The following is a 56,471-nucleotide window of genomic DNA, read 5'->3' as shown; positions in this document are numbered from 1 at the left end:
CATCTATCTGCAAAAGCTCGCGGCGATCTCTCCCTACCTGCTCCGCTATTGCAGAGGCAGGCTGCTGACAACCATCCGTTATCCCCACGGCGTGGACGGGGAATCGTTCTATCAAAAAAATGCGCCCGAGCCGCTCCCGCCCTTTGTCAGTACCTACGTGCACGAGGGCATCAACTATGTCATGCTGAACGGGCTGCCCGAGCTCTTATGGCTGGGCAACCTCGCTGCTTTGGAATTCCATCCTTCGCTCCACCTGGCCGGTGACGTTCTGCCATGCGAATGGATGATCGATCTGGACCCGTCGCTTCCCGAGGAGCCGCGGATCATGGAAGCTACGGCCATCGTCGGCGATGTGCTGCGCTCGCTTGGAATCGCCTCCGTACCGAAAACGTCCGGGGCAACCGGGGTGCAGATCATCGTCCCGATTCCCGAAGGCATTACGTTCGACGAGCTTCGCTCCGTCGGCCAATTCGTCGGTCAATACGTAACGGAGAAACACCCTAAATTGTTTACCATCGAGCGGCTGAAGAAAAACCGCGGCGACAAAATCTATTTCGATTATCTGCAGCATTACAGCGGAAGAACGCTTGCCGCACCTTATACTCCCCGGGCCAGACGCCTCGCAACGGTATCCACGCCGCTCACTTGGGAAGAGGTTCAGCGGGATGTCTCTCCGACGGATTTCCACCTGCTGAACATCGAGCAGCGCCTTAAAGAGAGGGGCGACCTGCTGCAGGCTCTGCCTCCCCAGCCGATCGGAGACATCGTCCGGCATCTGAATGCCAAGGGGAAGCCGGCATCAAAACGGAAATGATAGCTGCTCAACCTCCGGCTTCAGATCCTCGGCGGAGACGGGTGCCGCAGGCTGAGGCAGCTTGCGCTGGCGGATGGAATGGTGCGGGGCTGCTTCCCGGCCCCGCTCCTCCCCTTCCTTATAACCTGCACTTCCGGATAGAGCATGCGAGCCTGCCCCTGCAACATGGCCTGAATCAATGCCTTCCGCCAATCGGGAAGTCCTTCTTCCCGTCGCGGGATCGTAGGATCCCGTGGTTGGATTCGATGGGCGACTTGCCGTCCATCCCAGTCCATACTCCGACAAGAGGCGGGCGGCCATCATTTTGAAGCTTCGTATATACTGCTCTTCGGCGTAAGCTCCCGATCTGTACAGCTCCCGATAAGACGGCACGACCTCAGGGAAATGGAGCTTGAGCGTCTCCATATACCATTTCTTAACGTCGCGTGACAGCCTCAAGAGCGAGATCATGGCAAAAGAAGCGCCATGCTCCTTCACCCTGGACAGGAGCTCCCTAAGCCCTTCTTCCCCATCGGTAAGATAGGGCAGGACGGGTGCCGCAAATACGCCTGTCCGTATGCCGGCGGAAGACAGCCTCCAGACGGCCTCCAATCGGCTCGCAGGATGCGGCGATGCCGGCTCAAGCTTGCGGATCAGATCTGCATCCAGCGTATTCAGGCTGATATTGACCGAAACGTCCTCCATCCGGGTCAGGATGTCCATATCGCGCAGCACGAGCGGCGAGCGGGTGGTAATGCTGGTTGAGATGCGATACTTCGCCAGCAGCTTCAAGCATTCCCTCGTGATCTCCGCCTTTCCCTCGATCGGCTGATACGGATCCGTAGCCGTCCCGATTGTCACCTGCCCGATCGATCTCCGCATCGCTTCAATATCATGGCCGAATTTGGCAGCCGTATCGGACAGCTGCTTCGCCAGCGACTCCGCCGCATTGGTCTTCATGAAAATATGATGCTGGAATTCATCCTCCGCCCCCATCCCGATAAAGGACTGGAAGGCGCGTGCATAGCAGAAGCTGCAGCCATGTCCGCATCCTCTGTACGGATTGATAGACCAGTCAAACGGCATCCGCTCTTCTTTCACCCGATTGAGCGTTTGCTTGGTCGAAATGCTCTCATAAGTCGTTTGCGCCATATCCCCTTCGCCTCCTTGTCGTAACCTGCTCTATTTCCGAAAATGTTATGGTTATATTATAGCAAACATACGTTCTTATTATAATAGGAATTTACTGGATTTACAAATCGATTATCATGACATCCCACTAGCAATCAGGAAAATAATCCCTTATAATCGATACATAACATATGTTATATATCAAGTGTTATATTTATTGAGCAAGGAGCATACCTATGGCACCAAAGCCTAAATTCACCAAACAAGACATCATCCTGGCCGCATTTGACATTGCCCGTGCGGAGGGGCTCGATTCCGTCTCCATCCGGAAAGTGGCCGACCGCCTGGGATGCTCGATCGCCCCGATCTACGTTAATTTTGCCGATGCGGAGGAGCTTCTGCAGCGAGTGGTGGAGCACTCGCTTCACGTAGCCAAGCAGATGATTACCGGGCAGCGGACCGGACAGCCGTTTCGGGATATCGGGATGGCCAGTTTGCGCTTCGCCAGGGAATTTCCCCTGCTGTACCGGGATTTAATCATGAAGAACATTCCGTATATGAAGCATAACGAAGAACAGCTTAATGAGGTGGTCGAGCTGATGAAGGAGGATCCCGGCTTAGCGGGATTTTCCGGCGAGGAGCTTCGGGCGCTTTTAATCAAAATGCAGACGTTCCAGACCGGCTTGTCCGTCATGGTCGCCAACGATTTGTTTACAACGAGTGTCAACGAGGAGCAGGTAATGGCCATGATGAATGAGGCGGCCGAGGATTTCATTCGCGCGGCGCGCTTGCGGCAAGCGGAACCAACTTGAACAGCCGCCTCTCCTTCGGCGTGATCTCGGAGGATTTGCTAGAAATCCAAGGTTTTGAAAATTCCATGGTTCCGGGTTTTGAATTTCCATGGTCAAGCATTTCAATTCTGTGTTTAGGGAGGCATGAAGATGAAGGAAAAGGCGGGCCCATCGCCGCTGGATCAAATGCGATTTGATCGCTGGATGGCGGCAATGACGCGCAGAAGAAATATATTCGGCGCCGTCATGTGCGTCGAGAATCAGGATCGGTCGCTGTCGATCGTCAGCAGCGGCGGGGAAATGAAGCCGGAGACCCCTTTTTTTATCGCCAGCGTAACCAAATTGTACGTCAGCTGCGTTCACGGCAGCTGCTTCGGCTTGATGATCGGATTGGCGAATATTTGCCCGAGGCGATGATCAAGGGCATTCACGTTTACCAGAACGTCGACTATTCCCGGGAGATCACGATCAAGCAATTGATGTCCAACACCTCGGGCATTCCCGATTATTTCTCGGGACGCGTATTCGCCGACTTAATCGCCGGGAAAGACCAGTCCTGGCCGCTAGAGAAGACGCTTGAAGCCGTCAGGCAGCTTCGTCCGAAATTCCCGCCGGGCATGAAGAATAAAGCCCAATACTCCGACACCAATTATCAGCTGTTAGGGAAGCTGATTGAAACGGTAACCGGGCAGCCGATCGAGGCAACATTCAAGGAATGCATCTTCGACAGGCTGAGACTGACCCAGACCTACGTATACAAGGACCCTCTTGATGGAAGACCCGCTTCCTTTTATTACCGGAAAACCCGGCTTCAAATCCCCTTGTACATGTCCTCCATCGCACCCGAAGGCGGCATCGTTTCCACGGCCCGAGAGACCATGACCTTCCTCCGAGCGTTTTTCGACGGCGTTCTATTTCCGCAGACGCATCTGAAGGAGCTCATGGAATGGAAATTTCTATGGGCACCCGGCACTTTCTTCTACGGTTCAGGCATTGTACGTCAGCCATTGTCCCTCTTGAACATGAAAGACGGCTTAATCGGCCATTGGGGCCAATCCGGCGCATTTGCCTTCCACCACCCGGAAACGGGGTTATATTTCACCGGGACGGTAAATCAAGCCATCGGCCAGTCGGCCGCCGTCCACAGAATCGCCCGCATCATACGCCATTACAAGAAGACGCAAAGCCCCACCTAGGCTACAAATCGCAGCGGGAATTCCATCGTATAGAGATTAGCTTTTGACATCAAAAAAAAGGGCTCCGCCCGCTTCTTGTACCAGCATGCAGGTGGAACCCTGAACTATTCAAGCTTGTATAACGTTTAATGAATGGCCTTCTTCTTAAACCGGCCGCCCTTGACATCATGAATATTGCCGACTGCCACGAAGGCCTGCGAATCCCAATCTTCCACAATCGATTTCAGCTTCGCTTCCTCAAGCCGGGTAATGACCACGAAGATCACCTTCTTGCTGTCCCCGGAATAGGCTCCCTCGCCCTCAAGATAAGTAACTCCGCGTCCAAGCCGCTGGGTCAGCGCATCGCCGATTTCTTTATGCTTATCGCTGATAATCCAAACCGATTTGGACTGGTCGATGCCCTCGATCGTAATGTCGATGAGCTTGAATGCCAGATAGTAAGCAATCAACGAGTACATGGCATGATCCCAGCCAAAGATAAAGCCTGCGCTGCCGAGAATGAATACGTTGATGAACATCACGATTTCCCCGACCGAGAACGGCGTTCTCTTGGTAATTAAGATCGCTACAATTTCCGTACCGTCCATCGATCCCCCCGATCGAATGACCAGACCGACGCCCACGCCAAGGAGTATTCCGCCAAAGACGGCAGCAAGCAGCGGATCGATCGTAATCGGAGCGACAGGATGAAGAAAATAGGTTCCGATCGACATGACCAGTACGGCGTACAACGTGGATAAAGCGAAGGTTTTACCGATCTGTTTATAACCCATAAACAGAAACGGAAGGTTGAATAAAGTCAGGAATATCCCGAGCGGGACATCGGTTATATGGGACACCATAATCGAGATGCCGGTAATTCCCCCGTCAATGATCTTGTTCGGCACCAGAAAAATCTCCAGTCCCACCGCCATCAGCATTGCACCGAAAGTTAAGAACACCAGACGACGGAGAAGCTTTAAAGCAATTGATCCGCTCTTCGGATTCTCCGGCTTCTGCTGGTCCGCTTTCAGCGGCGGCACGGACTGCGGTTCCGGCTGTGTGTGCGGCTGTACAGAAATCTTCACATCATTTGACATAAATCTCCCCCGTTCATTATGAACCTCAGCTACTGTATATTTATTAGCGGCACTCCTATAAATATTCTATCATATTAATGAAAGCCGCTACTACCATTTTCAAAGATCAACCTCTATATGCATGTCATTCCATCATTAGCTGACTTTAATGCTGCCTATAATGGAGGCTATAACAACGGGGACAGCATCCGGCACAAGATTTCGGCTGCCTTCTGCCATCTACCCCTCGCATGGAATGTCTCCAGTTCGATGGCTCTGCTGTGGTTCAGGTCCTCCTTGAAATCCGATACCAGCCGATGGATCGGCTGCTCGTCGAACATCACAGCCGTCAGCTCGAAGTTGCAGAAGAAGCTCCGCATATCCATATTTGCCGTGCCTACGGAGGCAAGGAGCTCGTCAACGATCAGCACCTTGGCATGGATAAACCCTTTTTCATACTCATAAAAGGACACTCCGGCCGCCAGCAGCTCCTCCACGTACGACAGCGACGCCAGCTTGACGAGCCGCGAATCCGCATGATCCGGAATAATAATCCTCACGTCGACGCCGCTTACCGCCGCCGTCTTCAACGCTTCGTACAGCCCTTCATCCGGAATGAAGTACGGCGATGTAATCCAAATGCGCTCCTTGGCAACCGATATGGCCCCAAAGCACATCTCATGAATGGCATTCCAGCTCGTATCCGGACCGCTGCTCAAGATCTGCACCTGCTCCTTCCCGGTACAGTGGTGCTCTGGATACAGGCTCGGATTCGAGATCGCTTCGCCGGATGCCAGCTTCCAGTCGTGCAGGAATACGCTCTGCAGAAAATAGACCGCATCTCCCTCTACTTGCAGATGGGTGTCCCTCCAGTAGCCCATGTCCGGATATTCCCCGAGATAATCATCCCCGACGTTGATGCCGCCGAGGAATCCGACGGTACCGTCCACCACGACGATCTTCCGGTGGTTTCTGTAATTGATTCTGCGGCTGAACATGGATACCATGGCAGGCAGGAAGAAATAGAACTGAACCCCGGATTCTTTAAACCGCCGTATGAACGCTTTCTTCAATTTATAGCTCCCCAGCCCGTCGCATACAAGACGCACCTTGACCCCTTCCTTGGCTTTGCGGATCATCACATCCTGAAACTTCGTACCGATCCGGTCATTTCTGAAAATATAAAACTCTACATGAATATGATCCTTGGCCTCCTCCATCGCTTTGAGCATCGCATCATAGGTCTCCTTGCCATCGGTTAAGACACGGGTCTCGTTGCAGCCGGTGATGGGACTTTCGGATAAATGCTTTAACAGATTAAACAGACGATCATGATGATGGAAGCCGGGATTGTTCATATCCTCCTTGCGCAGGACGACAGCCGCCCGGTCCCAGAAATGCTCCTTCATCTCCCGAAACAGCCGGGAACCTTTTTGGCGAATCTTAAGCCGCTTCTGATAATCCTGTGCAACGAAAAAATAGATCACGAATCCCAGCAGCGGGAGACAGAACAGAATAAACATCCATGCAACCGTCTTGGAAGGATTGCGGAATTCAAGCAGCAGCACCGCTGCCATTTGCAAAATAAACACAATGAGAACAAGCAGAAGCCACACCATACGGCAGCCTCCTAACGGAAATAATAGTGGTCTTTTCTTTTAAACAGACATTGCTGGTCTAGGCGTCTCAGCTATCGTGGATAAGTAGCGTAAATAAAGACAGATAACTACAGCTTTGACCAATTAATTATGTATTTATTCAATTACCCAATGTCACACCTGCTTGAATAATATACGTTTACATCTCATTTTTGACATGTTTTTCGAAAGAGTAGAATACATAGAAGATAAGGAGCTGGCCAAGTCTTGCGGAGGATGCTATACCCACTAAACATGAATGGAGGGGAGATGCCATGAAAGCCGCGCACCGTAACCAACGCTTAACCCTGCTGGTGCTCCGGGATGCCCAGCATTCCGTCAAGCAGTTTCATTTGTCCAAGCCTCTCATGATCGCGGTGCCAGCAGCCGCGGTATTGTCGATCGCCGGACTGATCGTGTCGCTGCAGATCCAATCGGCTCAGACCATTTCGACTCTGGAGCAGCAGTTGACGCTCAAGAGCCTCGAAGCCTTGAAGATGGAAGTGACCGTCAGCGACAAAGATGAAGCCATCGAGCGCTTGAACAAAGCCATCATCCAGCTGTCGGGCGAGGCTGAAGAAACGAAGGCGCAGATGGAACGCGTTCAGCAGCTGGAGCAGCAGCTCCAGCAATTCATCGAGAAGCACGGGTCTTTATCAGGCACGCCGACATCCTCGATGTCCGATGACGCGCAGCTGCATGTCGGCGGAGAATACATTGCCGTGCATGAGAACGAAATGCTGGATATGGCGAGCGACATTCGGGATGATTTCGAGGAAATCCAGCAGCTGCTATCCCAGCTGGAGCGCCATATTCCGCGAACGCTGGACCAAGCCCAGGAAACCCAGGAGCGGCGGGAAGGCCTTCCTTCGCTGTGGCCGACTGACTCACGGAGGCTGACCTCGAGCTTCGGCTACCGCAGCGATCCGTTCACCGGCCGGTCCGCCTATCATGCCGGTATCGATATTGCCGGCAAAATCGGCGACCCAATCTATGCGGCAGGGAGCGGGCAGGTTACCGCGGCAGAGCGCAGCGGCGCACGAGGGCTGTACATCGTGATTAAGCATCCTAACGGCCTTGAGACCTGGTATATGCACCTGAACAAGCTGAGCGTTTCGGTCGGAGACCAGGTTGCCCAGGGCGAGATCATCGGCCAGCTGGGATCTTCAGGTCGCAGCACAGGGCCCCATCTGCATTTTCAGGTTGTCAAAAACGACGAGACCGTCGATCCTATGCGTTATGTGCATTAATCCAAAAATTTAATTGATTGGTAAGGAGGACAACAGATTATGAAGAAAAAGAAACGCAAAGCATCTGCTCATCTTATCGATTCCTTGATCGGCCCGGGCAGCGAGTTTGAGGGCGTGCTGCAGTCCGAGGATAATTTGCGGATCGACGGCCGGTTTAACGGATCGATTGAAAGCCAAGGCAGCGTTACCATTGGCGAGAGCGCATCGTGCCGGTCCAATATTTCCGCCAAGGAGGTCATTGTAGCCGGGAAGGTATACGGGGACGTCATTGCCGAGGGCAAGCTGACCATAACCCCAAGCGGACAGATGTACGGCGATGTCTACGCCGGTTCCCTGATTATCATGGAAGGCGGATTACTTAACGGGGCCAGCCGGATGGAGCATGCGGAAGCAGCGAGTGTCGCATCGGAGCAATCGGAGGCCGCACCGTCGCTGCAGCAGCCGGAAGCAGGCTGACTCGGCGGATGTGCGAGCCTCGGCATTCAGCCTCTGCGCGCGGCTTCGAGAAACGACGTTCCTGCAGGAAGCTCAGCTTGCCAGCAGGGCGGATCCTCTGCCTACCGCTCCCTTACCCTCCAAGGCCCTCCAAGCAAAAGAGCCCCTTTCAGCCATCATTCACTTGGCCGAAGGAGCTCTTATTTTTTCCCCTAATGCACAGCAGAACATGAATGACCGAACGAAAAACTTCCATCAGCTCGCGTGTCTACGCGGCAACATCCCGCTTGGCGAAGGCCCACCAGGTAATCATCAGAAAGACGAGGCTGTACGCGGCCAAAATGAAGATGGAGAAGCTGAGAGAAACCCCGCCTGGCCCGATCGGCGATTGGATATATCCGCTCAGATCGATATGAAGAAACAGGATGTATTTCGCCCATACGTATTTATCCGGGTTCAACATAAAGCCGAACAGATCCTTCGTAAACAAGACCAGGAGCGAGATGCCGATGGCGAGGCTGCCCGACCGGAACAGCGTTGACAGCATAAACGCAACAAGCGCGATCATGACCAGCTGGATCGTATCCGTGAGCAGCAGCAGCAATGAGTTTACCATCGATGAAGCTCCGGAACCGGAGCCCAGGCCGCCCGTGCCCGCGAAGAACAGCTGTGACAGCGCGATGCCGACCACGGCTGTCAGGACGGCACAGAGCAGGATGAACAGCAGGACGGCGACCCATTTTGACATCAATATTTTCCCCCGCCGGAGCGGGCGGATCAGCAGCAGCTTGATCGTCCCCGCCGCAAACTCCCCGGCTACGATGTCAGCGGCAATGACAACGGTGAAGATCGCGCTCAGGTAGAGCGTAAAGCTCTCCGTCCATGTAAAGACGGTCCATGCGTCCATCGCAGCCCCCGTTACATACAGCATCGCTGGCATCGCGGCGCTGAAAAATACGAGGATCGCCAGCATGATCCAGGTCCTTACGCGGAAATAGATTTTCATATTCTCATTGGCGACCAGATTGGGAAAGCTACTCCACATGGCGATCCCCTCCCGTCATTTCCAAAAACTGATCCTCTAACGATTCGGTTACCGGCTGTATCGCAAACACGCGGATTCCCGCTTCAACCAGAAGGGCATTGATATCCGCGACGGTCTCTGGATTGCCCCGAACAATCACCCTATTCTCTTCGGTCTTCGCCCCGAAGGATTGAAGCAATGCCGCAGCCGCAGAGGCATCATGAACGGTAAAAGCCGTCTCCTCGGCAGTCCGCTCGCCGCCCTCGCTCCGAAGCTGCCGGATATCGATCAGGCGGCCGTGCCGGATAATGCCGACGCGGTCGCACATCAGCTCCATCTCAGACAGCAGGTGGCTGGATACGAACACCGTCGTCCCCTCTTCCCGCGTTAATCTGCGCAAGTAGTCGCGCAGCTCGCGGATCCCCTGCGGATCCAATCCATTCGTCGGCTCGTCCAGGATGAGCAGCTTCGGCCGATGAAGCAGGGCCTGCGCCACGCCCAGCCGCTGGCGCATCCCGAGGGAATAGGTCTGAACCTTGTCATGGATTCGATGCTCAAGCCCCACGAGCTCCACCACCTCGCGGATGCGCTCTTTGGATATTCCCGGCATCATCCGGGCGAAATGCTTCAAATTGTTATACCCCGACAGATACTTATACATCTCCGGGTTCTCGACGATGGCCCCGATCAATGCGGCAGCCTGCTCATAGTGCGACCGGATGCTGTAGCCTCCGATCACGATATCCCCCTCCGAGATGGACATCAGCCCGACCATCATCCGGATGGTCGTCGTCTTGCCCGCGCCGTTCGGCCCAAGAAATCCGAAGATCTGGCCCGGCGGTATATCAAAGGTTACGTTGTCCACCAGCACCTTGGACGATATCTTCTTCGTCACGCCGAGCAGCCTTACAAGCGGTTCCTGCTGCATCATCTACTCTCCTTTGCCCTGGTATCCTATCTTTTGAAACATGCCCATTATACAATACCAGAGCAAAAGACTAAATGTGCGCAGTCATAACAGGCCTTATGCCAAGCTTCAACTTCCAGCCCAATCCCCTCAACCCCAGTAACCCTGCAATGCTATTTGCGGTCCTCCGATAAACCCGCCTGGCATTCCTTGCACATCCCCGCAGGGACATTATGCTTATAAAATCCGGTTCTATACAAAGTGTAGCTTTCCATCACGGGCAGTATTCGGCAGCAGCTGACACAATACATCAACCCTTTACTCATCCCGTCATCTCCTTTCCGGGATTCATAAGCTGTTATGCTCATCTCACTATGATACATTTTGTATCCACATCAAAAATATTATAAAATATGCTGACCTTTGTCAAATAAAACAGAAAAAAATTGCTCACGTTATTCAATGATACAATTTGTTTCATTTTTAACACTTTGATACAATATGTATTGACGATATTGCTATTTTAGGATACATTTTGTATCATGATAAACCTAGAAGCAAGTCATTGATTTCTTTAAAATCCTTGATGAGTGTAGTGAGGTGAATATGAATGACATATGGATCTCGCATAGCGAAACTGCGGGAACAGAAAGGATGGACTCAAGAAGAGCTGTCAGAGTTAATAGGAATTAGCCGTGCATCCCTATCGCATTACGAACAAAACCGAAGAAAACCCAATCTGGAGACTCTGACGCGTCTAGCGGACATATTCGAGACCACGATCGATAAAATTATCGGACGCTAGCTTCCGGCTAAGAGAGGATGGAATACAGGAACAAGGCAGTCTGGACCAAGCATCCGGCTTCCAATGAAAGCGCTCCTATTTTACCGAATAAAAAAGAGGAAACGGCGGTGAGGCAGTTAACCTGCACCTCCTTTTCCTCATGAACCTCTTCGTTGACTAAGGCCAGATAAGGACACGCGCCCTAGCCCCCCATAAAATCACTAAGCAGAGAATGAATGCGTTCCTTCTCGTTCTGATCGACAATGTAGTACCATATTCCGTCAATGGTCTGGCCGCGCCCCTGGATCTCCACCTGATCGATCCGATCCAGCTTCTGAAGATAATCGGTGACGAACCGTTTCATCTCATCAAAGGATATATCCGTTTTGACACTGCCCCCGACATCATCCAGCAGTGCCTCGAGCTTGAACACCGTCGTTATCCTCATCGCGTTATCGAGGATTCCTTTGATGATCTCCCGCTGCCTAGCGTTTCTCCCCAGATCTCCCTTGGGGTCTTCGAAACGCATCCGTGAATAGGCCAAAGCCTCCTCCCCGCTCAGCTTCAGAATGCCTTCGCCGAAATGATAGCCCGCATAATCAAATTCCATTTGGTTGCGTACCGTTACGCCGCCGAGGGAATCAATGATCTGCGAGAAGCCTTCCATATTGACTTTAACGTAATAATCAATCGGATACTGAAGGAAGTTCTCGACCGAACGAATCGACATATCTACACCGCCAAAGGCGTATGCATGATTGATTTTGTCAACCTTGCCATGGCCGACGATGCTCGTTCGGGTATCCCTCGGAACATTGAACATCATGATCGAGCCCTTGGCAGGGTTCACGGCCATCAGCATCAACGTATCCGAGCGCCCCCTGTCGTTCGGTCGTTCATCCACCCCAAGCATAAGCACCGTAAACGGGACCGGCTGATCCGCATTCTTCAATTTATCCGGCTTGACGGGGACATTCTGCTCGACAGTAGACACTGGCACTACCGGCGGCAATCCTTCCTCTCGTTCCTCGTAAATTTGATTCGCTGTCGATTTGATGGACTGGTACACATACGTCATATAACCCGCAGGGACAACCACAAGAACGATGAGCAGCCACACCCACCATTTTCTCCATATTCTCATTCGAAGCTGCCCTCCTAATAAATCACCACGATTATAAGGCCAACATACAATAACAAAATGCCTCGCTCGAAATCTGTCGATTTGCAACTTATTCTGTCGTATTATGAGGAGGAGCATTGCGTGGATTATAGCTGAATCAATCATGATTCACGCCAAAAAGGGGTATCGGGAGAGTAGTTCGCATGGGTCATGTAAATGCCGTTACGAGCTAAATCGTCAAGGTTTTCGCCATATAGGACGCTCTGATTTAAGGTAAAAGAACTAATGACCGGGCATCGTAAATATAGTAGAATAACAATGAGCCGAAGTTCGTATATCACATCTTAAGTCATAAGTTTTTTTGTCAGCGGTCATGTCTGGGATGTCCGGTATTTTTTCAGCTGTACAATTTTAGCCTGCTTGGCTGGAGTTCTTGGAGCATCATTCTGTTCAGCATACCGATGATCCGGCTTTTCTGTTCGCGGTCCGCTTCAAACTCCAACCGGTACATATAATGACCTTGAAAGAGCCCCCGATCCTCAAGAGTTCCTGTTAACAGAAGATGGTCCACCCGATCGTCAATCACATAACCGAGTAAAACATTAGATTGTATTGGGATTTTCCACGGACATAGGAATACCAGCCCATTCGGAACCAGCTCAAGCGGAGTAACCGGGTGGCTTTTCCCATGAATGGTCATCTCTCCGATTCGCAGCAGGCGAATGCTAACGGTGATTTGGTGCTGCCGTTCGTGTAACATGATAAGATATCTCCGCCATCCCTTATCGATTTTTTTGGTATGGGACGTTTCCTTGCTGGATAAAATGATACTAAATGTCACCCATTGACCGATTTGCAGATACGAATCGTATCTATCATTACTACTCAACATAATACGATACATATTGTATCTAGTCAACCGCATAATACCGATTTTCCCATAATTTCGGTCACAGGCATCTAGATGACAGATCGATGCAATCAGCTTCTATAGATACAAACACTCCATCGAAAGGGGGATCAATGCATATGAACTACGGAGAACGAATCTCTGAATTACGCGAACAGCGGGGATGGACCCAAGAAGAGCTTGCTGCTTCTGTCGGAATCACTCGTGCGGCACTATCCCATTATGAAAAAAACCGGCGCAAACCGGATTTTGAAACATTGACCCGCCTTGCAGACCTCTTTGACGTATCGATAGATTATCTCATCGGACGAACGGCACTGCCCAAAGCAGTCCTGGAGCCGGAGGTACGTGAGTTTGTCGACCAGTTGGAGCTTTCCGACGACGATCTGCTGGAGCGCTTTAATCTCACGATCGACGGTCGCAAGCTGACGGAGGAAGAAGCCAAGCGGTTCATCGCTTTTGTGCGAATGGAGCGCTCCATGAAATAAGGGGTCTCCCGGCTTTATTCTTCCATTCCCATTTGCCGCCTGCCCGGCAAATCAACGAAATCCCCGGCGGATTTGATCCTATCGATCCGTCCGCCGGGGATTTTTGTGCAACAGTATTCACATATGTTGACCGTGTTATTGTCCTTGTTGACGCTCCTTTGCCTGCAGCCATTTTTCAGGATGGATTCCTAATTGGATCATGAGCTTGTGAATGTCCAGATCCGTCTTCGGTCGGTCAAGCTTCTGCTCGGTGCTTCCTGAGCTTCTCTCCTTGTCCATACTCATTTTCTTAAACGACTCTCCTATCTACTATATTCCCTAATCCATCCCTTACTGCTCTTCAACGTTGTTATGTACGATTCACCGACAAACAACTTACTTACCAATATTATAGCGGACCCTTCCTTATGATGGTGTCGTCTGGTGGAAGCATTGTCCTCCGACAAAGCTTCTATTTTTGTCGAATATTGAGGTTCGCCGCCCCTTCGTCATGTACTAGTGTGCAGTGCAGCCTTACCGTTTTCTTATATATGAAAAAAAGCCGCATTGTATTCTGATTAAAGAACACAATGCAGCTTTTTTATACGTAAAAAGTCTTATAGGCCTTTTAGCTGCCGGAGCGAGCCAACTCTTTCATATTCGCTTCGAACGCAGCAAGCAGCGCGGCTTCGCCCGCCAAGCCTTGGGCTTCCGCCTTCTCGATCTGCTGCAGCATCCGCTTGTAATCCTTCGGAATGACCCGGACAAAGCGCTGAACCGCCTCATCCCATTCCCCGAGAATCTGCTGGGCAGGCACGCTGTCCGTGTGGATGGAGTGCTGCTGAATCATACGGAACAGAATGTCCTTCTCCTTCGGCTCCTCCACCCGCTCAAGCAGCACCATCTCCAGGTTGCAGCGCTGGACGAAGGCTCCTTCCGGATCATAGACGTAAGCGACGCCGCCCGACATCCCGGCCGCGAAGTTGCGTCCCGTCTCGCCAAGCACGACCACCCGGCCGCCGGTCATATATTCGCAGCCGTGGTCGCCTACGCCCTCTACGACGATGCTAGCGCCGGAGTTACGAACCGCGAAGCGTTCGCCTGCAATTCCCCGGATATAAGCTTCGCCGCCGGTGGCTCCGTAAAATGCGGTATTTCCGGCTATGATGTTCTCCTCCGCTTTAAAGGTCGCTTTCGGAGAAGGCTTCACGATGAGCTTGCCTCCGGACAGGCCTTTGCCGATGTAGTCATTGGCATCGCCCTCTACCGTCAGCGTCATTCCCTTCGGCACGAATGCGCCGAAGCTTTGACCAGCCGATCCGGTAAAGCTGAATCGGATCGTGTCCTCCGGCAATCCGGCAGCTCCGTATTTGCGCGTGACCTCGCTGCCCAGAATGGTGCCTACGGCGCGATCCACGTTCGTGATCGGGAACGTGCCTTCCACCGGAGTGCCGCTTTCCAGCGCAGGCTGGGCGGCTTCCAGAAGGGAACGCATATCGAGCGTCTGCTCTAGCCCATGGTTCTGCCTTTGGGAGCGATATCGCGTGCTGCCTTCCGGAAGCTCCGGCGTATACAGCAACGCCGAGATGTCGACGCCCTTCTTCTTCCAATGATCATCGGCCTTCACGGCATCCAGGCAATCGGTGCGCCCAATCATTTCATCCACGGTGCGGAAGCCGAGCTCCGCCATAATTTCACGCATATCTTCAGCGACAAAGCGCATAAAGTTGGCGACATGCTCCGGGTCTCCCGTAAAGTTCTTGCGCAGCTCCGGATTTTGGGTCGCTACGCCGACCGGGCAGGTGTCCATCTGACATACCCGCATCATAATGCAGCCGATCGCCACGAGCGGCGCCGTCGAGAACCCGTATTCCTCAGCCCCGAGCAAAGCGGCCACAACGAGGTCGCGTCCGTTCAGCATCTTGCCGTCCGTCTCCAGCACGACACGGTCGCGCAGGTTGTTCATGATCAGCGTCTGGTGGGTTTCCGCCAGCCCCAGCTCCCACGGCATGCCGGCATGGCGAATGGAGCCCTGCGGCGAAGCGCCTGTGCCGCCGTCGTAACCGCTGATCAGAATGATATCCGCCCGGCCCTTCGCCACACCTGCAGCGATCGTGCCGACCCCGACCTCCGACACCAGCTTCACGTTGATGTCCGCACGCGGGTTCGCGTTCTTCAAATCATAGATGAGCTCCGCCAAATCCTCGATCGAATAAATATCATGATGCGGCGGCGGCGAAATGAGGCCAACCCCCGGCGTGGAGCCGCGAACCTCAGCCACCCAAGGATATACTTTACGCCCAGGCAGCTGTCCTCCCTCACCCGGCTTCGCGCCTTGAGCCATCTTGATCTGGATCTCGTCCGCGTTCACCAGGTAGTTGGACGTTACCCCGAAGCGGCCCGATGCCACCTGCTTGATCGCGCTGCGGCGGGAATCGCCGTTTGCATCCGGCACGAAGCGTGCAGGATCTTCACCGCCCTCGCCGGTATTGCTCTTGCCGCCGATGCGGTTCATCCCGATGGCCAGGCTTTCGTGGGCCTCCTTGCTGATGGAACCGAACGACATCGCGCCGGTCTTGAAGCGACGCATGATCGACGCAGCCGACTCTACCTCATCAAGCGGAACCGGTGCGCCCGCTGGCTTGAGCTTCAGAAGAGCCCGCAGCGTCAGATGCGCTTCGTTCTCGCCCTGCACCAGCTCGGCATACTTCTTGTAGGTGGCGTAATCGCCCGTACGTACCGCCTGCTGCAGCAAATGAATCGTTCTCGGATTGAACAGATGCTCTTCCCCGTCAGCCCGCCACTGGTATTCACCGGCCGAATCCAGCACTTTATCATTGCCGTCCTTATCGCTAAAGGCGCGTTCATGATGGGCCAGCGCCTCAAGCGCGACCTCCTCAAGCCCGATTCCGCCGATGCGGGAAGGCGTGCGGGTAAAGTATTTCTCGACAAAGTCTTCCTTCAGGCCGACCGCCTCGAAAATCTGTGCGCCGCGGTAGGACTGGATGGTCGAGATCCCCATTTTGGACAGAACCTTCACGACGCCCTTGCTTGCCGCTTTAATATAGTTCTTCACGGCCTTCTCATGGGAAATGCCGCGAAGCATGCCCTCCCGGATCATATCGTCCAGCGTTTGGAACGCGAGGTACGGATTGACGGCGCTCACGCCGTAGCCGAGCAGGAGCGCGTAATGGTGCACTTCCCGCGGCTCGCCGGATTCCAGCATAATCGCAACCTTGGTCCGCGTCCCTTGACGGATCAGGTGATGATGCAGCGCCGAGACGGCAAGCAGCGAAGGAATGGCCGCATTGTCCTTGTCGACGCCGCGGTCGGACAGAATCAGAATATTATGGCCCTTCGAGATGACACGGTCCGCCGCTTCGCACATCGTATCGATCGCTCTCCGAAGCCCCTCGGCCCCTTCGGCCGCCGGGAAGAAGATCGGAATCGTCATCGATTTAAAGCCCGGACGGCGAACATGGCGCAGCTTCGCGAAGTCCTCATTGGACAGCACCGGCGAATCGAGAAGGATATGGCGGCAGCTCTCCGGCTCCGGCTTCAGCAGGTTCCGCTCCGGCCCGATCGTCGTGGCGGTCGAGGTAATCAGCTCCTCCCGGATGGCGTCAATCGGCGGATTCGTAACCTGGGCGAACATTTGCTTGAAGTAATTGAACAAGCGCTGCGGGCGCTCGGACAACACCGCCAGAGGCGCATCGTATCCCATGGAAGCGATGGCTTCGGCACCGGTAATCGCCATCGGCTCCAGAACTTTGCGCAGCTCCTCGTACGTGTAGCCGAAGGCTTGCTGAAGCTGGCGCACGTTCTCGTGCTTCGGCTCCGGAGCCTCCGGCGCATCCGGAAGATCATGAAGCTCGACCAGATGCTCCTCCAGCCAATCCCCGTACGGCAACTCGGCCGCGATCGCCGCCTTGACCTCCTCGTCGGAGATGATGCGGCCTTCCTTGGTGTCTACAAGCAGCATCCGTCCCGGACGCAGACGGTCCTTGTACAGGACGTTCTCCGGCGGAATATCCAATACCCCCGCTTCGGAGGAGAGGATGATCAGATCGTCCTTCGTTACATAATAACGGGACGGACGCAGACCGTTGCGGTCCAGCGTTGCGCCGATCTGGACGCCGTCCGTAAAGGCCATCGCCGCCGGGCCGTCCCATGGCTCCATCAGGGTGCTGTGGTATTTGTAGAATGCTTTTTTCGTCTCATCCATGCTCTCATGGTTGCTCCAAGGCTCAGGAACCATCATCATGGCTACATGCGGCAGGGAGCGTCCGCTGAGATACAGGAATTCAAACGTATTGTCGAACATGCCGGTATCGGACCCGTCGGGGTTGATAATCGGCTTGATTTTCTCCAGATCGCTGCCGAACAGCTCGTGCTCGAACAGAGATTGGCGGGCATGCATCCAGTTCACGTTGCCGCGCAGCGTGTTGATCTCGCCGTTATGGATCATGAAGCGGTATGGATGCGCACGCTCCCAGCTTGGGAAGGTGTTGGTGCTGAACCGGGAGTGAATCAGCGCGATGGCCGATTCGAGGCGTTCCTCCTGCAGGTCGAGGTAGAACTGGCCCACCTGCTCCGTCGTCAGCATGCCTTTGTAAACGATTTTGCGGCAGGACAGGCTGGACACATAGAAGCTGTCGCCCTCGGGCTTGCCGCTGTAACGGATCGCCAGCTCAGCGCGGCGGCGAATAATATAGAGCTTTCGTTCAAAAGCAAGATCATCCGAAATGTCCTCGCTCCGTCCGATGAACACCTGACGGACATACGGCTTTGCCGATTTCGCGGATTTGCCGAGCATCTCGTCGTTGGTCGGAACATCCCGGAAGCCGAGCAGCGCCTGGCCTTCCTCGGCAATAATCGCGGCCAGCCGGTCTTCATGCGCGGCACGAACTTCAGGGTCATGGGACTGGAACAGCATCCCAACACCGTAATGTCCGGCTTCCGGAAGCTCGAAGCCCAGCTTCGCCGCTTCCTCGGCGAAGAAGGCATGAGGGATTTGCAGCATGATGCCCGCGCCGTCGCCGGAGTTCGGCTCACTGCCCTGACCGCCGCGATGCTCCATGTTGGCAAGCATCGTAAGCGCATTGCTGACGATTGCATGGGACGGTTTGCCCTTGATATGGGCGATGAAGCCCATACCGCACGCATCTTTTTCAAACTGCGGATCATAAAGGCCCTGTTTCTGGGGAAAATCGGTATGTTTCATAGAATGCAACCTTTCTTGTTATAGAATAAAATGCGGCTGAATGAACTAAAAGCATACGACCCTGCATCGATCCCCATGCTGAAGCAAGAACACCGATTAGAAATGATGCAGTTTAGTGCAAAATGGACAAAGGTTATTCCTTACCTGATACGTTAGATTAATTAGTACAGATTATTGTATCACCGTCATACGATGGGGGCAATTCAAACTTTTTATGAAGATGATAAGAATTACTTTTAAGAAAATGCGTGATAGATAGATGTTCAAAATCATGTAGAATAGTGCAAAAAATAATGCAAATATAACATTCCGAATACCCTCCATACCCGTTTGCATGCCTCACTTTGCGTTCAGACCATAGACGCCCGGTGAAATCATAAGCACAGAAAAGAGGCTCCCCAGGTCCGATGACCTTGGAAAGCCCCTTGTGGATACTGCTTATCGCGCTTTTAGCTCATCGTTTGGATGGCCGCTTTACGTTTTTCGCTGAAGTATTTGCTTTACCCTTAGGGGGTTATCCCGTCAGCATATGGTTTGTGCCTTCAAGCTTGCCAACCCTTCGGCTTAAGCTAAGCCTGCGTGACTGCTTTCATCTTATGCCGATACTGCGTTCTCGGTATTTACCGATTTCTTAACACCGCGATTCGACAGGAAGTAGATGGCGGTCAATGCCAGGAATACGAGGCCGAATCCAGACAGCACGCCCGTATTGCTCCACATGCCGTCGAAATTGCCCGTCGATATGACGTCCTTGTACCCCTTCACGCTGTACGTCATCGGCAGCAGCGGGTTCAGCACCTTCATCCAGTCCGGAATAAGCTCCAGCGGGAAGGTACCTGCGCTCGTCGTCAATTGGAAAATCAGAATCACGATGACAACGAAGCGTCCCGGTTGATCCAGCCAAGTGACAAACGCCTGAACCAGGAACATGAAGGACAGGCTCGTCACGAAGGAGAACAGGTAGAATAGCGGTACGTTCTGTACATCAAGCTTCAGCCCATAGAGCATGACGATGACCGCCAGCAGCGCCTGAAGCATGCCCATGCCGGCAAATGAAAGCGTGCGGCTGACGAATCGATTCCAGCCGGATGCATCCGGCACGGAGGAGTTGCGAATCGGCAGGATGATCGTCGAGATCAAGGCCCCGACGAACAAGCCGAGCGACAGGAAGTAAGGCGCGAAGCCCGTGCCGTAGTTCGGCACTTCGTTCACCTTGTGCTCATCGATCTGCACCGGTCCGGCAAACATCGTGACGGTCTCGTCCGTCGTCTTGATATCGCCCGTCTTGTCGGCAGCCTCGTTCAGCTTGCCGGCCAGCTCTCCGCTGCCGTCCTTCAATTCGCTCATGCCGCTGACTAGCTGACCAGCGCCGGAGTCCAGCTGCTTCGAGCCGTCGGCCAGCGCGCCTACGCCGCTGCCAAGCTTGCCTGCTCCGCCTGCCAGCTGCTGCGTGCCTTGCGCCAGCGTTGCGGCGCCGCTTGCGAGCTCTTTGCCTCCGGCTGCCGCTTCGCCAAGCTTCATGCCAAACAGCTTCATGCCGTCAACCAGCTGCGTCTGGCCTGCATTCAGCTGCTTCGCGCCGGCCAGCAGCTCCTTACCGCCGGATGCCAGCTGTTTGCCGCCTGCAGCAAGCTCCGAAGCACCGCTGCTGAGCTTGCCCGCTCCCGCATTCAGCTGCTGCACCCCTTGATCCAGGGCTGCTGCGCCTTCGGCCAGCTTCTTCTGGCCTGCATTCAGCTGTGAAGTACCGGAAGCAACGGATTGGCTGGCAGCCAGCAGCTTCTGCATCTCCGGACTTTGCGCAAGCTCAGGGTTCCCTTCCGCAAGCTGCTTCAGGCCGTCTGCGACCGCGTTAGCCCCTTGCTCAAGGGAAGCCGCAGCTTCAAGCGATTGTTGAAGCCCTGCCTTCAAATTGCCGCTGCCCTCCGCAGCGCTGTTCGCACCGGCCGCCAGCTGCGCGGCACCGGCCTGGTTGGCCTGCAGGCCTTCGTTCAGCTTCGCGCTGCCCGTTGCCGCAGCTTCAATCCCGGCCTGCAGCTTCGCGCCGCCCTTGCTTGCCTGCTCGGCCCCGGCTGTAAGCTGGCCGTGAGCGCTCTTCAGCTGCTCCAAGCCCGAGGACAGGGTTCCTGCCCCCGTGCTAAGCTTGCCGGCGCCGCTGTTCAGTTCCTGGACGCCTTTAGTCAGAGGGGCCAAGCCGTTTTGGAGCTCCTGGGTTCCGCTAACGAGCTTCGCCAGGTTCTCCTTCAGCTTCACGGCTCCGTCATCAAGCTTGATCGCGCCTTCCGACAGCTTGGATGCGCCGTCTCCGGCTTCACCCAAACCATCCGACACTTTGCCGATCTGGTCAAACAGCGTTTCCGTATAGGCCTCCGTCACTTTCTGGGATACCTTGGACTGGATTTCCTTCACTGCCGTACCGCCGATCTGGGCGGCGAGGAAGTTGTAGCCCTCATTCGGCTCGAATACGATCTGGGCCGGCTGAGGGTGTTCATCCATTAACGTCGTCGCCTGCTGCGAGAAGTTCTCAGGAATGGTGATCGTCATGTAATACTTATTGTCTTTCATTCCTTGTTCGGCTTCGCTCTTGTTCACGAACTGCCAGTTAAAATCTTTACCCTTCTTGAGCTCGGCTACCAGGTCCTTACCTGCCTGAAGCTCCTTGCCTTCAAATACGGCTCCCTGGTCGTTGTTCACGACGGCGACAGGAAGATCATCCATCTTCCCGTATGGATCCCAGAAGGCCCCAAGAAACATACCGCTGTACATCACCGGTATGAACAGCACGGCGATGATCGGAATCAGAATTTTCGGATTACGAAGCGCCGCGCCGATGTCTTTTGCAAATACAGATAATGACTTCATCGGAGTCTCTCCCCTTTTTCTCTAAATAACGGTGTTGCATGCCGACATGCTCCACATTCGTGGAGGTATTACATGGCAAGCCAGTACATAATGACCAATATGCTCATTTGGTCAGTCGAGACGAAAAAAAATGACCGATCCAAGAAGACCTCCTCATTCACCCGCTGATCTTATGATCTTATCCGTGAACGGAAGGTCTCCTAAATGCGGCAGACCAAGAAAGGAGTCCCTTTCTATTTCTTACTTCGAGGTCTTTAACCCGTCAGCCAGAAACACCATCATATATTCCTTGATCTGCTCTTTGCTCAGGGGGGCATGCAGCTGGTTGAGATCGGTTGTAAGGGCAATGTACAGCTTCAGCATGACGAAGGATACCACCTGGGCATCCAGCGGTTTGATCTCGCCGCTTGCCATGGCGCGTTCCACAATCCCCTTCAAATAGCCGACAATCCCGTTCTCTACCTTGGTCAATCCTTCATGCGCCTTAGGGGTCCCGATGTCTCTTACCTCTTGCGAGAGCTTAATGAAGAGCTCATGCTCGCTCCGGAACTCCAGAAGGACATCCAGCACACGATACAGATTGTCGAAGAATTCCCTGTCCTCCCGGATTTCCCGCTCGGCCATCCGCTTCATCTCCATGATCGCCGAGTGCAAAATCTCGTCAAACAGCTCATCCTTATTCGTAAAAAACGTATAAATCGTGCCCTTCCCCACATTCGCGATCTTCGCCACCTGTTCCATCGTCGTCGCCTTGTAGCCGAACAAGGCAAACGATTTGGAGGCCGCATCAAGCACTTGCTTCCGACGGTCCACAGCTGACATGCCAACCCCTCCTCCTGTAATAAGCGCACTTCGTCCGATTTCTCAAAACTGACCGAAATACACTTTTGGTCATTTGGTCAAAATTTACTTTACCAGATTGTCATCCGGTTTGCAATAGGTTTATTTCATATTTAGATCATAGAGCCCTCGGGAGCTCTATTCAACCATCTCTATATTATAGAAGAAAAAGGTCTGGGCAAGGACGCATCCCCGTGGTGGATGGACAAAATAATTGAAATGCTTTCCCCCATCGGCGCGTATATATAGGACGCATGCTCTTTTTTTCCACGCGCTCTTCAAAAAATGATTCCTGTTCTGTAAGATAGAGGGAGAAAGAAGTAGGTGAAATCATGCGATATCCAAGAGTGCTCCTTTTTTCCGAAGGATTCGGTACGGGGCATACGCAAGCAGCTTATGCGCTGGCTGAAGGCATCCGGCGGATGAATCCCGGGATCCACTGCCGCGTCATCGAGCTGGGTAATTTTCTGAACCCGACGGTGGGCCCGTTGATTCTGTCCGCTTACCGCAAAACCGTCAGCACCCGTCCGCGCCTTGTCGGGATGCTGTACCGTTCGCAATATAAGAAATCGTTAAACCGTTTGACGAGGCTGGCGCTGCATCGCATTTTCTACGCACAGGCCGAGCGCGTGATCGAGCAGCTGAAGCCGAATTTGATCATCTGCACCCATCCGTTTCCGAACGCGGTCGTCTCCCGTTTGAAGCGCCAAGGGCTCTCTGTTCCGCTTTATACGCTGATTACCGATTATGATGCCCACGGCACCTGGGTCAATTCGGAGGTGGATGAATATCTGGTATCTACCCCTCATGTGAAAAAGATGCTGATGCACCGGGGAGTTCCTTCGGAGTTCATCCGCGTGACCGGCATACCCGTGCATCCGAAATTCTGGGAGAGCGGCGACAGGAAGGCGCTGGAGGCGGAGCTGGGCATCAACAGCATGCCTACCGTGCTGATCATGGGAGGGGGCTGGGGACTCGTATTCAATAAGGAGCTTCTGAGCAAGCTGGCTGCGAGAGCGGACGATATCCAACTCGTCTTCTGTATGGGCCAGAACGAGAAGCTGGTAGCAAGCATGCGCGAGGACCCGATCTTTCAGCACCCCAACATCCACGTTTGGGGCTACCGTGACGATATACATAAGCTGATGGACGTATCCGACCTCCTGATTACGAAGCCGGGCGGCATGACCTGTACGGAAGGCGTGGCAAAAGGCATCCCCATGCTGTTCTATGAGCCGATTCCGGGACAGGAGGAGGAGAACTCCAATTTCTTTGTCAGCAAGGGATATGCCGAAATATTGGATTCCGCATCCGTGATCGACAAATGGCTGGATCTGCTGTCCAATCACTATGAGCAGGTGCAGGAACATCGCACCTCCACCGCCCAGTCGCGTTCCTCGCATCTGGCGCCGAAGCATTGCGCCGCGGAGGTCATGGAGCTGTTGACGGATGAGCAGCTGCCAGCGATAGGCGACGAGGCTCCACGAGTCTCGGATCAGCCTTAGGGTTGATCGTTATTCTCACGATGTTCAACTGCTTTATTCTAATAGATTCATTCCCGATCGACCGCATAATAAAAAAGCTTCCCTGTCGCTATTCAGACGGGGAAGCTTTTGTTATAGATAGCTAAGATATTGAATCTTTGCTGCTATGAATCTATTCTTCAATGAATCTAAATCTCCAGGCTTTCTCCCGCCTTCAGCGGATGCCCGGATACGCCGGTTTTGGCCAGCTCCTCGCAGAATGCCTGCGCATCCTGGCGAATGCCCGGGAACGTATCGTAATGCACCGGAATGACGTGCTTGGTCCGAATCCACTGCGCCGCGAGGAGAGCATCCTCCGGTCCCATCGTCAGCAAATCGCCGATCGGAAGCGCGGCTGCATCGATGTTATTCATCTCGCCGATCAGCTTCATATCGCCGAATAGGCTCGTATCGCCCGCATGATAGAACTGTTTGCCTCCCATCGTAAGGATGACGCCGCCTGGCTGACCTGCATAAATCCAGGTGTCTCCCACCGAGATGGATGAGGAGTGAAACGCAGGGGTGTACTTCACCTTGAAGCCGTCAAACTGCGCACTTCCCCCGATGTTCATACCATGGGATTTGACCCCCTGGTTCCCGCAATATACGGCAAGCTCATAGACCGCAATGATGGGACAATCGTTGTTCTTGGCAATTTCAATGCAGTCGCCAAAGTGGTCGGAATGCCCATGGGTGAGCACCACCGCATCCACCTTTACATCGCTGGGCGAGATGCCGGAGCCGGGATTTCCGGATAGGAACGGGTCAATGATGACGCTCTTTCCGCCCGCTTCCACTAGAATGCTAGAATGGCCGTAGTACGTTATTTTCATCGTTAAACACACCTCCTACAACCTAGTTTACCCGTTCGGGGACTACTTGTAAAAAGAGTGGTTTCCTATTTTTTTCACAAACGTTCGGGAATGATGCACGGTCAAATCCTGAGCAAGCTTTAAAGACAGAAAAAAATACGTGTCATCCTGAACCGCCTTATGGCCATGAAGCGCCGCATTGACGGATTTGATCGTCTCTTCGTTCGGGTTGACACGCTTAAGACGCCCGTTCGCAACAGGACTGAATTGATGCTTTTGATAGATGACTTCAGTAATGGTATCGGGAAAATTGGCTGACCGCAGCCGGTTTAAGACAACATTGGCAACTGCCACTTTGCCTTCGTACGGTTCGCCTTCCGCTTCCGCCATGACAATCTTCTGGAGCAGAAGCAGTTCTTCAGCTGACAAATCGTAGGTCCAGGTTGCTTGGTCTTTCTGATCCTGGGTCAACGTCTTTGTTCTCGTGAAGAATAAAGTTGTGGGGGGTTTTAGGCTTTCGGCCTGTGACTTGGCGACATGCGTCCCCTTCTTGTTCCCCGTTGTATCCTCGGCAGTCTTGGCCTTCGGCGCTTTAGCCGTCTTCGCTTTAGACTGTGAATTCGGGTTCCCGGTGGCGGTGGTGCCACGCTCTATATTAGGAAAGGAGAGCATATCTTCGCCCTTCATATTCCATGGTTGGTAAACAATTGAAGATAAAATGTTGACAGGTTCCCCATTACTTATGATCTTAGCTTTATTCCCAGCAGGATTGGGGACGCCTTCCGCAGCCAACGCTGTCATCGCAAACCCTGGCTTCGCTTCCAGCTGCTCCCCTTCTGTTGTTTGCATACCAAGCAAGCTTATAAGAGACAAACTCACCAAGAGCGCACCAAGAAGCAGCGCAACCCAGCGATTTTGCCGTAGCAGTTTAATAACCATATTTTTCCTCCTATAATGTCGGCACATTCCTACACTATGTAACCACATTTTTGGGCATTGAAAACATGGTAATTTTATGAACATTTTATTTTTAATTTCAGAAATTTGTTGAAAGCCGCGCCACTCCAACGATTTCGTACATCGGGGCCGCATGTAAATTTGTTCGGAAAAGAACCAGTTCATGAACGTCCCACTGGATGTTTACAGGAAGGCTTCCAATAATGTCCATTGAAAATTTTTCATCCCCTTGAAATTTGCGGGCAATTGTAATGTGCGGGCGATAAGGGCGATCCTCCGGTACGAAACCGTACGATTCCATCCTCGATACGACGGAGCGTTGAAGCTTCGCCAGGGCGTTCAGATCGCCTCGGATTCCAGCCCATAAAATTCGCGGCGATGCGCTTGCGCCAAAAACCCCAGCATCGTGTACCCCTAAGGAAAACGGCTTATGCTCTGCAGCTGCCGCCGCAAGCCCGGCCGTCAGCTCGGGAATACGCTCCCTCGGCGTATCGCCCAGAAATTGAACGGTGATATGATAATCCTGCGGATGCACCCATTTGCGGAACGACGCTTGCGGCTTCAGCTTGTCCGCCCATGCAGCCAGACTTGCAGAGGCATCCGGCGACAAATGGACGGCAACAAACAGACGATCCATCGCATTCGAATCCGTGTGTGTCAAACCTGTTCACTTCCTTTCGATTGTCAGCGGCTATGCGGAAAACCGCAATATCTGATAAGATGAACGAAATAGATGTAATTTATGCCCAGGCTCTCATTACATTCCAAGGAGGTAGTACCATGCCTAAAATCATTGCCTTACATGACATTACACCCCAGCAGCGGCAAAAAATCAAGGAAATCGCCCCCAGTTACGAGCTGACCGTCACCAAAGCGAAGAATCTTGCTCCGGGAATGATCCGTAACGCCGACATTCTGGTCGGCTGGTCGCGTACGATCGAGGAGGAAGCACTAGCCCAAGACAGCAAGCTGAAATGGATTCAGGCATGGTCGGCAGGCGTGGATAAATTGCCCCTGAAAAAATTCGAAGAAAGAGCAATCCTGCTGTCGAACGCCAGCGGAGTACATAGCGTTCCGATTACGGAGCATATCTTTGCGATGATTCTCGCCTTCAACCGCAATCTCCACCTCGCCGTCCGCCAGCAAACGAACAAGCGCTGGGATACGTCCGGAACCTTCACCGAGCTCGCGGGAAAAACGATCGTGATCGTCGGCGTCGGCCAGATCGGCAGCCATACCGCACGCATTGCGCAGGCTTTCGGCATGCGGACGATCGGCGTTCGGAATTCCGGCAAGCCGGATCCGCATGTGGACGTGATGTATACGGTGGATCAAATCGATGAGGCATTGTCCCAAGGCGACTACGTCGTCAATATTTTACCGCTGACGGCCCAAACCAAGGATATTTTTAATCACGAGCGTTTCTCCGCAATGAAGACCTCCGCGTTCTTCGTTAATGTGGGACGGGGCGCAACGGTGATTACTAGCGATATGATCCAGGCCCTCCAATCCGGCGCGCTTGCCGGAGCCGGCCTCGATGTGTTCGAGGAGGAGCCGCTTCCGCCCGAGCATCCGCTGTGGACGATGGACAACGTCATTATTACGCCGCATATGGCGGGCGACACCGACCGGTACGGGGAACGCGCTGTGGAGATTTTTCTGGACAATCTGAAATCGTACGTCAAGGACGGGACTCTGATCCGCAATGTCATTGATTACAGCAGATCCTATTAGTCTTTCCTGGTGAAACTTCCGGAAAGGCAGCTCTCTTTAGAACAAGGCGAAAGGACGCTCAGGGCGGGATTTCCGCCGGGCAGCGTCCTTTTATTTTTGGATATCATGTTTTAAAAAAAGGAGTTAGATCACCCATGCAGCCCTTTACGCAGCGTGTAATTGAAATCATCAAGAGCATTCCCGAAGGCCATGTCATGACCTACGGGCAAGTGGCACAATTGGCTGGCAGTCCGAGAGGCGCGCGGCAGGTCGTCCGCATCCTTCACTCCCTCAGCCGCATCCATAAGCTGCCGTGGCACCGGGTCGTCAATGCCAAGGGAGAAATTGCAATCCAGAATGACGAGTCCAGGATGATGCAGGAACTGTACCTTCAAGGAGAAGGGGTCAGCGTGAACCATCGCGGCATGATCGATTTGGATAAATACCGCTACGTTCCCGAGGAATAGCGGTGTCGCCGCTCCCCTTCCAAGCAGCCTTAGTCCCGCAGCGTAAGCTTATCCAGCTCTGCCGGTCGATGACGCGGCTACAGCTAATGCTTAGGACAAGGACCCTTGCCCTTTAGCACAACGCCTGTAAGGGTCCTTCACTTCGGTGACTGGCTACTCACACAGCCAAAGCTTCGGACGAAGGTTGCCTTGTCTAAACTGAAAGACTCTCCTGGGCTCTCCTGGTCGATGTTTACTACTCACACAGCCAGATGCTTCGGACGAAGGTTGCTTTGCCTAAGCGTAAAGCCCCTCCGGGGCTCTCCTAGTCGATGCTTGCCTACTCACATAGCCAGATGCTTCGGACGAAGGTTCCTTTGCGGGTCGTGCAGCTGCCGAGCACCTGCCATCCAGCCTCCTCCAGCTGCTCTGCCAGCGGCTCGGTGCTCACGATTACCGCCCGGTCTGCCAGGCGGCGCAGGCTGTTCAGCATACGACGTTGTTCCTCTTCCGGAAATACCGAGCACACATTGTAGGGAAGATCCAAAACCGCGGTCTCGTAATGCCCTTGCAGCGTGTTCATGTCCCGTATGGCTATGATGCTGTCATCGTACCCGTAATGAGCCAGATTGACTCTGGCTCCCCGCACCGCAAGCGGATTGATGTCACAGCCCTCGCAGCGGATGCCCATCGACAGCGCCTCGATCAGCACATTGCCCATCCCGCAGCATGGGTCAAGCAGCTTGGCACGTGGATCCGGCGCAGCTATATTGACAAGAGCGCGCGCGAGCCGTGAAGTGAGGCCGGTCGAGTAATTTTGCGGCTTCTGCTTATGCTGGTGCCAGACACGCGGCGGAAAATGGAGCAGCCCAAGCTTCCAGCTTCCTTGAACAGTCAACAGGCCGAACCGATGCTCGGGCGTCTTCATGTCAGCCCGGCCCTTCATGCTTCCACCTACAATCCGCTCCATAGCCCTGAGTTCTTCGTAGGAATGATGATTCCCTGCCTGCAGAGCGATTACCTTAAAAGTTCCACCGTTAAGAGGGATGTCCGCTGCTCGTTCCGCAAGCCGCTCGATGGAGCTGTCTGTCGCTATAACCTCGACGCAAGCCGTCAGGAACGGGCTTCGGTCCGGGTCAATCCAGGTATCGCTTTCCAACCAGTCAGCGCCATCCGGCTCGTGTCCGAACAACGCCCGCAGCTCCATTCTGCACAGCTCCTGCTCCGTCTCATGGGAAGCGAAGATGTAGATATAGGTCGGCTTATCCACCGCCGGGAATATCCCCGATTCATTCATTCGATTGCTCGTTTTTCGTATCACAATATCATCTCTTCTATTATATATGTTTAACCGCTTGTTTCTTGAAAATCAGCCCCCATGGTAATGCTTAGCGGCATTCAAGAATCCGTAATGCCTACATCCCCATCAAGAGCCGGTACGACTTCAGCCGCGCGGCATAATCGGCCACCGGGGTGACGATGAGAAATTCCTCGCACGCATACTTCTCGGCCATTTCCTTCAGCACCGATTTTACGCTTTCAGCGGTACCCGTTAGAATCCGAGGGAAGGATCCTCCGGCACCCGAATGGTCTTCCATGGCCCGGTGGGATACCGGATCAACCCGGCCATCAACTGCTGTCCTCGATTTCGGGCCAGCATCATCTGCTGCCCCGCTGTCGCTACTGTGCGCTGTTGCGTTCCCAGTTACCGCTATTTCGAGCATTCCGAATTCGTTCTGCCCGTCACGCCCGTCTTGACCAAGCCGAGCAACGCTCTCTCGCTCCAGCTGCCCGCTGCGCTGCTGCCCGAGACGCGCGGCAGTCATAGCCATTTCACGGGCCAGCTCCTCTGTTTCCGCGCAAATGACGCTCACGGCCACGATCGTTTGCAGCTTCTTCAGGTGAGCCGAAGGCCTGAATGCTTCCCGATAGGATCGAAGCACCTCGGCACCGTCCGTATCGCTCATGAACTGCCCGAAGACGTAGCCCGTCCCGAACTCGGCCGCATAGCCGGCACTCTTCGTATTGGTCCCCAGCATCCAAAGCGCAGGGGCAATCCCCGGCACCGGCTTGGCTGCAACCGGCACGTCCTCGTACCGGTAACGGTCCTCCAGCAGCTCGGTCAGCGCCCGGATCCGGTTCGGCAGATCGGCGACATGGCCGAGGAAGTTGCCGCTTAGCGCCATGCTCGTATGGGCCGAGCCGCCGGGAGCCCGGCCGACGCCAAGATCAATGCGGCCGGGATATAATGCTGCCAGCATGCGGAAGTTTTCCGCAACTTTGAGCGGGCTGTAATGCGGCAGCAGAACGGCGCCGGAGCCAAGCCGGATGCGCTCGGTCCGCGCCCCGATATGGGACAGCAAGATTTCGGGAGAAGCACAGGACAAATGCTCCAGATCGTGGTGCTCCGCCGCCCAATACCGGTTATACCCCCACGCTTCAGCGTGGCGGGCCAATTCCACAGCCTGCTGCAAAGCCTCTTCAAACGTGCTTTCTCCAAGGCGCGGAACGAGATCGAGCACGCTAAGCTTTAATGATTGATTCAATAAGTCCACCTCCAAGGGCTTAGCACGTCGCTTTCCCTTCATTAATCCGGGTTGCCACACGATCCGATTTTAATCCAGGTCGTAGATGGATCCCACCTTCAGCCCGTACAGCTCATTGTATATTTTTTCCGCAAAGGCATCGGTCATGCCCGCAATATAATCGATGACCATATGCTCCCACGTCCAGATAGGATTCTCCCGCTTCTGGTCGGCCTCATAGCGCTGGAGCCAGTCGGACGGAATAATGGCTTGCGAAGCTACAGGATCCAGAAAGGCGTCCCACAGCCGCTTGATGATCCACTCGCTGCGCTTTTGCAGCCGCTGCACCCGAAGATCGCGAATCATCGTCACCCAGGCAAAGCTCTTCAGCACACTAACCGTCCGCAGCATGTCCTCGTCCTCGGCCCCGTCCTTGACGAAGGTGACCTTCTTCCAGTTCCCGTTCGGGATGACACCGAGACTGCCGACGAAGAGGCTGACCCAATAAGCCTTCACCTCGCGCCGGGTGCGGGAGTAATCATTCTCGCAGGTCGGCATTTTCTCGTTCCAGACGCGCAGGAACTCGTCCAGCACCGACTCCACCTTCGGATGGATTCGCTCCTTGGTCCAGCCCTTCCACACCTCGTCTTCCAAGGTCATGATTTTCTGCACGATCAGCTTGTTCAAATGGCTATCCCGAAGAAAATGCTCATGCACCTCTATCTTGCCGGCCTTAATCCCATCCTCCAGATCATGGGCGGAATAGGCGATGTCATCGCATAAATCCATCAGCTGCGCCTCCAGCGTACGCTGGGTGCCGGGAATGCCCCACTCCTTCCGGATGTGCGAGATATACTCCCATTCGTGCCGATACATCCCCTTCGGATTCTCCAAGCCGGAGAAAGGATACTTGTTAATCCCCAGCAGCACCGCGTCGGACAGGTTGAGCCCGTTTACGTTTTCCCTTTTTTCCAGGAACATGATCAGCCGGAAATTATGCGCATTGCCTTCAAAATGCTCATATTTCCGCCGCATCGCCTGCTGCACCTGTGCCGCCTGCTCCGGCGACGGGATTCCCGGCTGGCGCGTCAGCGCCACCTCGGTCTTCCGATCAATCAGCTTTTCCAATATGCCCTGGAGCACTTCCTCTCCTTTATGCCCGAAGGGCGGGTGTCCAAAATCATGGGCGATCGCCGCGCATTCCACCACCTCGGGGTCAATCATCAGCCCTGCATTCTCTGCCGCTTCCGGCAGCACTTCAGGGTAGCTGCGGGCAAGGCTCCTTGCGGCCTCCCTGGCAATCTGCGCCACTTCCAACGAATGCGTCAGCCGTGTCCGGTAGTAATCGCCGGTCCCTGCACCGAACACTTGCGATTTCCCTTGAAGCCGTCGGAACGTCGGCGAATGGATCAAACGGGAGTAGTCCCGTTCATACACCGCGCGGGAGGCATCGGACTTCGTCTGCTCCGGATATTGGCGATGCTCTCTAAGCTCCTTCAGCGTCATGTTTCCTCACTCCTGTTTATCTATTTGTAGTCGTTCTAACGCGATATGTACTTCCGATTATATGCCATCAGGCATCGGAAAGAAAAATACTATCTCCTGGGAGCGACCAAATTTACAAAAATAACTAAATATCCCGTTCAGGAAGGTTAGATAAACTTACATAAAGGAGGGTTATTTGTCTTTTTGAACTTGAAGGAGCGAAACGGACTCTTTTAATGAGTAAGGAATGGAGTATGGAGTATGGAGCCAATGGAACCGAACCCAAGGAAATGTTCAATATATTGAAAGGATTACGGTCATTAGGGGGAAGGTTGTAGGATAACGGATGGGTAGAGAGGAACGTATGTATATTGGCAGGCAGGGTATCGAATTTATTAGGGAAGATTTCGCTTGTGTCTCGAGTGCTTCCTTGCAATTGAATGCTACGACGTCTAAAACCAACTCTCCTCAAAAGATTTAATAGCCGCCTCCCCCATCGTCATGACAGGAGGGGCAGCTATCCACAATGGCATTACAGCATCCTCATATCGCTTCTTAAGCCGCTCAAGCTCGATCCTCATCAGGGATGGGATCACTTCTTCGGATCGCTAAATATCCCCATGCGGTGCAGGATGGTAAGCATCCGGTAAAAATCGTAGCTGCCGTCAGGATCGTTCAGCGCTTCCGCCTTCTTGGCCGCTTTCACCGCATCCTCTGCCCACGCCGGAACCTGATCAGGCTGCTGGGTTTCCAGCTTCTTCAGCCTCGCGTGCAACTGCTTGATTGTGTTCCCCTGCTCGCTCAGCGTGTTCAAAGCCGAAGCGTATTGGTTAGCCAGCTGCCGCAGTTCTCCTTGGGTTTTCTGCAGCTCGGCCGTTAACTGTTCGATTTTCATGCGTTCCTCCTCCTCGGGACTAGGCAGATCATAACGGTGGAGCGAATATTGCTCCATGATCGAGATCAGCTTCTGCGGATACTTGGGATCTGTCGCATAGCCGCCTTTCCAGATCTCCGTGGCCGCCGTCTTGTAGTCCGCCCATAAAACCCCGTGATAGCGCTTCGGCTTGTCTCTCGTTCCGTTCAAAATCAGTCTCGTATGGTCGTCCACCGATTCGTGCCAGCCGTTGTACTTGCGGAATTGGGCCTGGACGGTATATGGCGTGTTCCCCCGGTACTCCGTTGTCGGCATTGTCACGCTGCCAGCCGGACCCGTTCCTTTGATGCCGAACAGATTATTGGCCTTTTGCGTCAACCCGCTCGTCCCCCAGTTTGACTCCAAAATCGCTTGCGCCAGCGTCAACGAAGCGGGAACGCCGTATTTTCTCATGTCCTCGGTCGCAATTGGAGCCAGCTTGGCGATAAACTCATGAGGCTTCATCCTTCTTGTCTCCTTTCACGGCGGTTTTCTTCTCACCCTCCTCCGATTTGATCTGGAAGACCTGTACCACATTACGCAGCGATTGCGGAATCGGTACGCCCATCCGCCCAACATTCTCAAGAATGGACAGCAGCTCATTGGCCAGGTAGAAGAAGATGACCGTGTTTTGAAAATAGTTCATCTCGCCGAGCACCCGGTCAACCAGGTGCATTAACGCGATGATGAGAAATATCGTGATTTTCCGGGCGATGCCGGCGTAGCCCTTTCGGCTCCGCAGCTCGCCATTCATCCAGGCCGCCCCCCAGCCGGTCAGCCAGTCGATCACCACGAACCACAGCAGCAAATGCAGCGGCAGCGACCAGCCGCCCCAGACATATCCGGTTACGGCACCCGTCCCAGCCACCAGCATCTTAAACAGTTGACCGATGTGCTCATACATAATCGTTCCTCCTTTTTATGTTGAAGGGATGAAAAAGCCCTCGGCGGGCCGAGGGCTTGAAGCTTGTGTTGGCGTGATCTGCACTGCGCTTGCGGATCCTGCTTCACCTTTGTTGGCGTATCAGCGTTGCGCATGCGGATCTGCCTCATCTTTGTTGGCGTATCTGCACTGTGTTTGCGGATTCTGCCTCATCTTTGTTGGTGTATCAGCACTGCGCATGCGGATCCTGCTTCCGATCGCTGTTGTCCCCGGATTTTTTTGAAGACTTTTACGCAAGGTTAAAATCCGGGGACAAAGGCGAACGCTTCGCTTCTTCAGCAGCATTCCGCCTACTCCGTTGAAGGTTTGGATTCTGATTGCTCTTGGGAGTTCAGAAAGCCTCGCCTGTAATTGCTTCGTATTCCTCTGGCGTAATGACGCCAAACGCTACGTACTGTCGAAGCTGGGGCTTTTGCGCCCACCTTTTTTCGTAGTAATATTTCAAGCGTTCAAAATCGTTCTCAAACATACGTTTCCCCTCCTTCGGATGGACTGCCTTCAAGTGACAGCAGTCGTAGCTCCAGCCCTACGACTTGCGCGCCGAGTGTTTCGTTTTGTCTGCGAATCTCCAGCATCTCCAACTCTCGGGCTACCAGCTCTGTGCCAAGCCGGTCAATCTCGCTAGGGGCAAGCGGCTGGGGTGCAGTGATTCGCTCGATTTCCTCGGGTGTTAGCCCCTCGATCCATAGAGCGGGCATCGGTGGAATGTTCAAGACCGGCCGGTCCCCCCGCTCCTCCTCTGGAGTGGAGTTCCATGCGCTCATCGCCTCTTGATAAGCGGCTTCAGCGGCTTGAATCGAGTCCTGGTATTGCCGCCACGCCGTGAGATCGAAGCGCGGGTTGAATAGGCCAGGTGGAACTGGGATGCCGACGATGTAGCCTGCCGGTTCCCGTTCGACGGGTTCATTTCCGGTGATAGGATTAGAGGCAATGGAAAATGTATCTGGCTGCTCCGATCCAGGGGTAATGGATAGAACCGGGGAATAAAAAGGGACGACACCGCTAAAGGTATCGTCCACGAGTTCGTCCTCTAAATAGAGGCCGTCAATATTTACTTTCGGTACGGCTTTCATGGGATACCTCCTTTATTGTTCTGCTAGGAATGAGATACCGTCTAAGCTAATCCACCCTGTTGATGTATCCCATGCCCCGGCATAGTGAAAGTAGACGAAGCCATCAGTGAGTATATCTACGCGACGAGCTGTATCTGGATTTCCATGTATATTAAATATCAACGGAGCTTTTGGCCGGAATCCCCTTGCCAGTTTGAAAATATTAGATGTCACGGGACCGCTTTTGACAAGTCCAGTCAGATGAACGACTCCCGATGTGTCTTTATAGTATTGGACTAGCTGGTATCCGCCCGCGTAATTGACCCACCCGTTTAGGAGTGTAGGCATGATTTTGACCACCGGCGCGTCCTTTTCAGCCTTCTGCTGCATCATCACAGATACAACGGACGCATTTTGGTGCACGGCATCAGTTAGCTCCTGATAAATGATCTTTTCGTTGGCTGCGTATGATCCGGTAACTGGAACCATTGGCGACTTATTTAACATTAGGTATGTGACGGAGTAGACTGCGGATATATCAAAATGGCCAACTCCTAATCTTGCCTGAACAAGACCATGTATGCTCTCGTATCCTTGATCGACAGGACGAAACATCCACGCATTATCCGGTAGGTTGTTTTTATAAACGTACAGCATTTTACTTGGTTTTTTTGATAATGGAAAGCTGGGGGAAGTTCTACCATTTATCCAAAATGTACCGTCACCAGCATTAACAGGGGTAGTACTCTCCCGCAGCACAATTCCCGTTCCAACCTCGATCTGATTATCACCTACATTAAACGTCAGCATGCCTTCGGATACAATCGGCTCGACCGTTGGCGTTGCGAGTTGGTATACGAGTTGGTATGGCGTCCAGTTTGGTGCTGGAGATGATGGAAATGTGTTAGTCCCCCCAGCGTAACCGTCACCCTGTCCGGGAAGTCTATAACACCATGCCTTTGTACCCGATGTATAAGGATTAGAACCACTTAAACCGTCATACATTTTCCACCCCATAAAATACGCCTTAATCTCGTCAGGCGTCGGCGTGTAGTTGTCGCCCCACCCGCTATCGGTGTTTGCTATTTTTAGATAAATTATACGTTTACCGAATTGAGGATATAGTCCTACCTCGTCTACCGCAGTATTTGGGTGTCCTTCTTTTACAGACAGAACTTTCCCATTAAACTTTGTGGCAGCTCCAATTCCCGTTAAATAGTTAAGATCATCAGATTCAAAGAACACACTTTGATATCCTGCTGCTTTTTGACTGCCCCTTTGCCAAGGAAAAGATCCATCTAAAACAATCTTTTTCCACTTCGCCAGCTTAAAATATTGCCCCTCTCGCTCAAACAGTACGTCCTGGTCGCTCCCGTCCGAAGGGTTCGCATACAACTCCGTCTGAAAAGCTAGCATTGAGTCTTCGCATGGTTTGAATGGTAAGGCTTTAGTACCGATATTCAGCATTGGGTTATTAATTGTAGCTATTCCTGTTCCTGAGGATATCACCGAAAAGAATATACTTATAATTTCGTTGTTCCCCGTATTAAAAACTACTGCTTTCTCGGTAGTGTACGGAACAATCTCGTTCAATTGAGTAGTATCATATACTGCTATTTTACCATTATGTTCGGCACTCAAAGTGTACTCTGTATTTTTTAGAACGGTTAGCTTAACCCAAGCATTAAGAGTTGCCCCTGCGTTTGAGTCGATTATTAATGAATATGGACTTTGAATTTTCCCACCACTTACAGAAATGTAACCCCATTCATAAAACGGCGGTAACAAATTCTCCCCGTACCGGATTGCATAAGGATTACAAACGGGCTGTACGCCGTCCACATAGGGGTATTTGGCGGCCATATCCTCGTTTGTTAAGCTTCCAAATGAATCAAATTCCTCTTTAGACACTTCAAAAATCCGTAAACTATCAAAATTGGAGGATTCTCCATTTTGTTCATATAGAGGAGTTCTTGAGTCTTTCAAAAGATATAAACGCGGAACAACATCACAATCAACTTTAGGACGGAAGGTAGTTCTAACTAAGGAATAAGCCCCCCCAATCTGACTCACAATATTTGATTCGGACATAAAAAAGTCAGAGGAGGTTTGCGGTAGATTACTGTATATCTTAATCTGAGCAGCTCCTTTATTAACCTTTACCATTCCTAGAAATATATAATAACGGCCCTGCTTTGCTTTATATCCAGCCATCATATCAGCGTAATGCTCAACCGTTCCCGTTCCAATTGCAGTTACATTAATCGAGTTAGAGCCAGAATTCCATGATGTATTGTCAAGTGCTGAAACAGTATTTGAGTTTAATACTGTTGAGATAATCGTTTCAAAATTCCCATCCCGCCCCAACAAATTCACCAACGTCCGCCCTTTAATCCCGCTCAGCGAAAAGGGTGCGCTGCGCTCCGCGTTCACGATCTGCAGCCCCGGCTGCAGGACGACCTCCCGGCGCGCCTCGGTATCCAGGCGCTGCTGCAGCGCGTCGATGGCCTGGCTCGCTTCGCCGGCAAAGCGGTCGACCGTGTCCGCGTTCTGGTCGATATATTTCTCCAGATCGAAATACGTCGTTGCCGGCGACGTCCGATCGATTTTGTTCAACCCGATATTCGGTGTTACCGGATTCGTCATTTATGCTCCTCCTCCCAACAATCTGTCTTGCGTCGTAGCCGATAACTGCTCCACCGTCATGCCCTCCACCTCGGCGATCGTAAGGTAACGCAGCGCATAGTCGACGGCCATGTGCGCCGGCTTGATCGCTTCAATCGCCGATTGAAGATCACTCAAATTCGGCGGAATGCCGAGGGTATCCCTGAAATGAATCGTCACCTTGTACTCGGCCGGCTGGACAGAAACCTCGATGCTGCCCCGCTCGTAGGCTTGGGCGACATTTTTGAGCATGCTAGCGGACACCTTGCCGCTTCCCCGCATCTTCGAAATGACGACCGAGCGCCGCTGCTCGAGCGGCTTGGACGGGTTCACCGGGATGCTCAGGTCCTGCTCATACCGGGACAGCGCCCAGGTCGCGGTCTCCGGATAGTACTGATCGATCAGATCCACCAGACGCTCATCCAGCTTGTCCAGCTCAGCTCCTTCCGCATTGGCGATGGCTTTCATTTCCCGGATGCCGTGATAAAAGGACGGGAGATATCCCATCCAGACCTCTGCCTTGCTCATCGCACTGTCACCGTCCCCAGTACGGCGACCGCTTCCGGTTCAATCAAGACGCTCTCGGTCCCTCCATTGACGGTCAGCACCTCGTAGTCGATCACTTCGGGAATATCCAGGATGACGTTGGCAATCCGGTTATACCGGACCAACGGGTCTGTCATGGCAAGATCCTTCAAATATTGGCGAACGCCTTGCTCAATTGCTTGCTGGACGCCGTCCAAGCCCGCACCATCCAGGAGGGTCACCTGCACCTCAATGTTGACAGGAACTTCAACCGCCCCGGTCACCGTCACAACCGATCCGACGGGAGCAGCTCCCTCGCCCATCCCGTCCATCGTGGGATCGATGTACTGCTGTACAGCTTCTACAATAGATGGCGCGGGCGATCTCATCTCATTGTCCAGCAGGACAACTTTGACCGTTCCCGGCCCGTTCCATAGCGGAAAGGCTTTGGCTTTGCCAACGCCGGCCTGCTCCCGCGCCCACAGCTCATATTGATTTCGATTCGCGCTGGTGACGGGTCGGGAGATTTTTTCCCGGTAACGATCATACAACGCCTCATCGGACTCGGTATCTTCCCCGGGTGCCAGCAATGCCAGCAGCTCCGCCTTCACCAAGCCTTCGATATACTCGAGCGGCAGCAGCGTGCCAAACCGCCGGTTACCCTCTTTGCCGACCGTCTCGCATTCCAGCACATATTCACCCGCATCCAGCCGGCCGATGACCGTGTAGTTTAACGCATCCAGCGAAAAACGGCTCCCTATCGGAACCTCTGCCGGTCGATTTTGTTCTCCCGTAAAACGTCCGCGCAGACGCGCTTTCGTAGCCTGCTTACGCGTCAGTCCCGACCAGGCGATGCTCCGGTCCAAAAACTCGCCAGAAGCCGTGGCAGCAAACTTGAAGTTCATGGAGGAGCTCAGCTCAATGTAAGCTTGCGCAAGCTCCGCGGCGGCTGGGGCAAGCGCATCGAAGATAATGCTTCCCTCTCTTTTGTCCAGTCCATCCGGCACCCGGCCCAGCATCCGTTCCAGGATCGCTTCATAGGTCTGATCCTCATACATCCTCCCTCACCTCCTTCGTCATGGCAAACGGCCCATATACGGTTCGGACCGTAAATTCCGCCATTGCCGTCTCCCCGGCAAATGAAATATTCATGTCGTCGACCGACAGAATCCGGTCGTCCTGAAGCAGCGCCTCCTTGATATGCCGCTCGATCTCGGCATACGCCCACAGCGGGTCACGACCGATGACATCATACAGCTCATGGCCGTAGTCGCTGCTGTAAATCAGGTGCTCGAAGCGGCGGGTTTGGAGCACCTTGGCAACGGCCTGCTTGATCGCCTCCAGTCCATCAATTTGACCGGACAACGTCCCCTCTTCCAGGTTCAATCGGTAGGTCAAGCTCGGCTGGTCCAGACTCTCCACCACTTCGGTATCCGGTTGAATCGTGCCTCCCTGCGGAATCATGACGGCTTCACCAGCCGATCCAGCACAAGATACGTCTGTCCGCCCTGGTAACGGAGCAGCAGCACCGTATCCCCGATCTCAAGCCCTTTGCGGATCAATACTTCCTGACCGTCAATATTCAGTTTGTACTCCGTCATGGACTCTCCGATCACTAAAAAATCCTCCGTCAGGCTGAAACGCTGATCCACGTTCACCTCCAGAGGATTCACCGATGTTACCGTGCCATACAGCACCGCTACGGGATTCGTGCTTCCCACGGCGCTCAGGCTCGCTTTTTTGATAATTTCCAGCATCATGACTTACACCACCTTCATATTCAGCGACATCGTATGCGTTCCGTCCGAGAACTTGTGCGAGCACTCATCGATGAGATAAGGCTTCAAGCCTTCGCCGGGGAGATTGACGTAAATCGTGTTCCCTGCCCGGACGCGCAGATCGCCGATCGCCTCGATGGAGAGCGTCTGCTGCTCCCTGTTCTTCAGCTCCAGTAAATTTTGGGCAAGCTGCTTCAGCTGCGCCGGATTCATGTTCTCATCGGCAACCTCGTACAGCTGGAGAAGGCCCCACTGGGCGATGTTCTCTCCGTGCTGATAGAGGTAGACGTCCCGCTTCCCGGTCTGCTTGTTATCGCGAACCACCTTAATTCGATTGTACGTTTCGTTGTCGATGCTCTTTTTATAGGAAAAATCCGTCATCAGGCTGTCTTCCCCAACGGCCAGCATCAGCAGCATGTCCTTGATGTTCTTGAGCGTCAGCTTTCCGAACTCGTCGTAAAACATATAGTACTGCTTGGTGGCCATCAGCGTCGCATCCAGCGCTTTGCAGATAATATCGATCAGCTTCTTGTCGGCCTCCAGCATCGCCGGAATGACATGTCCCGTATCGGCCAGCGTCCCTGTCTTCAGATTGAAGTCCTTGGCGATCTTGCGGATAATGTCCTCCACCTTGGCGTTCGTAAACCGGTAGGTGTCGTTGCTGGACAGGTAGCGCAGCTGGTCGTAAGCCATGAGCTTCACCTCGGCATCCATGCCCCACTCTTTGGAGAAAACATAACCGTAAAACAAGTCCTTATCATCCTTGCGGAACCGGACGATGTCGCCGTTCTCAATCTGGAATTGCCGGCTCTGCGCCAAACCGTCGTTCACGAAGCGAATATCCAGACTGGCCGGCTTCGCCTGACGGCTTGTCTTCCACGTGATGTCGGTGACGACCTGCCCGAGATCCCACACGCTTCCGTTCTTCCGGTCTATCATCAGCTCGATCATGCCGTCACCTCCTTTAAGGGATTTTCAACACCCGGCCGACGGCGAGCTTTCGGACCTCATGATCCTTGATACCGTTCAGCTTTTGGATTTCGGTATGGCGGGAGCCGCTGCCGAGCAGCTTTTGGGCGATGCTCCAGAGCGTGTCCCCCTTAGCTACGGTATACGAGTTCGGCTTCTTCCGGTCATCCGGACGCTCCTTGGTCTTCACCGCGGCCGCCTTGCTGTCCTTGGCCGGCACAACCTTGCGGGCGCCATAGAATACATAGCGCTTGAGGGTGATCGAAAATTCGATATCCTCCGGCGAACCGGACATCGTGTTCCAGCTGAAGCTCTCGATGGAGGCCGCCATGTTGATGCCGAAGGACTTCATCGCCCGCACCACATTCCCGCTGTCCGTACCGCTGAGCGGATCGGGGACCAGACCCGTCATGACAAATCGCACAGGTCTTCGGCTCTCCATCCATCCCTTGATGGTGTTTACATAATCGATGGGGAGCTTCAGCTTGTCCTTGCTTGTATTGACGAAAGGATACGTTCGTCCCGGAAAAAAGCTTTCAAACGATATTTCGGTCAGCTTCGGATACAGGATCGCGTTGATCTCGCCAAGTCCGGCCACGGTGTAGGATTTCCCCTCGCTGCCGTCCTTGACCTCGATCCGTTCCGGATTGACCGGAAAGCGGAATACTTCCTGTTGATTATTAAAACTCAGAAACAGCCCATAATCGCTCATGCTACAGATACACCCCCTCCGCGCTGGATACGAACTGCTCCTCCAGCGTCCGGTTAATACGGGACATAATCGTATCGAGATCTGCGCCGGAATTAATATCCCCTGTCGTCATCTGAACTGTCGGCGTTAACGTGATCATGTTGCTGATCGCGTTCACCTCGGCCAAATCGCGCATCACTTTGAGATCCTCGCTCGCTACATCAACCGTGTTGTTCACCTGGCCGATGGAATCAATGCTGCCACCCGCAGGGGCAACCGGCACCGGTGCCGCCGGCATGGCAGGCATTGCGGGCATGGCAGGCGTGGCGGGCATGGCTGGAGCCGGGGCGGCTTTAGGATAAGCGACGTCGTAGCCGGTTTTGCCGGCGTTGTTTTGTTTGAGGAGGTCCTCGTACTCCTTACCGATCCCTTTATTCGGGAGCAGCTGATCCTTGAATTTATCCATCGAGAAATTCTCGATCATATCTTGGCCCTTGTCCTTGAAATTCGTAAAATCCGCCTTGTATTCGATCTCCGCGATTTGCTTCGTGTTGACGCCAAGCACCCTGCCGAAAAAGCCCGCAACAGCGTTGATTCCTTTAATCAAGCCGTTGATGACGGTAACGACTGTATTGACCGTACCTTGCGCAAGATCAACAATGAAGCCGAAGACGTTACTGAGCACCTGCTTGACCCCCTGGGTAACGACGCCTAACACGCCAAATGCCGAAATGACGGCTATGATTAAGGATATGAGGAACACCAGCGGATTCGCTTTGACGATCATGTTGAACATTCGCATAGCGCTGGTGGTGATCATGGTGCGGGCCGCCATCATCGCTTGCACCGCAGAATAAGCGTACCCCGCAATTCTTCCGGCGATGAGACCGGCATTCAATCCTGCGATCAGTACGCCTACAAACGTAAGGATCGGCATTAATCCGATGAAAATGTTAATCAGATTCCAAATCGTCGTGCCAACGCCGGAAATCGCTCCCTTAATGAATTCCCAAGCCGGAGGAACCAGCTGGGCGATCCAGACAAACCCTTGGGCCAGGATCGATAATCCGATCGAAATCGCGTCAATGAACGGCTGGAACGACCCGCTCTCAAACGCGGATTGAAGCATGTCTAATATAGGGGTAATTGCTGCCAATGCCCCTCCTCCCATTTGAACGAAGGAATCGTTGACATGTCCCATGATGCTCTTCCACTTATTCATCGGGGAATCCATCATCGTATCCATCGCTTGCTGGGTCATGCCCGATTTTTGCAGCAGTTGATCCATGGAAGCCAGGAAAGACGCAAAGTTCCCCTTCGACGCCACGATTTCGGCGTTAAAGGCTTTCATCTGGGCATCCGGTATGTTGAAGTTTTTAGCCAAGGCGCTCGTATCGCCGCTCATGGCGCTCATGATGGCCGCCGTAGCATCCTTCGAGCTTTTGTTGCCTGGTGACAGCATGCTTAACCGGTCTGCAAAATTGTTCAACTGGGCGATCTGGTCGGAGTTTTGCGTCATGGACATGAACGTTAACGCATTATTTAACGATTCGCTCACATCTGCTCCTGTCCGGAGCGCATTTTGCTTGAGCTGCTCGAACATGGCTGACCCCAGATCTGCATTTCCGGTCTTGGCCTTAAATAAATCCTCCAGCGCCTGTTCCTTGGCGGCCGGGATGACCGTCATCGTAACAGCCATTGTACCTGCGGAATATAAAGAGCTCGCCCATTTCATCATGTTGCCGAGCATGCCAGCCTTCTTTCCCCCTTGCCCAATCTTTTGATTCAACGCTTCCTGGGCTTCAGCCGCTTTGGCAATTTGGTTCTTGGTCTGCTCAAAGCCTTGCTCAAATTGCAGCATCTGGTTCACCAGCGCTTCGTTCACTAACTGATTCATGCTGCCCAGCATGATTTTGGATTGCAGAAGGGCGTCCTTTACACTCGCCATTCCCTCACCCCCTTCTTCTAAAATCTATCTTCGCTTCCGGATCCGCTCCCGCTTCTCCTTCTCCACCCGCATCGAAATCATGGCATAGATGGCGGCCCGTTCCCGGACCGTCATCGCCATGAGCTCATGAGGAAGGATGTGCAGTTCGTGGAGGGCGTAGTACGCATAGTTCGCGTCGCCGTCGCCCTCGTTGATTAGTTTTTTACTTCATCCACCAGCTCGTTCATATCGCGGTCAAAGCCGTTAAGGGCCTGCACGCGCTCCCCGAGCGCCGCAAACTCGCCCGGTAGCAGCATTTTGCGCAGCAGGGACTCCGCGCCAAGCACGCCGTACGATTTTTGGAGCTCGCTGTTTTTCAAATCCGGGTAAATGACGCTCGTCACCATCAGCTTCGCCATGTAGTCATTGGGATCGATCTCCGGCGTATACACGCCGTTCTTGCCCTTCACCTTGCGGGTGGCGGCACGGCGGCACTCCTGGTTCTCCTCCTCCGTAATGCTGCGCAGCTTCCACGGAACGGGCTTGCCCTCCGCATCCTTGAAACGAATGGAGACCACGAATTCCTCCGTGATCTCCGCCGGCGATTGACCTGCAAAAAACATGCTAAAATCGCTCATTTTCCTTCCTCCTCTTGTTTGTTCGTATTAGGCCAATGGGTTGAACGGGGTTTCGATCCGCACGTTCTCAAACGTAAACGCCACTTCTTCCTCCAGCGCCTCCGCTTCGGTATCCAGGGAAGCCATGATGACGCTGTCGAGGTTGACCCCCTCCAGGATGACCGTCTGCCGTCCGGTGGACGAGCCCGGATCCTCGTTGCGGACCTCGATCATGAAATAAGCGTCCTGTCCGGTCTGGATATATTCCATCATCAGCTCGCGGAACAGCGAGGTGACATAATAGATGGTCATCGTGCCGCTGCCCTTCCAGCCGATCGCCTTATGCTGCACGGCGCGCTGGCCCATCGTTTTCAGCTCAGCCTTCTCTTTCTCCACCGTAGCTTCCAGCGTTTTGATATAAAACATTTCCTCCATACGGTCGCCAATCTTAACGAATGCCTTGCCCTCTTGTCCCGAAATCGTATCGCTTGCACGCAAAAATGCCATCTTAGCCCACCTTCACTTTCATGTATACTTTTTCAATTGCGTCTACCGGCTGAACCTTGATATCGACGAACAGCACGTCACCCTCGGTACCTGGCGTCACCACAATATCCTCATTCGCGTTGAAATTCTGGATCGCCCCGATATTCTGCAAGGAAGCGAAATACGCAGCGCACTCTGCCCAGAACAGTGTCCGACCGTCCACGTTGTTGTCGACTTTGCCGATGTAGGACTGCTCGAAGATCAGCTTCAGATCGTTCGCAATGCCGTCCAGGACGCGGACCACCCGGTTTTTGGAAAAATGGCGCGCCTTGGCCGGCTCGATCGACGTAAAGCTGTTAATGTCCTGCTCTACCACGGCTTTACCGCCGCTGTAGCTGAACAGGAATTCGCCCTTCGTCAAAGCTTCTTCAATTTCCGTATGGCTCAGACGAATATCGGTATCGACCGCTTCATCATAAGCCGCATACGTCAGCGACTCATTAACGGCTGCAGCAGCCGTGGCGCCCGTCACCCAGGCAACCGCCTTAACCTTGTCCACGACGGTGCCGTCGGTGAGGACAACGCCGTTTTTCACGCTGATAATGCCTTCGTAATCCGCCGCCGGATAATCCGGAAGCACGGCCTGCACCTTCTTGCCTTCCTGCTCGCGCAAGCGCTTGATGAACGCCGTGTACAGCGATTTGAGGGTAGGATCGTCCGAAGCCAATCCCACCGTCTGGAAGTCTTGAACCTCAAGCGCAGCCAGAAAATCGACATGCTCCTGGTTCGTCACGGTCCCGTTCGCACCGCCTGTCAGCGCAAATCCAGCCGTTGCGGCCAAATCGCCGGCATCCGGCGCGAAGGTTACATACAGATTCGGCTGCAGTTCCTCGGCGTTCGCAACGAGCTGCTTGTCCACGGCTTTGCCGCTCAGCAGGGTGCTGACGACGAACTTGCCCGGATCATCGACCGCGTTCTCGATCACGATGCGGATATCGTTGCCGCGCTCCCCGCCGTACCGAGCGGTCACGCTAAGCCCTGCTACGGCTCCTGAAGCTTGAACGCCGCTGTTCAGGCGGTACAGCAGAAGCGTTCCTGCCCGCTTGAGCGTTTCTTTTACCAGCAGCAACTGAGGGGACGTGATATCGTACCCCAATACCTCCAGCAGATTGCTGCCTGGTTTGATGGTGAGGAGCTTATGCGGCTCTCCCCATGGAAGCGAGAGTCCCAGCGCGGCGATCCCGCGTTCGCCGACGCGCCCGATCGGCTGCTCCTGCGATGTGATTTGGGTGTATACCCCAGGTCTTACTTTGTTAGGTGTTGTCCATGTTCCTCCGGCCATTTAAATGACCTCCTTTTTCAAAAATGTGGTAAGCTGTTCTTTCGCTTGTTGGACGGTGTACGTCGTCTCTTCTGCCAAGATGGCGTTCAGCACATCCTTCTCCCGGTTGCTGAATTGCCGGGACTGTACCAGCTGGTGTTTCGAAAACGCCGGTGCTGCCTGTTTCTTGCTCATTTCAAACCGCCTCCTTGTTGTAAGGTTTGCATCTTTGGAACGGATTCAGTTGAATCCGAAGATACCTGAATAACATACTCTGCGCGGAAGTAACCTTCTTCCGCCGCAGCTCCTTCCCTCTCGGGCCGCTCCCATGCGACCGCCGCCGCCCGGCATGGCCGGCCGCCCACTTCGAGCTCCGTCAAGCTCTCCAGCATCTCGTCCATGATCCCTGCCACGGGCTGCCCCGCCGCAGGCACGTAAAAGATACGGAAACGAAAACGAGCCGCATATCGTCGTTGCGATATCGGCTCGAATTCGGCTAACGCCAGCTCGGTATGGAAGTAGGGTGGTTCTGGTATAGGAACGGCATCCTCCTTGGAAATCGTAATAATTTCTGAGAACTTTAAATGCAAAATTTCTTTAAGTGAGGCCTGTATTTTCTGCGTGACCATCCTAACCCTCCCTTCTAGTCTGCTTATTCAGGTTGCTGTTAGTTATTTGCGAGTAGATAGGGTAATAATTAAAGATCACACATGAACTACTTATCCAATTGTTCCATATGAATGTCAGTCTGGTCTGCACTAGCATTTTCTTGGTCCCGCAATGAAAGAAACCCAGAAATAATCCGTGCTTCTTCACTTAACAAGTACATTTGTGCGTGAATTTCCTGCAATCGTAGTTTTGCAAGCTCTCGAATGTCCTGATTTTTTTCCATGACTTACTCCTCCTTAAATACCAAACCGTTCATTAGCTTGATCGGTTCCTAGAAGCCCTAGCGTATCTTGATATTCATTTTCAGTAATTCTTCCTGCAGAAAGTGCAACATCGAGCTTTTCTCTTCCAAAATTAGCTGCTACATACGCTTTAACATCAGAATGATAGCTGTCTTTGACAGTATTAAAACTTCGTGTCCCATCTTCTATGATTGCAAATCCGTAAGCTCTTACCAAACGTTGTCTTGCAGTCAGCATACGTTCACATCCCTTACTTTAAATTAGACCGGCATCTGTTAAAGTCTCAAGTATATATAGTTGATCATCTTGCATTAATGCATTACGCTGTTTCAGATCGTCGATTAATGCCTGCAAATCTGCGTTCTTTCTTGTTAGAATTTCTACGGCATTTTCTGGCTGAATGCCGAATTTTTCAAATATAATCATATCGATTAGCTCATCTGTATGACGCTCAATGTATCTGGCTGCATTTTCTTCTGTGATCGGAACCATTCCCATTTCAAACGGTGCGTGAGGCTGAAGGAAAACTCTATCGCCAACTTGTAACACGTAATAGCGCGCATTTTCATCTCCAGTGGGATTATCAATTGAACATCCGTTAAACTTTTCAGTGAACTTATAAATTTGCTTCATAACAGTTAATCCCTCAAGGAATGATTGTAACTCCTCTTCTGTACAGCTTAGCTCTCTTCCTTTATAATTCATGAGGACCTCCCTATCCGATTGTATACTCCAGCGTTTGGTATGAAAATGAACCATTATTAGCGTTAATTCCGCCTGGAATGTAAGCCTTGTTCCCAATGACTGCTGCCTTTGTTCCGTAAATGGATTGCCCACTTGGTGAGATATCAGGTGATGTAACCCAAGTATTCGTTGCAGGATCGAAGACATCTAACTTATTCCACAACCTATAAACATAAATTTTGTTATTATACGACCACGCACATGGCCTCTCACTTGCGAAAAGCGCATTGGCTTTTTGGGTCCACGTGTTTGTCCCTGGTGTAAACTGGTAAACATAACTGGTCCATCGATTTCCAGAAGTCATTCCACCGATAGTAAAGAGACTGTTACTTACAACTGCCGATGCTCCATATGCCAAAGCGGTAGGCATATTTGCCATTCTTGTAGAACTATTCGTCACTGGATTGTACTGGAATGTACTTGTGTAGACAGAACCGTCTAGTCCACCAGCTGTATAACCAAAAGATCCGACTGTCCCTGAGAACTGAGACTCTCCAGCTGCTGTAGCCTGATAAGTCCTGTAGGTATTGTTTGCTGGATTATAAACAACCCCAATATAGTAGTCTGCATTTCCACCTTGCATGTAAATCTCATTATTTATAACAAATGAAGCTCCATTCACTTTCCGATAAGGCATATCTGCCATAAACGACCAGGTATTCGTTGTTGGATCATATCTTTCATTGCGTTTTGATTCATAACCCTCCGCGATAGCTCCCTCGAATCCTCCAATCATATAAACATAGTTTCCAATTGAATTTACGTAGCCCCATACATGAGTTGAATTCATATTTGCTACCACTTTAAATCCTTGTCCAGTCCAAACTTCTTTCCAAACACCACCGATTCTCACCCATACTTTAGTCGCTTTCCGCCAAGCTCCATTTACATGAGTGTGAACATTTGAAACGCTTCGATAGGCACCTCCGACATGTACGCATAGCGCCATAAAAGTCACCCTTCCTCATGAATATTGAATCCAAATTTGGCCTTCGAATCCACCCGATGGAGTGTGTGGCGATTTAACGATGTGGGAGTCGGTCATAATATCTCCGCCTCCTTTATTCCAATTTAGTTTAATATCAACCATCGCATTATCACTCGGTCGGTAAGCCCTAAAGATAAGTCCCGCACCACCATATGAATCATTTACACTATTAATGATTGATTTATTTCTCCAACCTGTCGTAGGTATATTACCTGCGTTTAGGAAGAGAATTGCATCTTGAGTAGTAGCGGACCCGAGCCCACCAGTTGTTACGGTAAAAGAACCGTCAGTAGTAAAGACACCGCGGCGCGTTTTCCCAACGATAAATGATAATTCCTGAGCTGTTGTAGTACCTATAATTAGGCCTGGGCTACATCCGTAGAAACCGAAATCATGAACAGCAATAACCCCGTGAGATTGATCTGTCCTGAGTGTGAGGTTTAGATTACTTGATCTATAAATATCTACTACCTTGGACCAACCTTCTGTGTTCCATGCCTCAGCCTGACTCCCAATCATTACATTACCGGATATATCGATTCCAAACATACGAGAACCTGAGCCATAGTTACCGTTATAAATCCGAAAGGTAGCTTTGGTAGATACGTCATCCGAAACGAGATGGAAATTTTTAATTGCTGCAGCATCTTGTCCGATCTGCATCCCAGCCCGACTTGTAAATATTCGGTCTAACCAAACGAACGCTCCTGATGAGGTAACGCGGCCGCGAAGTTGATCGTTTGAAATAATTCTAAAATCATGATTTGAGGCCGTCCCAATCCATGGATCATTTACATCTGTACCAATCCGAAAGATCCTCGTCCCGTCGGTGACATTAATCATCCCTGTGTCCAAAATTCCGCTTTTCTTTGGCATTACTTTACTATCAATGTCTTCTGCAAGTGCGTTTAAATCCCGGACGATATTCGCCGTCATCGTGTCATTGATGAGCGGCAGCCCTAAGTTTGTAGTTACCGCCATTGATCACGTCAACCCCCTATTATATATTGCCTCATATGTTTTTCCTGTTTCGCTAACTTCTTCATAAGTCAGGCCACTCAAACTTAGTTCAGAGTAAGTATAAAAACGGAAAACATACTCCACCGCCAAATGCGCCGGCTTGATCTCCTCGATCGCCGCCTTCAGATCCTCCAGGTTCGGCGGAATGCCGAGCGTGTCGACGAACTGGACGGTAAATCGCCATTCCCCCGGTTGAAACGTAACCTCGACCGCCCCGCCGTCGTAAGCTTCTGCGACATTCTTAACAAGCCGGCCCGAGAAGGTTCCGGCTCCGCGCAGCTTCGACTCCAGCACAGCCCGCCGCTGCTCCATCGGCTTCGCCCGGTCCGTCGGGATGCCGAGCTCCTCCTCCCAGCGGTCGAGCCCCCAAGTCGCGGTACGGACGAAGAACTGGTCCGCGGCTTCGTTGAGCGCTTGATACAGCGCATCCAGCTCGCTCCCCTTGGCCTCCATGTCCGACTGCATGACGCGGGACGTCTCGTAGTAAGCCGGCAGATATGAAAACAGCTCGCGTCCCCGCAAGCTGTTGATCCTCGCCTTATTCACTTACGCTCACCGTCCCCAGCACCGCCACCTGGCCGGAGCCGATTTCGATGTTTTGCTGCTCGGCATGGCCGTTAATCGTCAGCTCCGAATAGTCGACGATGATCGGGATATCCAGCAGCACGGCGGCAATACGTGTATACCGGACAAGCGGATCCTTCCGGTTAAACGCGATTTGCTGCAGGTAAGCCCGGACCCCTTCCTCGATCAGCGCCCGGATTTCCTCAATCGTGGACGGCTGTTCCAGGGTGCGCTGCACCTTGACCGAGATATGAATCTCGACTTCCTCGGCAGGCATGACGGTGACGATCGGACCTGCCGGGGCCGTCCCCTCCCCTTGTCCATCCTGCGTCGGGTCGATATGCTGCTGGACGGCATCCACGATCTCCTGGCTAGCTGCCCGCTTGTCCGTGTCCAGCAAATAGAGGCCGACTGTCCCCGGTCCGGCCCACAGGGGGGCGACCTCCACGCCGCCGACGCCGGGGATTTCGCTGGCCCACTGCATATATTGCGCTTTGTTGCCGCTGGTCCCTTGGCTTCTGACCTTTGCGTAAAAACGCTCCAGTAGCGACTGATCCGTCTCCACATCGGTCCCGCTCCGCGTCGGCTCGGGATTCGTCACGGACGTGACGCCGCTGACGGAGGTCATCAGCAGCTGGATGACCCCTGCCGGCACATTGCCGCTCTTCCCTGGAGTTACGGCACGGATCGGAGCCGTTCCGGTGCCGTCCTGCCCCAATGTGACACTCGCTGTCGTGACATACTCTACCGAGGACTCCCCGGTCGTCTCGTCGGCCGGCGTCGCCACATACGTTCCCTTCGGGACGTTCGTGCCCGGTTTTCCCGTAAACACGACACCTCCCGATGAAGCTACCGCGTCGCGTCTTGTGACGCCATGCTCGGCCGTCCGAAGATCCAGCTCGGCTGAGCGGATATCCGGGGAGTCGCTGGCCGCCGTGCTGGCAAACCCTCGGCGAAGCAGCTCCTGCGCCCACAGGGCCGCTTCGGACAGCAGGAACGCCACCGGCGCCTGCGCATCCCAAATAAAAGAGCCCTCGGATTTATCGATATCCGAAGGCACTTTTGCCAGCATGCGGTTCAAAATGTTCTCTTCCGTCTGTTCCTGCAAATACATCGGCACATCGGCCATCAGGTCATCACCACGCTTTCTATCATTTCCGTCTCATCCCGTACGCTCGTGATGCGGCAGCTGAAACGGCAGGCTTCCCCTTCCCATTCAAACTGGAATTGATCCACGCTCTCCGTACGGGCATCCGCCAGCAGCGCTTCAGATACCATCCGCCGGATTTCGCTCTCCAATAGCGGACGGCCATGCCCCTTGCCGATCAGCTCCTCCAATTCACTGCCATAGCCGCGTGAATAGATCAAATGCCGGTAGCGCGGGGTTCGAATCGTTTTTTCACACCAGATAACCCATGCATCCTTCTCATCCGCGGCAACCAATTTTCGGGTTGGGGTCATGACAAATTCTCCTGCTTCAAAATCAAACCGCCAGCTCCGCCCGAACACGGCCCCGTGATCTTCGGACGTTTCAGACCCAACTGAATCGGTCCAGATCATGTCCTCCGTTTCAGGGAACAAATTAGCCATGGCCGCTCACCACCTTGCACACCACGACGACGTCATGGCCGCCGTTGACGCGTACCGCCAGCACTCGATCGCCGGGCTGTAATCCTTGGTTCAGCTTCCACTGTGCCTCCTCCACTTCCGTTTCCTCCAATTCCAAAGAGACTGCCGTCTTGCCGCCAGCTCCGCTGATCGTTCCTTCTACGGTTCGGCGAGGCAGCGACAATTGGCCCGGAAGCTCGGCAACCATATACTCTTGCAGCTCATGCTTGAAATCATCCAGCTTGAGTCCGGTCGAGGTTATCGTGCCGAGTACGGCTCCCACTCCGCCGATCGCTTGGCGGGTCTGCTTATGGAAGGAAGACAGCAAGGAGGATGCCAATTGTCCATAGGGGTCTTTACTCAAGATAAAACCTCCTTTTTACATCGTCATAGCTCCCAAGCTCCAGCATCATGCTTCCCGGATTGCCGAGCTCCCGGCTGACCGAAATCACAAGCAGCTTCGACGAGCCGAGCATGACGGCATCTCCCGCGCGAATCGTGTTGATGTCCGGAGCGTTTACCGTAATCGTCTCCCGGATCCCCCGGAGCCTGCTTCGGGCCAGCTGACGCGCGGCCGCGGCGGATTTCACCTCATCGTCCTGGATGATCGCCTGCAGCTGCCCGTATTTGGCGATATCCTTCTCTTCGATGGCCATTACCTTCGAAGGGACCTCCTTCCCGGTCTCGCTGGCCGATGTTGCCAGCACCTTGACTTTGGTCGCCGCCCCTTCGAGCGTCCGCTGCTGAATCGTATCGGTTAACGTCTCTAAGACATATACCTCGCGGTTTGACCCCAGCTCATACAGCTCAAGTCCCGAAGGGATCATGCGCGGATGGTACAGCTTGCCGCCGGCCTTGGCCGTTTCCCGCAAATCCGCGAACATGCTGGCATAGATCGACTGCGTCCGGTAAACGGAGCGTCCGAGCTGTTTTTCGGTATCGGGCAGATGGGCGATCTTGATGTTCCAGTCGGCCGCGTACTTTTTGAAGCGCTGCGTTGCCGTCTGTTTTGCCGGGAACAAATATTCATCCTCGGATTTATCCAGATAGACCGTCCGGTCATAGATCGTCAGCGTCATCCGCTTCACGCCGTTGTTCGTAGTCTCCGCTTCCCAAACAACAGCTGGATGGAGTAAGGGAACATAATCCTTCTTCCCATAGGGAATACCGCTGATCCGAATCGCCATCCCGGGCGAAATCGGCGGCAGGTCCGGCGTCACCACCAGGTTCACCGTGCCTTGATAGGCGACCTGCTCCAGTGAATCCCTTAAATTGATAGCTTCCACCAGAGGCGACAAATCGTATTTGTCCTGCAAAATCACTTTATAACTCATGGCAGCACCAGCTTTTGACCGGGTTTAATGGCATTTGGATTGTTGCCGATCGCTTGCCGGTTCAGTGTATAGATCTGGTTCCATTTCGAGCTGTCCCCGAGCTCCAGCTTGGCGATTTTGGAGAGGGAGTCCCCCGGCTTGACCGTGTAAGTCTTGCTCTTCTCCTTCATGTCGGCCCGCGGCTTTTTGTTGATGCCCGATGCGCCGGCGGTTTTCGCTACTTTCATCTCACTCCACGTCCGGAGGGTCAGGTCGAAATACACATCCCCCTGCTCCCCGCCGCGAAACGTCGTTTGATGGGAAGCCACGAACACCGGTACATTGACCGCGGTTTCGGTAATGATAAACTGAAGCGGCGTTTTGGACACCAGGAACTCATTGAGCTTATTCATGGCCGTTTGCGGTTTCGGGTGCGAATCCCGGCTTCCTTTGCAGTATGATTCGTCGAACTCTTTTGGAAAAAAAGAAGAGAAGGATATTTCCTTGATTTTGTTTCCCTGCGGAAAATCAAACTCGCCAAAGGTTAGAATCGTTGCCGTTTCAAAGCCCTTTTGCCGTGAAATGGTCACTTCCTCGGGATTAACCGGAAATATAAATTCCTTCCCCTTGCCGTTCTTCAAAATAAACTCCATCGCCGGCCCCTCCTTTCCGTTAAAATGCTGCTAAAGTTTCTTGCCTGCCTAGTGCCTCCAACCGTTAATATGGCATAGGCGCAGCCGGCTTCCGGTTCTGGGATGCTTTCATCAACTCCGCTCTCAGGCGCTGCCCGACCTGCAGAATCAATCCCTCCACATCCACCGGATGCTCCTCACGCACCGTAACCTGCACCGCTCCAGGCGGAAGATTATAGTTGGTTGTCGCCTCCGTTTTGGAATCCCGCAAATATCCCGTCAGCGCGCTCATTTGCTCCGGACTGATCTGAACCATCTGCGGCGACATCTGCTTGCCGGCGGCATACGCCTGGCTCCGGGCGGGATCAATGGCCGGTGGGCCGAACGATGATCCGGAGTATGGAAGGACTGGGGCGGATGGCGGGCGTGGGGTTGCCGGACCTGCAGGTATTGCTGGTGCCGGATTGGCAATCATGGCGCTTGGGGCAGAAACGGCTGGTGCTGCCGGCTTCGGAGCCGGCTTGGCCTCGGCAACAACGTCCTTTTTCTTTTTTCCGAACGAGAACGTGTTGGAGAACCATTTCGATACCTTATCCCCGCCCGATTTGAACGTTTTCGTGATCCCGTTAATTGCGCCGCCGATTTTTTCGCCCACGAAGCTGCCGACAGCGCCGCCGACGGTCGAACCGACCAAGGTGCCGGCCACCGGGATAACGGACCCGATCGCGCCGCCGATCGTTGCGCCTATACCACCGCCAACGGCAGAGCCGATCGCTTGATTACGCTCTTTTCCGGGCTTGGCCGCCGCAATATCGTTAACTTCAGCTAAGAAGCCTAAAGGTCCCAAAATTCGCTTGCCTGCTCCCTTTAAAAAGCCGGAAGCAAGCTTGCTTGGAGCTGCTCCTGCTGACACCTTGGAAGCAGCAACCTTTGGATCTGCTGCTTTCGCCGCTTGCGAAGCTGCCCCGTTGTCCGTGCCTTTGGCCGCTCCAGATGCCGTACTGCCAGTGTCCGCTATTTTATCGGCCGGTGTCGCGGCAGCCCTGCTGCCAGGATTCGCCACTGCTTGTGCAGCCGCACTGCTTCCTGCGCTTATCCCGCTGGTCGCAGGGGCGCTGCTGCCACCACCGCCGCTGCCACCGCCAAAAAGCGCACTTCCGCTTTTCCAGAAGTCTCTGGCTCCTCCGAGAATCCCCGTACCTGCATTACCTACCGTTTCAATCAAATCCCCCGCGGCAGCGATCGTTCTAAATCCCCTTCCCTTTCGCTGCCTTCTCCCTCGCTCCACTCTGGATTCTTTGGGGTAGGAGCTCTCCGAATTGGAGGAGTCTTTGTTCGCTTTAGTATCATTTCCAAGCCAGGCATCGCCTACCTTTTTCGTCTTATCGCGCAGCTCGCCTACGCTTTTAGCACCGCCGCCGAATGTTTTCATTGCACCAAACATATCGATGGCATGATCAAGCTTGGATTTCGGCTTCTGAGCTCCGCCCCCGCCGCCAAGCTGCAGTTTCGCAAGCGCGTCGGCAAGGCCCTTCAAGGCAACTGTATTTTCTTTAAGCGCCTTTACTAAGGGATCAAAGTTAAGCGGCTTGGCGGAATGCTTGACATTCACGTTCATATTCACATTCCCCGAAGCATTGATCACCTGCGATTTCACGCGGTTGATCTTGGCCAGCAGGTTGTCCAGGCCTTTGGAGGCGCGGTCCTTCAGCACGATTTCCGGTGCCATGCGGGTTCTGCCGATTCGCAGCACCCGGCCCTGGATGCGTTCGAAGTAGCGCTCCATGGCGCGCAGCTCGCGGTTCGCCTTGATGACGTTTTTCGGATCAATGACTAAATTCATCCGGTAGTTCATGGCTTCAGCCATATCGATTCACCTCCTCACATTTCGCTCTGATCAGCGAGCCGGTCCATTTCCTCCTGGGAAAAAGCGAGCAGCAATAAGCGCTCGCCTCGCGGCAGCCGCCAAAACTCTCCGGGGCGAAGGTGATGCCGGGCCCATAAGTGGTACAGCATCGTAGTCATTCCCCCGGAGCCGATCAGTTTTTTAGGTCGGCGATCTCGACTCCGAAGCCGGACAGCTCGAGCACCTTATCGCCGACGGCATCCAGCTCCCCGGCGAGCAGCATCCGGCGGACCGCCTGCTCTCCGCCCGACAGCTTCAAGCGGCTGGTAATGCGCGGATCGCCCCAGCCGTTCAGCGTAAGTCCTTTGACGGACAAGCTCCCGGTCGCTTCCGAAATCAGGAGCGCGTTGAACGTCTCCGTATCCACCTTCTCATCCACCGCGCCTTTCACGTTCCGGCGGACCGTACAGCGCTCGCGGATGCTGTCCACCTTGCTCGAAGTCAAACCATGCAGCACGATCTGCATATCGAGCCGCTTGATGCGCACCGTTTCCTCCGGCAGCTTCTCCGCCGCCTCGAACAGGCTGTCCAAAATTTGCTCTTCGCTCAAATGCTCGTTCAAGCTCATATCGTCTTCCCCTTTCGCGATTCTTTAGCCTTTCAATCGTTCACTCCATCGATTATTCAAGGTGTGAACCATTCATCTCTTTTCCCATAAAAAGAGCAGCATCTCCCAACATTCAAGGCATGAATCATCGATCGATGCTGCATGTATCTTTTTTTCACTTATACGATAAAATCATTAATCCGCCGTAATCGGGTCGAGCAGCTCGTACCCCTCAAAGGTGAACGATGTCTCCTCCTGCACTTCTTCACCCGCAGTCCAGTTCGCGAGCTGGATCTTGTCCGGCATGCAGCGGATCAGGCGCACGCGCTCGTGACCGTACGATTCCGGGTCGTCCAGCTTGGAAATAATATCGAACTTCGTAAAGCCGCGGGCGATCATGTCCGATGTAACCTTATAGCCGCTCATCGTGCCGGTGCCTTTTTTGCTCCCGCTCTTATG

The 56,471-nt window shown here is 53.3% G+C and carries 59 protein-coding genes and 1 pseudogene (2 of these 60 cut by a window edge); 11 read left to right on the top strand and 49 right to left on the bottom strand.

The genetic code is table 11. From position 1 onward, the window contains the following. Positions 1–814, top strand: the 3' portion of a protein-coding gene (gene ligD, locus MKX76_RS28470; RefSeq protein WP_341034964.1) for a non-homologous end-joining DNA ligase. The gene continues 101 nt to the left of window position 1, outside the view; the window shows 814 of its 915 coding nt (coding positions 102–915); the start codon falls outside the window, past its left edge; the stop codon is at positions 812–814. Here ligD and MKX76_RS28465 read toward each other — a convergent pair. Continuing rightward, positions 800–1,945 carry an SPL family radical SAM protein gene (locus tag MKX76_RS28465; protein ID WP_341034963.1) on the bottom strand — a complete coding sequence of 382 codons (1,146 nt, stop codon included), beginning with the start codon at positions 1,943–1,945 and terminating at the stop codon, positions 800–802. The genes ligD and MKX76_RS28465 overlap by 15 nt on opposite strands. Before the next feature lie 215 nt (positions 1,946–2,160). Between MKX76_RS28465 and MKX76_RS28460 the strand changes: the two genes are divergently transcribed. The 3 genes from MKX76_RS28460 to MKX76_RS28450 all read left to right on the top strand — a co-directional run bounded on the left by MKX76_RS28460 (position 2,161) and on the right by MKX76_RS28450 (position 3,911). Then, positions 2,161–2,736, top strand: coding sequence for a TetR family transcriptional regulator (locus tag MKX76_RS28460; RefSeq protein ID WP_028405891.1), 576 nt, complete (start codon positions 2,161–2,163; stop codon positions 2,734–2,736). Positions 2,737–2,865: 129 nt separating this feature from the next. Next, entirely contained in the window at positions 2,866–3,132 is a 267-nt protein-coding gene (locus tag MKX76_RS28455; protein WP_341034962.1) for a hypothetical protein, read from the top strand. Further along, positions 3,117–3,911, top strand: coding sequence for a serine hydrolase domain-containing protein (locus tag MKX76_RS28450; protein ID WP_244869261.1), 795 nt, complete (start codon positions 3,117–3,119; stop codon positions 3,909–3,911). Before MKX76_RS28455 ends, MKX76_RS28450 begins: the two co-directional genes overlap by 16 nt. 125 nt (positions 3,912–4,036) lie before the next feature. Here MKX76_RS28450 and MKX76_RS28445 read toward each other — a convergent pair whose 3' ends face one another. Both MKX76_RS28445 and cls read right to left on the bottom strand, forming a co-directional pair. After that, positions 4,037–4,990, bottom strand: coding sequence for a YitT family protein (locus MKX76_RS28445; protein ID WP_028405889.1), 954 nt, complete (start codon positions 4,988–4,990; stop codon positions 4,037–4,039). Between the two features lie 167 nt (positions 4,991–5,157). Next, positions 5,158–6,588 (bottom strand): cardiolipin synthase, encoded by a 1,431-nt coding sequence (gene cls, locus MKX76_RS28440; protein ID WP_007132325.1) that lies wholly within the window; start codon positions 6,586–6,588, stop codon positions 5,158–5,160. A gap of 293 nt (positions 6,589–6,881) precedes the next feature. Between cls and MKX76_RS28435 the strand changes: the two genes are divergently transcribed. Together MKX76_RS28435 and MKX76_RS28430 are read left to right on the top strand one after the other, a co-directional pair. Beyond that, positions 6,882–7,856 (top strand): M23 family metallopeptidase, encoded by a 975-nt coding sequence (locus tag MKX76_RS28435; RefSeq protein WP_341034961.1) that lies wholly within the window; start codon positions 6,882–6,884, stop codon positions 7,854–7,856. 39 nt (positions 7,857–7,895) lie between these two features. Further along, entirely contained in the window at positions 7,896–8,312 is a 417-nt protein-coding gene (locus MKX76_RS28430) for a bactofilin family protein (protein WP_213616371.1), read from the top strand. A 247-nt stretch (positions 8,313–8,559) separates the two neighbouring features. Here the strand turns inward: MKX76_RS28430 and MKX76_RS28425 are convergent, their stop codons facing one another. Then, complete coding sequence (locus MKX76_RS28425) at positions 8,560–9,336, bottom strand: ABC transporter permease (protein WP_213616369.1); 777 nt, start codon at positions 9,334–9,336, stop codon at positions 8,560–8,562. After that, entirely contained in the window at positions 9,326–10,243 is a 918-nt protein-coding gene (locus tag MKX76_RS28420; protein WP_213616367.1) for an ABC transporter ATP-binding protein, read from the bottom strand. The genes MKX76_RS28425 and MKX76_RS28420 overlap by 11 nt, the downstream gene beginning before the upstream one ends. A 589-nt stretch (positions 10,244–10,832) precedes the next feature. Here MKX76_RS28420 and MKX76_RS28415 point away from each other — a divergent pair. Further along, a pseudogene (locus MKX76_RS28415) lies at positions 10,833–11,024 on the top strand (helix-turn-helix domain-containing protein); the annotation flags it as partial. Positions 11,025–11,208: 184 nt separating this feature from the next. Here the strand turns inward: MKX76_RS28415 and MKX76_RS28410 are convergent. Together MKX76_RS28410 and MKX76_RS28405 are read right to left on the bottom strand one after the other, a co-directional pair. Beyond that, a complete protein-coding gene (locus MKX76_RS28410) occupies positions 11,209–12,150 on the bottom strand; it encodes an LCP family glycopolymer transferase (protein WP_028405885.1) in 942 nt (313 codons plus the stop codon). 376 nt (positions 12,151–12,526) lie between these two features. After that, positions 12,527–12,889: a YceI family protein gene (locus tag MKX76_RS28405; RefSeq protein WP_138919355.1), complete on the bottom strand. Its 363-nt coding sequence runs from the start codon at positions 12,887–12,889 to the stop codon at positions 12,527–12,529. 269 nt (positions 12,890–13,158) lie between these two features. Between MKX76_RS28405 and MKX76_RS28400 the strand changes: the two genes are divergently transcribed. Beyond that, positions 13,159–13,527, top strand: coding sequence for a helix-turn-helix domain-containing protein (locus MKX76_RS28400; protein WP_007132316.1), 369 nt, complete (start codon positions 13,159–13,161; stop codon positions 13,525–13,527). Between the two features lie 135 nt (positions 13,528–13,662). On the opposite strand, the gene MKX76_RS28395 is transcribed toward MKX76_RS28400, so the two are convergent. The 4 genes from MKX76_RS28395 to MKX76_RS28380 all read right to left on the bottom strand — a co-directional run bounded on the left by MKX76_RS28395 (position 13,663) and on the right by MKX76_RS28380 (position 22,414). Beyond that, entirely contained in the window at positions 13,663–13,812 is a 150-nt protein-coding gene (locus MKX76_RS28395; RefSeq protein ID WP_007132315.1) for a hypothetical protein, read from the bottom strand. Between the two features lie 322 nt (positions 13,813–14,134). After that, a complete protein-coding gene (gltB, locus tag MKX76_RS28390; protein WP_007132314.1) occupies positions 14,135–18,730 on the bottom strand; it encodes a glutamate synthase large subunit in 4,596 nt (1,531 codons plus the stop codon). Positions 18,731–19,324: 594 nt separating this feature from the next. Further along, positions 19,325–21,592, bottom strand: a complete 2,268-nt coding sequence (locus MKX76_RS28385; protein ID WP_210094510.1) for a YhgE/Pip domain-containing protein — start codon at positions 21,590–21,592, stop codon at positions 19,325–19,327. 240 nt (positions 21,593–21,832) lie between these two features. Next, entirely contained in the window at positions 21,833–22,414 is a 582-nt protein-coding gene (locus MKX76_RS28380; protein WP_028405882.1) for a TetR/AcrR family transcriptional regulator, read from the bottom strand. Between the two features lie 350 nt (positions 22,415–22,764). Here MKX76_RS28380 and MKX76_RS28375 point away from each other — a divergent pair, with 350 nt between their 5' ends. Further along, on the top strand, positions 22,765–23,937 hold the full coding sequence (locus MKX76_RS28375) for an MGDG synthase family glycosyltransferase (protein ID WP_210094511.1): 1,173 nt from the start codon (positions 22,765–22,767) through the stop codon (positions 23,935–23,937). 167 nt (positions 23,938–24,104) lie between these two features. Here the strand turns inward: MKX76_RS28375 and MKX76_RS28370 are convergent, their stop codons facing one another. The 3 genes from MKX76_RS28370 to thpR form a co-directional block, all read right to left on the bottom strand. Continuing rightward, positions 24,105–24,788, bottom strand: coding sequence for a metal-dependent hydrolase (locus tag MKX76_RS28370; RefSeq protein ID WP_210094512.1), 684 nt, complete (start codon positions 24,786–24,788; stop codon positions 24,105–24,107). A gap of 42 nt (positions 24,789–24,830) precedes the next feature. After that, on the bottom strand, positions 24,831–25,706 hold the full coding sequence (locus tag MKX76_RS28365; protein WP_007132077.1) for a cell wall hydrolase: 876 nt from the start codon (positions 25,704–25,706) through the stop codon (positions 24,831–24,833). Between the two features lie 97 nt (positions 25,707–25,803). Further along, complete coding sequence (thpR, locus tag MKX76_RS28360; RefSeq protein WP_210094513.1) at positions 25,804–26,385, bottom strand: RNA 2',3'-cyclic phosphodiesterase; 582 nt, start codon at positions 26,383–26,385, stop codon at positions 25,804–25,806. 119 nt (positions 26,386–26,504) lie between these two features. On the opposite strand from thpR, the gene MKX76_RS28355 reads away from it, so the two are divergent. Both MKX76_RS28355 and MKX76_RS28350 read left to right on the top strand, forming a co-directional pair. Then, the gene (locus MKX76_RS28355) at positions 26,505–27,458 is read left to right on the top strand and encodes a D-2-hydroxyacid dehydrogenase (protein WP_341034960.1); all 954 of its coding nucleotides are present in this window, start codon (positions 26,505–26,507) and stop codon (positions 27,456–27,458) included. Positions 27,459–27,592: 134 nt separating this feature from the next. Next, positions 27,593–27,904: an MGMT family protein gene (locus tag MKX76_RS28350; protein WP_251535612.1), complete on the top strand. Its 312-nt coding sequence runs from the start codon at positions 27,593–27,595 to the stop codon at positions 27,902–27,904. Between the two features lie 319 nt (positions 27,905–28,223). On the opposite strand, the gene MKX76_RS28345 is transcribed toward MKX76_RS28350, so the two are convergent. The 35 genes from MKX76_RS28345 to MKX76_RS28175 all read right to left on the bottom strand — a co-directional run. Continuing rightward, a complete protein-coding gene (locus MKX76_RS28345; RefSeq protein WP_251535687.1) occupies positions 28,224–29,180 on the bottom strand; it encodes a TRM11 family SAM-dependent methyltransferase in 957 nt (318 codons plus the stop codon). A 118-nt stretch (positions 29,181–29,298) separates the two neighbouring features. Further along, positions 29,299–30,429 (bottom strand): MsnO8 family LLM class oxidoreductase, encoded by a 1,131-nt coding sequence (locus MKX76_RS28340; protein WP_251535614.1) that lies wholly within the window; start codon positions 30,427–30,429, stop codon positions 29,299–29,301. Between the two features lie 69 nt (positions 30,430–30,498). Then, positions 30,499–31,914, bottom strand: a complete 1,416-nt coding sequence (locus tag MKX76_RS28335; protein WP_251535617.1) for a deoxyguanosinetriphosphate triphosphohydrolase family protein — start codon at positions 31,912–31,914, stop codon at positions 30,499–30,501. A 571-nt stretch (positions 31,915–32,485) separates the two neighbouring features. Beyond that, a complete protein-coding gene (locus MKX76_RS28330; protein WP_007132070.1) occupies positions 32,486–33,271 on the bottom strand; it encodes a glycoside hydrolase family 73 protein in 786 nt (261 codons plus the stop codon). Next, positions 33,258–33,710, bottom strand: coding sequence for a phage holin family protein (locus tag MKX76_RS28325; RefSeq protein WP_007132069.1), 453 nt, complete (start codon positions 33,708–33,710; stop codon positions 33,258–33,260). The genes MKX76_RS28330 and MKX76_RS28325 overlap by 14 nt, the downstream gene beginning before the upstream one ends. Positions 33,711–34,080: 370 nt before the next feature. Next, positions 34,081–34,218: an XkdX family protein gene (locus MKX76_RS28320; protein ID WP_077568029.1), complete on the bottom strand. Its 138-nt coding sequence runs from the start codon at positions 34,216–34,218 to the stop codon at positions 34,081–34,083. Beyond that, complete coding sequence (locus tag MKX76_RS28315; protein ID WP_341034959.1) at positions 34,211–34,822, bottom strand: hypothetical protein; 612 nt, start codon at positions 34,820–34,822, stop codon at positions 34,211–34,213. Before MKX76_RS28315 ends, MKX76_RS28320 begins: the two co-directional genes overlap by 8 nt. 12 nt (positions 34,823–34,834) lie before the next feature. Beyond that, complete coding sequence (locus MKX76_RS28310) at positions 34,835–37,447, bottom strand: hypothetical protein (RefSeq protein ID WP_341034958.1); 2,613 nt, start codon at positions 37,445–37,447, stop codon at positions 34,835–34,837. Continuing rightward, entirely contained in the window at positions 37,448–37,993 is a 546-nt protein-coding gene (locus tag MKX76_RS28305) for a YmfQ family protein (RefSeq protein WP_341034957.1), read from the bottom strand. Further along, positions 37,990–39,048, bottom strand: coding sequence for a baseplate J/gp47 family protein (locus MKX76_RS28300; RefSeq protein WP_341034956.1), 1,059 nt, complete (start codon positions 39,046–39,048; stop codon positions 37,990–37,992). The genes MKX76_RS28305 and MKX76_RS28300 overlap by 4 nt, the downstream gene beginning before the upstream one ends. Next, on the bottom strand, positions 39,041–39,454 hold the full coding sequence (locus tag MKX76_RS28295; protein ID WP_251535630.1) for a DUF2634 domain-containing protein: 414 nt from the start codon (positions 39,452–39,454) through the stop codon (positions 39,041–39,043). Before MKX76_RS28295 ends, MKX76_RS28300 begins: the two co-directional genes overlap by 8 nt. Beyond that, a complete protein-coding gene (locus MKX76_RS28290) occupies positions 39,451–39,747 on the bottom strand; it encodes a DUF2577 domain-containing protein (RefSeq protein ID WP_341035083.1) in 297 nt (98 codons plus the stop codon). Before MKX76_RS28290 ends, MKX76_RS28295 begins: the two co-directional genes overlap by 4 nt. Positions 39,748–39,753: 6 nt before the next feature. Beyond that, positions 39,754–40,719 carry an XkdQ/YqbQ family protein gene (locus MKX76_RS28285; RefSeq protein ID WP_341034955.1) on the bottom strand — a complete coding sequence of 322 codons (966 nt, stop codon included), beginning with the start codon at positions 40,717–40,719 and terminating at the stop codon, positions 39,754–39,756. Positions 40,720–40,732: 13 nt separating this feature from the next. Continuing rightward, positions 40,733–41,449 carry a LysM peptidoglycan-binding domain-containing protein gene (locus MKX76_RS28280; protein WP_077568036.1) on the bottom strand — a complete coding sequence of 239 codons (717 nt, stop codon included), beginning with the start codon at positions 41,447–41,449 and terminating at the stop codon, positions 40,733–40,735. Between the two features lies 1 nt (position 41,450). Further along, the gene (locus MKX76_RS28275) at positions 41,451–43,376 is read right to left on the bottom strand and encodes a hypothetical protein (RefSeq protein ID WP_341034954.1); all 1,926 of its coding nucleotides are present in this window, start codon (positions 43,374–43,376) and stop codon (positions 41,451–41,453) included. A gap of 194 nt (positions 43,377–43,570) precedes the next feature. Beyond that, on the bottom strand, positions 43,571–43,993 hold the full coding sequence (locus MKX76_RS28270; protein WP_007132059.1) for a phage tail assembly chaperone: 423 nt from the start codon (positions 43,991–43,993) through the stop codon (positions 43,571–43,573). A 27-nt stretch (positions 43,994–44,020) separates the two neighbouring features. Continuing rightward, positions 44,021–44,479 carry a phage tail tube protein gene (locus MKX76_RS28265; protein ID WP_007132058.1) on the bottom strand — a complete coding sequence of 153 codons (459 nt, stop codon included), beginning with the start codon at positions 44,477–44,479 and terminating at the stop codon, positions 44,021–44,023. A 1-nt stretch (position 44,480) separates the two neighbouring features. After that, complete coding sequence (locus MKX76_RS28260) at positions 44,481–45,800, bottom strand: phage tail sheath family protein (RefSeq protein WP_251535632.1); 1,320 nt, start codon at positions 45,798–45,800, stop codon at positions 44,481–44,483. Next, the gene (locus tag MKX76_RS28255; protein WP_251535633.1) at positions 45,801–45,974 is read right to left on the bottom strand and encodes a hypothetical protein; all 174 of its coding nucleotides are present in this window, start codon (positions 45,972–45,974) and stop codon (positions 45,801–45,803) included. It abuts the gene before it with no gap. Continuing rightward, positions 45,971–46,408, bottom strand: coding sequence for a phage tail terminator family protein (locus tag MKX76_RS28250; protein WP_251535634.1), 438 nt, complete (start codon positions 46,406–46,408; stop codon positions 45,971–45,973). The genes MKX76_RS28255 and MKX76_RS28250 overlap by 4 nt, the downstream gene beginning before the upstream one ends. A gap of 86 nt (positions 46,409–46,494) precedes the next feature. Next, the gene (locus MKX76_RS28245) at positions 46,495–46,671 is read right to left on the bottom strand and encodes a hypothetical protein (RefSeq protein ID WP_251535635.1); all 177 of its coding nucleotides are present in this window, start codon (positions 46,669–46,671) and stop codon (positions 46,495–46,497) included. Between the two features lie 13 nt (positions 46,672–46,684). Continuing rightward, positions 46,685–46,927, bottom strand: a complete 243-nt coding sequence (locus tag MKX76_RS28240) for a hypothetical protein (RefSeq protein ID WP_251535637.1) — start codon at positions 46,925–46,927, stop codon at positions 46,685–46,687. An 18-nt stretch (positions 46,928–46,945) separates the two neighbouring features. Continuing rightward, entirely contained in the window at positions 46,946–47,395 is a 450-nt protein-coding gene (locus MKX76_RS28235; RefSeq protein ID WP_251535638.1) for a hypothetical protein, read from the bottom strand. A 10-nt stretch (positions 47,396–47,405) separates the two neighbouring features. Next, the gene (locus MKX76_RS28230; protein ID WP_251535639.1) at positions 47,406–48,383 is read right to left on the bottom strand and encodes a Kelch repeat-containing protein; all 978 of its coding nucleotides are present in this window, start codon (positions 48,381–48,383) and stop codon (positions 47,406–47,408) included. 15 nt (positions 48,384–48,398) lie between these two features. Further along, on the bottom strand, positions 48,399–49,403 hold the full coding sequence (locus MKX76_RS28225; protein ID WP_251535640.1) for a hypothetical protein: 1,005 nt from the start codon (positions 49,401–49,403) through the stop codon (positions 48,399–48,401). 3 nt (positions 49,404–49,406) lie between these two features. Then, positions 49,407–49,988 (bottom strand): YmfQ family protein, encoded by a 582-nt coding sequence (locus MKX76_RS28220; RefSeq protein ID WP_251535641.1) that lies wholly within the window; start codon positions 49,986–49,988, stop codon positions 49,407–49,409. Further along, a complete protein-coding gene (locus MKX76_RS28215; protein WP_251535642.1) occupies positions 49,981–51,135 on the bottom strand; it encodes a baseplate J/gp47 family protein in 1,155 nt (384 codons plus the stop codon). Before MKX76_RS28215 ends, MKX76_RS28220 begins: the two co-directional genes overlap by 8 nt. Next, positions 51,135–51,596 (bottom strand): DUF2634 domain-containing protein, encoded by a 462-nt coding sequence (locus tag MKX76_RS28210; protein ID WP_144878213.1) that lies wholly within the window; start codon positions 51,594–51,596, stop codon positions 51,135–51,137. Before MKX76_RS28210 ends, MKX76_RS28215 begins: the two co-directional genes overlap by 1 nt. Beyond that, positions 51,589–51,978 (bottom strand): hypothetical protein, encoded by a 390-nt coding sequence (locus MKX76_RS28205; RefSeq protein ID WP_251535643.1) that lies wholly within the window; start codon positions 51,976–51,978, stop codon positions 51,589–51,591. Before MKX76_RS28205 ends, MKX76_RS28210 begins: the two co-directional genes overlap by 8 nt. Further along, the gene (locus MKX76_RS28200) at positions 51,971–52,948 is read right to left on the bottom strand and encodes an XkdQ/YqbQ family protein (RefSeq protein WP_028404837.1); all 978 of its coding nucleotides are present in this window, start codon (positions 52,946–52,948) and stop codon (positions 51,971–51,973) included. Before MKX76_RS28200 ends, MKX76_RS28205 begins: the two co-directional genes overlap by 8 nt. After that, positions 52,945–53,580 carry a LysM peptidoglycan-binding domain-containing protein gene (locus MKX76_RS28195; protein ID WP_251535644.1) on the bottom strand — a complete coding sequence of 212 codons (636 nt, stop codon included), beginning with the start codon at positions 53,578–53,580 and terminating at the stop codon, positions 52,945–52,947. Before MKX76_RS28195 ends, MKX76_RS28200 begins: the two co-directional genes overlap by 4 nt. A gap of 64 nt (positions 53,581–53,644) precedes the next feature. Further along, a complete protein-coding gene (locus MKX76_RS28190) occupies positions 53,645–55,426 on the bottom strand; it encodes a hypothetical protein (RefSeq protein WP_251535645.1) in 1,782 nt (593 codons plus the stop codon). 14 nt (positions 55,427–55,440) lie between these two features. Next, positions 55,441–55,575: a hypothetical protein gene (locus MKX76_RS28185; RefSeq protein ID WP_260842859.1), complete on the bottom strand. Its 135-nt coding sequence runs from the start codon at positions 55,573–55,575 to the stop codon at positions 55,441–55,443. A 23-nt stretch (positions 55,576–55,598) separates the two neighbouring features. Further along, positions 55,599–56,033 carry a phage tail assembly chaperone gene (locus tag MKX76_RS28180; RefSeq protein WP_007132046.1) on the bottom strand — a complete coding sequence of 145 codons (435 nt, stop codon included), beginning with the start codon at positions 56,031–56,033 and terminating at the stop codon, positions 55,599–55,601. Positions 56,034–56,207: 174 nt separating this feature from the next. Then, positions 56,208–56,471, bottom strand: the 3' portion of a protein-coding gene (locus MKX76_RS28175) for a phage tail tube protein (RefSeq protein WP_028404834.1). The gene runs 144 nt beyond the window's last position; 264 of the gene's 408 nt are visible here — the last part of the coding sequence; its start codon lies beyond the right edge, outside the window — the gene reads right to left on this strand; its stop codon occupies positions 56,208–56,210.

This window comes from Paenibacillus sp. FSL R5-0810 (genome assembly GCF_038002285.1).
Taxonomy (GTDB): Bacteria; Bacillota; Bacilli; order Paenibacillales; family Paenibacillaceae; genus Paenibacillus_AQ; species Paenibacillus_AQ lactis.
Note: the sequence above shows the minus strand (reverse complement) of the source record. Positions and strands in the feature narration are given on the sequence as shown.

Coding starts and splice junctions, on each gene's coding strand:
- MKX76_RS28465 (WP_341034963.1), bottom strand. CDS start 1,945: ATGGCGCAAACGACTTATGAGAGCATTTCGACCAAGCAAACGCTCAAT.
- MKX76_RS28460 (WP_028405891.1), top strand. CDS start 2,161: ATGGCACCAAAGCCTAAATTCACCAAACAAGACATCATCCTGGCCGCA.
- MKX76_RS28455 (WP_341034962.1), top strand. CDS start 2,866: ATGAAGGAAAAGGCGGGCCCATCGCCGCTGGATCAAATGCGATTTGAT.
- MKX76_RS28445 (WP_028405889.1), bottom strand. CDS start 4,990: ATGTCAAATGATGTGAAGATTTCTGTACAGCCGCACACACAGCCGGAA.
- cls (WP_007132325.1), bottom strand. CDS start 6,588: ATGGTGTGGCTTCTGCTTGTTCTCATTGTGTTTATTTTGCAAATGGCA.
- MKX76_RS28435 (WP_341034961.1), top strand. CDS start 6,882: ATGAAAGCCGCGCACCGTAACCAACGCTTAACCCTGCTGGTGCTCCGG.
- MKX76_RS28430 (WP_213616371.1), top strand. CDS start 7,896: ATGAAGAAAAAGAAACGCAAAGCATCTGCTCATCTTATCGATTCCTTG.
- MKX76_RS28425 (WP_213616369.1), bottom strand. CDS start 9,336: ATGTGGAGTAGCTTTCCCAATCTGGTCGCCAATGAGAATATGAAAATC.
- MKX76_RS28420 (WP_213616367.1), bottom strand. CDS start 10,243: ATGCAGCAGGAACCGCTTGTAAGGCTGCTCGGCGTGACGAAGAAGATA.
- MKX76_RS28410 (WP_028405885.1), bottom strand. CDS start 12,150: ATGAGAATATGGAGAAAATGGTGGGTGTGGCTGCTCATCGTTCTTGTG.
- MKX76_RS28405 (WP_138919355.1), bottom strand. CDS start 12,889: ATGTTACACGAACGGCAGCACCAAATCACCGTTAGCATTCGCCTGCTG.
- MKX76_RS28400 (WP_007132316.1), top strand. CDS start 13,159: ATGAACTACGGAGAACGAATCTCTGAATTACGCGAACAGCGGGGATGG.
- MKX76_RS28395 (WP_007132315.1), bottom strand. CDS start 13,812: ATGAGTATGGACAAGGAGAGAAGCTCAGGAAGCACCGAGCAGAAGCTT.
- gltB (WP_007132314.1), bottom strand. CDS start 18,730: ATGAAACATACCGATTTTCCCCAGAAACAGGGCCTTTATGATCCGCAG.
- MKX76_RS28385 (WP_210094510.1), bottom strand. CDS start 21,592: ATGAAGTCATTATCTGTATTTGCAAAAGACATCGGCGCGGCGCTTCGT.
- MKX76_RS28380 (WP_028405882.1), bottom strand. CDS start 22,414: ATGTCAGCTGTGGACCGTCGGAAGCAAGTGCTTGATGCGGCCTCCAAA.
- MKX76_RS28375 (WP_210094511.1), top strand. CDS start 22,765: ATGCGATATCCAAGAGTGCTCCTTTTTTCCGAAGGATTCGGTACGGGG.
- MKX76_RS28370 (WP_210094512.1), bottom strand. CDS start 24,788: ATGAAAATAACGTACTACGGCCATTCTAGCATTCTAGTGGAAGCGGGC.
- MKX76_RS28365 (WP_007132077.1), bottom strand. CDS start 25,706: ATGGTTATTAAACTGCTACGGCAAAATCGCTGGGTTGCGCTGCTTCTT.
- MKX76_RS28355 (WP_341034960.1), top strand. CDS start 26,505: ATGCCTAAAATCATTGCCTTACATGACATTACACCCCAGCAGCGGCAA.
- MKX76_RS28350 (WP_251535612.1), top strand. CDS start 27,593: ATGCAGCCCTTTACGCAGCGTGTAATTGAAATCATCAAGAGCATTCCC.
- MKX76_RS28345 (WP_251535687.1), bottom strand. CDS start 29,180: ATGAATGAATCGGGGATATTCCCGGCGGTGGATAAGCCGACCTATATC.
- MKX76_RS28335 (WP_251535617.1), bottom strand. CDS start 31,914: ATGACGCTGAAGGAGCTTAGAGAGCATCGCCAATATCCGGAGCAGACG.
- MKX76_RS28330 (WP_007132070.1), bottom strand. CDS start 33,271: ATGAAGCCTCATGAGTTTATCGCCAAGCTGGCTCCAATTGCGACCGAG.
- MKX76_RS28325 (WP_007132069.1), bottom strand. CDS start 33,710: ATGTATGAGCACATCGGTCAACTGTTTAAGATGCTGGTGGCTGGGACG.
- MKX76_RS28320 (WP_077568029.1), bottom strand. CDS start 34,218: ATGTTTGAGAACGATTTTGAACGCTTGAAATATTACTACGAAAAAAGG.
- MKX76_RS28315 (WP_341034959.1), bottom strand. CDS start 34,822: ATGAAAGCCGTACCGAAAGTAAATATTGACGGCCTCTATTTAGAGGAC.
- MKX76_RS28310 (WP_341034958.1), bottom strand. CDS start 37,447: ATGACGAATCCGGTAACACCGAATATCGGGTTGAACAAAATCGATCGG.
- MKX76_RS28305 (WP_341034957.1), bottom strand. CDS start 37,993: ATGAGCAAGGCAGAGGTCTGGATGGGATATCTCCCGTCCTTTTATCAC.
- MKX76_RS28300 (WP_341034956.1), bottom strand. CDS start 39,048: ATGTATGAGGATCAGACCTATGAAGCGATCCTGGAACGGATGCTGGGC.
- MKX76_RS28295 (WP_251535630.1), bottom strand. CDS start 39,454: ATGATTCCGCAGGGAGGCACGATTCAACCGGATACCGAAGTGGTGGAG.
- MKX76_RS28290 (WP_341035083.1), bottom strand. CDS start 39,747: ATGCTGGAAATTATCAAAAAAGCGAGCCTGAGCGCCGTGGGAAGCACG.
- MKX76_RS28285 (WP_341034955.1), bottom strand. CDS start 40,719: ATGATCGAGCTGATGATAGACCGGAAGAACGGAAGCGTGTGGGATCTC.
- MKX76_RS28280 (WP_077568036.1), bottom strand. CDS start 41,449: ATGAGCGATTATGGGCTGTTTCTGAGTTTTAATAATCAACAGGAAGTA.
- MKX76_RS28275 (WP_341034954.1), bottom strand. CDS start 43,376: ATGGCGAGTGTAAAGGACGCCCTTCTGCAATCCAAAATCATGCTGGGC.
- MKX76_RS28270 (WP_007132059.1), bottom strand. CDS start 43,993: ATGAGCGATTTTAGCATGTTTTTTGCAGGTCAATCGCCGGCGGAGATC.
- MKX76_RS28265 (WP_007132058.1), bottom strand. CDS start 44,479: ATGGCATTTTTGCGTGCAAGCGATACGATTTCGGGACAAGAGGGCAAG.
- MKX76_RS28260 (WP_251535632.1), bottom strand. CDS start 45,800: ATGGCCGGAGGAACATGGACAACACCTAACAAAGTAAGACCTGGGGTA.
- MKX76_RS28255 (WP_251535633.1), bottom strand. CDS start 45,974: ATGAGCAAGAAACAGGCAGCACCGGCGTTTTCGAAACACCAGCTGGTA.
- MKX76_RS28250 (WP_251535634.1), bottom strand. CDS start 46,408: ATGGTCACGCAGAAAATACAGGCCTCACTTAAAGAAATTTTGCATTTA.
- MKX76_RS28245 (WP_251535635.1), bottom strand. CDS start 46,671: ATGGAAAAAAATCAGGACATTCGAGAGCTTGCAAAACTACGATTGCAG.
- MKX76_RS28240 (WP_251535637.1), bottom strand. CDS start 46,927: ATGCTGACTGCAAGACAACGTTTGGTAAGAGCTTACGGATTTGCAATC.
- MKX76_RS28235 (WP_251535638.1), bottom strand. CDS start 47,395: ATGAATTATAAAGGAAGAGAGCTAAGCTGTACAGAAGAGGAGTTACAA.
- MKX76_RS28230 (WP_251535639.1), bottom strand. CDS start 48,383: ATGGCGCTATGCGTACATGTCGGAGGTGCCTATCGAAGCGTTTCAAAT.
- MKX76_RS28225 (WP_251535640.1), bottom strand. CDS start 49,403: ATGGCGGTAACTACAAACTTAGGGCTGCCGCTCATCAATGACACGATG.
- MKX76_RS28215 (WP_251535642.1), bottom strand. CDS start 51,135: ATGGCCGATGTGCCGATGTATTTGCAGGAACAGACGGAAGAGAACATT.
- MKX76_RS28210 (WP_144878213.1), bottom strand. CDS start 51,596: ATGGCTAATTTGTTCCCTGAAACGGAGGACATGATCTGGACCGATTCA.
- MKX76_RS28200 (WP_028404837.1), bottom strand. CDS start 52,948: ATGAGTTATAAAGTGATTTTGCAGGACAAATACGATTTGTCGCCTCTG.
- MKX76_RS28195 (WP_251535644.1), bottom strand. CDS start 53,580: ATGGAGTTTATTTTGAAGAACGGCAAGGGGAAGGAATTTATATTTCCG.
- MKX76_RS28190 (WP_251535645.1), bottom strand. CDS start 55,426: ATGGCTGAAGCCATGAACTACCGGATGAATTTAGTCATTGATCCGAAA.
- MKX76_RS28185 (WP_260842859.1), bottom strand. CDS start 55,575: ATGCTGTACCACTTATGGGCCCGGCATCACCTTCGCCCCGGAGAGTTT.
- MKX76_RS28180 (WP_007132046.1), bottom strand. CDS start 56,033: ATGAGCTTGAACGAGCATTTGAGCGAAGAGCAAATTTTGGACAGCCTG.